General features: G+C 72.0%; 54 protein-coding genes and 1 tRNA gene (1 of these 55 cut by a window edge). 23 read left to right on the top strand and 32 right to left on the bottom strand.

Annotated elements, in window-relative coordinates:
- Nucleotides 1-155 precede the first annotated feature (155 nt).
- From ABID81_RS11725 to ABID81_RS11755, 7 genes are all read right to left on the bottom strand, one after another.
- Nucleotides 156-569, bottom strand: a complete 414-nt coding sequence (locus ABID81_RS11725; RefSeq protein WP_354594970.1) for a hypothetical protein — start codon at nucleotides 567-569, stop codon at nucleotides 156-158.
- Nucleotides 569-1,663, bottom strand: coding sequence for an Asp23/Gls24 family envelope stress response protein (locus ABID81_RS11730; protein WP_354594971.1), 1,095 nt, complete (start codon nucleotides 1,661-1,663; stop codon nucleotides 569-571). Before ABID81_RS11730 ends, ABID81_RS11725 begins: the two co-directional genes overlap by 1 nt.
- A gap of 91 nt (nucleotides 1,664-1,754) precedes the next feature.
- Nucleotides 1,755-2,357 carry an Asp23/Gls24 family envelope stress response protein gene (locus ABID81_RS11735; RefSeq protein WP_354594972.1) on the bottom strand — a complete coding sequence of 201 codons (603 nt, stop codon included), beginning with the start codon at nucleotides 2,355-2,357 and terminating at the stop codon, nucleotides 1,755-1,757.
- Entirely contained in the window at nucleotides 2,354-2,932 is a 579-nt protein-coding gene (locus ABID81_RS11740; RefSeq protein WP_194596207.1) for an Asp23/Gls24 family envelope stress response protein, read from the bottom strand. The genes ABID81_RS11735 and ABID81_RS11740 overlap by 4 nt, the downstream gene beginning before the upstream one ends.
- A complete protein-coding gene (locus ABID81_RS11745; protein WP_354594973.1) occupies nucleotides 2,929-3,282 on the bottom strand; it encodes a hypothetical protein in 354 nt (117 codons plus the stop codon). Before ABID81_RS11745 ends, ABID81_RS11740 begins: the two co-directional genes overlap by 4 nt.
- Nucleotides 3,279-3,467, bottom strand: a complete 189-nt coding sequence (locus tag ABID81_RS11750) for a DUF2273 domain-containing protein (RefSeq protein WP_054144850.1) — start codon at nucleotides 3,465-3,467, stop codon at nucleotides 3,279-3,281. Before ABID81_RS11750 ends, ABID81_RS11745 begins: the two co-directional genes overlap by 4 nt.
- A complete protein-coding gene (locus ABID81_RS11755; protein ID WP_354594974.1) occupies nucleotides 3,464-3,910 on the bottom strand; it encodes an Asp23/Gls24 family envelope stress response protein in 447 nt (148 codons plus the stop codon). The genes ABID81_RS11750 and ABID81_RS11755 overlap by 4 nt, the downstream gene beginning before the upstream one ends.
- Nucleotides 3,911-4,219: 309 nt before the next feature.
- Here ABID81_RS11755 and ABID81_RS11760 point away from each other — a divergent pair, with 309 nt between their 5' ends.
- From ABID81_RS11760 to ABID81_RS11770, 3 genes are read left to right on the top strand one after another with little or no spacing between them, the layout of a single operon-like run.
- Nucleotides 4,220-4,759, top strand: a complete 540-nt coding sequence (locus tag ABID81_RS11760; protein ID WP_354594975.1) for an RNA polymerase sigma factor — start codon at nucleotides 4,220-4,222, stop codon at nucleotides 4,757-4,759.
- Nucleotides 4,756-5,364, top strand: a complete 609-nt coding sequence (locus ABID81_RS11765; protein ID WP_354594976.1) for an Asp23/Gls24 family envelope stress response protein — start codon at nucleotides 4,756-4,758, stop codon at nucleotides 5,362-5,364. The genes ABID81_RS11760 and ABID81_RS11765 overlap by 4 nt, the downstream gene beginning before the upstream one ends.
- A complete protein-coding gene (locus tag ABID81_RS11770; protein WP_354594977.1) occupies nucleotides 5,361-5,696 on the top strand; it encodes a hypothetical protein in 336 nt (111 codons plus the stop codon). Before ABID81_RS11765 ends, ABID81_RS11770 begins: the two co-directional genes overlap by 4 nt.
- A gap of 67 nt (nucleotides 5,697-5,763) precedes the next feature.
- Here the strand turns inward: ABID81_RS11770 and ABID81_RS11775 are convergent, their stop codons facing one another.
- The 8 genes from ABID81_RS11775 to ABID81_RS11810 form a co-directional block, all read right to left on the bottom strand.
- Nucleotides 5,764-6,774: a glycosyl hydrolase gene (locus ABID81_RS11775; RefSeq protein WP_354594978.1), complete on the bottom strand. Its 1,011-nt coding sequence runs from the start codon at nucleotides 6,772-6,774 to the stop codon at nucleotides 5,764-5,766.
- The gene (locus ABID81_RS11780) at nucleotides 6,771-9,689 is read right to left on the bottom strand and encodes a carbohydrate binding domain-containing protein (RefSeq protein ID WP_354594979.1); all 2,919 of its coding nucleotides are present in this window, start codon (nucleotides 9,687-9,689) and stop codon (nucleotides 6,771-6,773) included. The genes ABID81_RS11775 and ABID81_RS11780 overlap by 4 nt, the downstream gene beginning before the upstream one ends.
- A 60-nt stretch (nucleotides 9,690-9,749) precedes the next feature.
- A complete protein-coding gene (locus tag ABID81_RS11785) occupies nucleotides 9,750-10,718 on the bottom strand; it encodes an ROK family protein (protein ID WP_354594980.1) in 969 nt (322 codons plus the stop codon).
- A gap of 2 nt (nucleotides 10,719-10,720) precedes the next feature.
- The gene (locus ABID81_RS11790; RefSeq protein WP_354594981.1) at nucleotides 10,721-13,219 is read right to left on the bottom strand and encodes a beta-mannosidase; all 2,499 of its coding nucleotides are present in this window, start codon (nucleotides 13,217-13,219) and stop codon (nucleotides 10,721-10,723) included.
- Nucleotides 13,216-14,073, bottom strand: coding sequence for a carbohydrate ABC transporter permease (locus ABID81_RS11795; RefSeq protein WP_354594982.1), 858 nt, complete (start codon nucleotides 14,071-14,073; stop codon nucleotides 13,216-13,218). Before ABID81_RS11795 ends, ABID81_RS11790 begins: the two co-directional genes overlap by 4 nt.
- Entirely contained in the window at nucleotides 14,070-15,038 is a 969-nt protein-coding gene (locus ABID81_RS11800; RefSeq protein WP_354594983.1) for a carbohydrate ABC transporter permease, read from the bottom strand. The genes ABID81_RS11795 and ABID81_RS11800 overlap by 4 nt, the downstream gene beginning before the upstream one ends.
- Entirely contained in the window at nucleotides 15,035-16,330 is a 1,296-nt protein-coding gene (locus ABID81_RS11805) for an ABC transporter substrate-binding protein (protein ID WP_354594984.1), read from the bottom strand. The genes ABID81_RS11800 and ABID81_RS11805 overlap by 4 nt, the downstream gene beginning before the upstream one ends.
- Before the next feature lie 199 nt (nucleotides 16,331-16,529).
- Nucleotides 16,530-17,444, bottom strand: coding sequence for a LacI family DNA-binding transcriptional regulator (locus ABID81_RS11810; RefSeq protein WP_354594985.1), 915 nt, complete (start codon nucleotides 17,442-17,444; stop codon nucleotides 16,530-16,532).
- A gap of 114 nt (nucleotides 17,445-17,558) precedes the next feature.
- On the opposite strand from ABID81_RS11810, the gene ABID81_RS11815 reads away from it, so the two are divergent.
- A complete protein-coding gene (locus ABID81_RS11815) occupies nucleotides 17,559-18,788 on the top strand; it encodes an ROK family transcriptional regulator (protein ID WP_354594986.1) in 1,230 nt (409 codons plus the stop codon).
- Between the two features lie 144 nt (nucleotides 18,789-18,932).
- Here the strand turns inward: ABID81_RS11815 and ABID81_RS11820 are convergent, their stop codons facing one another.
- The 8 genes from ABID81_RS11820 to ABID81_RS11855 all read right to left on the bottom strand — a co-directional run bounded on the left by ABID81_RS11820 (nucleotide 18,933) and on the right by ABID81_RS11855 (nucleotide 25,910).
- Complete coding sequence (locus tag ABID81_RS11820) at nucleotides 18,933-19,724, bottom strand: SDR family NAD(P)-dependent oxidoreductase (protein WP_354594987.1); 792 nt, start codon at nucleotides 19,722-19,724, stop codon at nucleotides 18,933-18,935.
- Between the two features lie 67 nt (nucleotides 19,725-19,791).
- Nucleotides 19,792-20,625: a sugar phosphate isomerase/epimerase family protein gene (locus ABID81_RS11825; RefSeq protein ID WP_354594988.1), complete on the bottom strand. Its 834-nt coding sequence runs from the start codon at nucleotides 20,623-20,625 to the stop codon at nucleotides 19,792-19,794.
- An 86-nt stretch (nucleotides 20,626-20,711) separates the two neighbouring features.
- On the bottom strand, nucleotides 20,712-21,467 hold the full coding sequence (locus ABID81_RS11830) for an SDR family NAD(P)-dependent oxidoreductase (protein ID WP_354594989.1): 756 nt from the start codon (nucleotides 21,465-21,467) through the stop codon (nucleotides 20,712-20,714).
- Nucleotides 21,464-22,444 carry a Gfo/Idh/MocA family protein gene (locus ABID81_RS11835; protein ID WP_354594990.1) on the bottom strand — a complete coding sequence of 327 codons (981 nt, stop codon included), beginning with the start codon at nucleotides 22,442-22,444 and terminating at the stop codon, nucleotides 21,464-21,466. Before ABID81_RS11835 ends, ABID81_RS11830 begins: the two co-directional genes overlap by 4 nt.
- Entirely contained in the window at nucleotides 22,441-23,361 is a 921-nt protein-coding gene (locus ABID81_RS11840; protein ID WP_354594991.1) for a sugar phosphate isomerase/epimerase family protein, read from the bottom strand. The genes ABID81_RS11835 and ABID81_RS11840 overlap by 4 nt, the downstream gene beginning before the upstream one ends.
- Nucleotides 23,358-23,921 carry a VOC family protein gene (locus tag ABID81_RS11845; RefSeq protein WP_354594992.1) on the bottom strand — a complete coding sequence of 188 codons (564 nt, stop codon included), beginning with the start codon at nucleotides 23,919-23,921 and terminating at the stop codon, nucleotides 23,358-23,360. Before ABID81_RS11845 ends, ABID81_RS11840 begins: the two co-directional genes overlap by 4 nt.
- Nucleotides 23,918-24,913, bottom strand: coding sequence for a LacI family DNA-binding transcriptional regulator (locus ABID81_RS11850; protein ID WP_354594993.1), 996 nt, complete (start codon nucleotides 24,911-24,913; stop codon nucleotides 23,918-23,920). The genes ABID81_RS11845 and ABID81_RS11850 overlap by 4 nt, the downstream gene beginning before the upstream one ends.
- Nucleotides 24,906-25,910, bottom strand: coding sequence for a Gfo/Idh/MocA family protein (locus ABID81_RS11855; RefSeq protein WP_502915221.1), 1,005 nt, complete (start codon nucleotides 25,908-25,910; stop codon nucleotides 24,906-24,908). The genes ABID81_RS11850 and ABID81_RS11855 overlap by 8 nt, the downstream gene beginning before the upstream one ends.
- A 175-nt stretch (nucleotides 25,911-26,085) precedes the next feature.
- On the opposite strand from ABID81_RS11855, the gene ABID81_RS11860 reads away from it, so the two are divergent.
- The 4 genes from ABID81_RS11860 (at nucleotide 26,086) to ABID81_RS11875 (ending at nucleotide 29,855) form a co-directional block, all read left to right on the top strand.
- Nucleotides 26,086-26,733, top strand: coding sequence for a bifunctional 4-hydroxy-2-oxoglutarate aldolase/2-dehydro-3-deoxy-phosphogluconate aldolase (locus tag ABID81_RS11860; protein WP_354594994.1), 648 nt, complete (start codon nucleotides 26,086-26,088; stop codon nucleotides 26,731-26,733).
- Nucleotides 26,730-27,311 carry a P-loop nucleotide/nucleoside kinase family protein gene (locus ABID81_RS11865; protein ID WP_354594995.1) on the top strand — a complete coding sequence of 194 codons (582 nt, stop codon included), beginning with the start codon at nucleotides 26,730-26,732 and terminating at the stop codon, nucleotides 27,309-27,311. Before ABID81_RS11860 ends, ABID81_RS11865 begins: the two co-directional genes overlap by 4 nt.
- Nucleotides 27,312-27,510: 199 nt before the next feature.
- The gene (locus tag ABID81_RS11870; protein ID WP_354594996.1) at nucleotides 27,511-28,308 is read left to right on the top strand and encodes an IclR family transcriptional regulator; all 798 of its coding nucleotides are present in this window, start codon (nucleotides 27,511-27,513) and stop codon (nucleotides 28,306-28,308) included.
- A gap of 185 nt (nucleotides 28,309-28,493) precedes the next feature.
- On the top strand, nucleotides 28,494-29,855 hold the full coding sequence (locus ABID81_RS11875) for an MFS transporter (RefSeq protein ID WP_354594997.1): 1,362 nt from the start codon (nucleotides 28,494-28,496) through the stop codon (nucleotides 29,853-29,855).
- A gap of 282 nt (nucleotides 29,856-30,137) precedes the next feature.
- Here ABID81_RS11875 and ABID81_RS11880 read toward each other — a convergent pair.
- Together ABID81_RS11880 and ABID81_RS11885 are read right to left on the bottom strand one after the other, a co-directional pair.
- Nucleotides 30,138-30,210 (bottom strand) — tRNA-Arg (locus ABID81_RS11880).
- Nucleotides 30,211-30,298: 88 nt separating this feature from the next.
- Nucleotides 30,299-30,589 (bottom strand): hypothetical protein, encoded by a 291-nt coding sequence (locus ABID81_RS11885; RefSeq protein ID WP_354594998.1) that lies wholly within the window; start codon nucleotides 30,587-30,589, stop codon nucleotides 30,299-30,301.
- A gap of 159 nt (nucleotides 30,590-30,748) precedes the next feature.
- On the opposite strand from ABID81_RS11885, the gene ABID81_RS11890 reads away from it, so the two are divergent.
- From ABID81_RS11890 to ABID81_RS11900, 3 genes are all read left to right on the top strand, one after another.
- Nucleotides 30,749-31,336 (top strand): helix-turn-helix domain-containing protein, encoded by a 588-nt coding sequence (locus ABID81_RS11890; RefSeq protein WP_354594999.1) that lies wholly within the window; start codon nucleotides 30,749-30,751, stop codon nucleotides 31,334-31,336.
- Between the two features lie 8 nt (nucleotides 31,337-31,344).
- The gene (locus ABID81_RS11895) at nucleotides 31,345-32,805 is read left to right on the top strand and encodes an MFS transporter (RefSeq protein ID WP_354595000.1); all 1,461 of its coding nucleotides are present in this window, start codon (nucleotides 31,345-31,347) and stop codon (nucleotides 32,803-32,805) included.
- A 72-nt stretch (nucleotides 32,806-32,877) separates the two neighbouring features.
- Nucleotides 32,878-33,738, top strand: coding sequence for a phosphatase PAP2 family protein (locus tag ABID81_RS11900; RefSeq protein WP_354595001.1), 861 nt, complete (start codon nucleotides 32,878-32,880; stop codon nucleotides 33,736-33,738).
- A 170-nt stretch (nucleotides 33,739-33,908) separates the two neighbouring features.
- On the opposite strand, the gene ABID81_RS11905 is transcribed toward ABID81_RS11900, so the two are convergent.
- A complete protein-coding gene (locus ABID81_RS11905; RefSeq protein WP_354595002.1) occupies nucleotides 33,909-35,066 on the bottom strand; it encodes a VIT1/CCC1 transporter family protein in 1,158 nt (385 codons plus the stop codon).
- A gap of 382 nt (nucleotides 35,067-35,448) precedes the next feature.
- Between ABID81_RS11905 and ABID81_RS11910 the strand changes: the two genes are divergently transcribed.
- The 3 genes from ABID81_RS11910 to ABID81_RS11920 all read left to right on the top strand — a co-directional run bounded on the left by ABID81_RS11910 (nucleotide 35,449) and on the right by ABID81_RS11920 (nucleotide 37,440).
- Nucleotides 35,449-36,321, top strand: coding sequence for a DUF429 domain-containing protein (locus tag ABID81_RS11910; RefSeq protein WP_354595003.1), 873 nt, complete (start codon nucleotides 35,449-35,451; stop codon nucleotides 36,319-36,321).
- A 215-nt stretch (nucleotides 36,322-36,536) separates the two neighbouring features.
- Nucleotides 36,537-37,049 carry a GNAT family N-acetyltransferase gene (locus tag ABID81_RS11915; RefSeq protein WP_354595004.1) on the top strand — a complete coding sequence of 171 codons (513 nt, stop codon included), beginning with the start codon at nucleotides 36,537-36,539 and terminating at the stop codon, nucleotides 37,047-37,049.
- 16 nt (nucleotides 37,050-37,065) lie between these two features.
- Nucleotides 37,066-37,440 carry a hypothetical protein gene (locus ABID81_RS11920; protein ID WP_354595005.1) on the top strand — a complete coding sequence of 125 codons (375 nt, stop codon included), beginning with the start codon at nucleotides 37,066-37,068 and terminating at the stop codon, nucleotides 37,438-37,440.
- Between the two features lie 483 nt (nucleotides 37,441-37,923).
- Here ABID81_RS11920 and ABID81_RS11925 read toward each other — a convergent pair whose 3' ends face one another.
- Nucleotides 37,924-38,343 (bottom strand): YchJ family protein, encoded by a 420-nt coding sequence (locus ABID81_RS11925; RefSeq protein ID WP_354595006.1) that lies wholly within the window; start codon nucleotides 38,341-38,343, stop codon nucleotides 37,924-37,926.
- Between the two features lie 1,051 nt (nucleotides 38,344-39,394).
- On the opposite strand from ABID81_RS11925, the gene ABID81_RS11930 reads away from it, so the two are divergent.
- The 3 genes from ABID81_RS11930 to ABID81_RS11940 all read left to right on the top strand — a co-directional run bounded on the left by ABID81_RS11930 (nucleotide 39,395) and on the right by ABID81_RS11940 (nucleotide 42,114).
- Entirely contained in the window at nucleotides 39,395-39,790 is a 396-nt protein-coding gene (locus ABID81_RS11930) for a hypothetical protein (RefSeq protein WP_354595007.1), read from the top strand.
- 282 nt (nucleotides 39,791-40,072) lie between these two features.
- Nucleotides 40,073-40,939: a metallophosphoesterase family protein gene (locus tag ABID81_RS11935; RefSeq protein ID WP_354595008.1), complete on the top strand. Its 867-nt coding sequence runs from the start codon at nucleotides 40,073-40,075 to the stop codon at nucleotides 40,937-40,939.
- Nucleotides 40,940-41,097: 158 nt separating this feature from the next.
- Nucleotides 41,098-42,114, top strand: a complete 1,017-nt coding sequence (locus ABID81_RS11940) for an NAD-dependent epimerase/dehydratase family protein (protein ID WP_354595009.1) — start codon at nucleotides 41,098-41,100, stop codon at nucleotides 42,112-42,114.
- Nucleotides 42,115-42,166: 52 nt separating this feature from the next.
- Here ABID81_RS11940 and ABID81_RS11945 read toward each other — a convergent pair whose 3' ends face one another.
- Nucleotides 42,167-42,820 carry an HAD-IA family hydrolase gene (locus ABID81_RS11945; protein ID WP_354595010.1) on the bottom strand — a complete coding sequence of 218 codons (654 nt, stop codon included), beginning with the start codon at nucleotides 42,818-42,820 and terminating at the stop codon, nucleotides 42,167-42,169.
- A gap of 58 nt (nucleotides 42,821-42,878) precedes the next feature.
- Between ABID81_RS11945 and ABID81_RS11950 the strand changes: the two genes are divergently transcribed.
- The 3 genes from ABID81_RS11950 (at nucleotide 42,879) to ABID81_RS11960 (ending at nucleotide 45,259) form a co-directional block, all read left to right on the top strand.
- Nucleotides 42,879-43,283, top strand: coding sequence for a hypothetical protein (locus tag ABID81_RS11950; protein ID WP_354595011.1), 405 nt, complete (start codon nucleotides 42,879-42,881; stop codon nucleotides 43,281-43,283).
- 410 nt (nucleotides 43,284-43,693) lie between these two features.
- Nucleotides 43,694-44,626 (top strand): aminodeoxychorismate lyase, encoded by a 933-nt coding sequence (locus ABID81_RS11955; protein ID WP_354595012.1) that lies wholly within the window; start codon nucleotides 43,694-43,696, stop codon nucleotides 44,624-44,626.
- A 363-nt stretch (nucleotides 44,627-44,989) separates the two neighbouring features.
- Nucleotides 44,990-45,259 (top strand): hypothetical protein, encoded by a 270-nt coding sequence (locus ABID81_RS11960; RefSeq protein ID WP_354595013.1) that lies wholly within the window; start codon nucleotides 44,990-44,992, stop codon nucleotides 45,257-45,259.
- A gap of 142 nt (nucleotides 45,260-45,401) precedes the next feature.
- Here the strand turns inward: ABID81_RS11960 and glgX are convergent, their stop codons facing one another.
- Nucleotides 45,402-47,459, bottom strand: a complete 2,058-nt coding sequence (glgX, locus tag ABID81_RS11965; RefSeq protein WP_354595014.1) for a glycogen debranching protein GlgX — start codon at nucleotides 47,457-47,459, stop codon at nucleotides 45,402-45,404.
- A 737-nt stretch (nucleotides 47,460-48,196) separates the two neighbouring features.
- Here glgX and ABID81_RS11970 point away from each other — a divergent pair.
- On the top strand, nucleotides 48,197-48,814 hold the full coding sequence (locus ABID81_RS11970; protein ID WP_354595015.1) for a hypothetical protein: 618 nt from the start codon (nucleotides 48,197-48,199) through the stop codon (nucleotides 48,812-48,814).
- Between the two features lie 98 nt (nucleotides 48,815-48,912).
- On the opposite strand, the gene ABID81_RS11975 is transcribed toward ABID81_RS11970, so the two are convergent.
- On the bottom strand, nucleotides 48,913-50,826 hold the full coding sequence (locus ABID81_RS11975; protein ID WP_354595088.1) for an APC family permease: 1,914 nt from the start codon (nucleotides 50,824-50,826) through the stop codon (nucleotides 48,913-48,915).
- A 537-nt stretch (nucleotides 50,827-51,363) separates the two neighbouring features.
- Here ABID81_RS11975 and ABID81_RS11980 point away from each other — a divergent pair.
- Nucleotides 51,364-51,900 (top strand): hypothetical protein, encoded by a 537-nt coding sequence (locus tag ABID81_RS11980; RefSeq protein ID WP_354595016.1) that lies wholly within the window; start codon nucleotides 51,364-51,366, stop codon nucleotides 51,898-51,900.
- An 83-nt stretch (nucleotides 51,901-51,983) separates the two neighbouring features.
- Here ABID81_RS11980 and ABID81_RS11985 read toward each other — a convergent pair whose 3' ends face one another.
- Both ABID81_RS11985 and ABID81_RS11990 read right to left on the bottom strand, forming a co-directional pair.
- Nucleotides 51,984-52,739: a response regulator gene (locus tag ABID81_RS11985; RefSeq protein ID WP_354595089.1), complete on the bottom strand. Its 756-nt coding sequence runs from the start codon at nucleotides 52,737-52,739 to the stop codon at nucleotides 51,984-51,986.
- A gap of 5 nt (nucleotides 52,740-52,744) precedes the next feature.
- Entirely contained in the window at nucleotides 52,745-55,336 is a 2,592-nt protein-coding gene (locus ABID81_RS11990; protein ID WP_354595017.1) for an ATP-binding protein, read from the bottom strand.
- 334 nt (nucleotides 55,337-55,670) lie between these two features.
- Here ABID81_RS11990 and ABID81_RS11995 point away from each other — a divergent pair, with 334 nt between their 5' ends.
- Nucleotides 55,671-55,906 carry the beginning of a TetR family transcriptional regulator gene (locus ABID81_RS11995; protein ID WP_354595018.1) on the top strand. Its footprint extends 430 nt past the window's final position, so the window shows 236 of its 666 coding nt (coding positions 1-236); it begins with the start codon at nucleotides 55,671-55,673; the stop codon falls past the right edge of the window.

Genomic DNA, 55,906 nt, shown 5'->3' on the forward strand with positions numbered 1-55,906 from the left:
GTGGGGGGGGGGGGGGGGGGGTGGGGGGGGGGGGGCGCGGGGGGGGCCCCCGGGGGGGGGGGGCGGGCGCGCCGGCGGGGGGGGGGGGCGGGGGGCGGGGGGGGGGGGGGGGGGGCGGCGCCCCCCCCCCCCCCCCCCTCCTCGGGGTGGTCGCGTCAGCTGCCCGGCCAGAACCTCGCGACGAGGTCCTGGATGAACGGGATCACGTCCTGCACCTGGTCGACGCCGGCGATCGCGACGGCCACGAGGGGCCAGAGCGACACGACGAGCGTCGAGATCACCGCGGCCACGCCGAGCACCCAGGCGAGGGCGCCGTTGCGCACCTTGACGATGAGCAGCAGCAACAGCAGCGCCAGCACGTAGCCGATCGCGATCGCGGCCGCGATCGAGCCGACGGGCACGTCGAGGGCGCCGGCCGTGCCGCCGTCGGCCGCGCCGATCAGGGTGAGGACCGGCAGCAGCACGCCGACGACGATCAGCCCGCAGAGCACGACCGAGGTCACCAGCGCGGCCCAGACCGCGCGCGGGCGCGGGCGTCGGGTCGTCGTCGTGGTGCGTCGGCCGAACATCACTTCTCCGTCGTCGGGGCGTCGGCTCCGTCGACCACGACGTGGGCGTCGCTGTCGGCGTCGACCTCGACGGTCACGGTGCCCCCGTCGACGGTGACGACCACGTCGGCGTCACCGTCCGCGTCGTCGCCTGCGTCCGAGGAGGCGCGGGTCGCGTCGTCACCGGAGGCCCGGTTCTCGTCGACCGCGTCGGCCACGCCGTCGACCGCGTCGGCAGCCTTCTCGCGGGCACCGGCGACGACGTCGGACGTCGCGTCGAGGGCAGCGTCCGTGGCGTCCGCGGTCTTCTCGCGGGCGTCGGCCCCGGTGTCGACGGCGGAATCGCGGGCGTCCGAGGCGGCCTCCTTCGCCTGGTCGGCCACGTCGCGCGCCTTGTCGGCGACGTCGTCGGCCTTGTCGGCCGCCTTCTCGCCGACCTCGGCAGCGGTGGCCTCGGCCTGCTCGGCCACCTCGCCGGCCTTGTCGCCCAGCTGGCGGGCCTTGTCGGACAGGTCGTCCGCCGCGGCCCTGGCCTTGTCGGACAGGTCGCTCGCCGCGGCTCCGGCCCGGTCACGCGCCTCGCCGGCGGCGGCCTTGGTCTTCTCGCCGGCCTCCCTGGCACGGTCACCCGCGGCCGAGGCGGCGGCTCCGACCTTGTCGCCGGCGTCCGAGACGGCCTGCTTCGTCTTGTCGGCCGCGGCGTTCACCTTGTCGGCGGCGTCCTCGTCGGCGTCGAACGGGCCGTGCACGTCGGTGACGGTCACGTTGACCGTGACCTCCTCGCCGTCGAGCTGACCGACGGCGTGCTGCACCTGGGTGCGGACGGTGTCGGCGAGCGTCGTGACGTTCGTGGGGTACTCGGCGACGACGGCGATGTCGACGATCAGACCCTCGTCGGTGGTGCCGGCCCGCACGCCGGGCACCGAGCCGGTGCCGATGGCGGTGCGCAACGCGCCCGCGAGGCGCTGGGTCGAGGTGCCGAGGGCGTGGACGCCCGAGACGCCGAGGACGGTGACGCCGATGGTGTGTTCGAGGACCTCTTCGGGCGAGGTGGCCCGGGTGGACGCCGCGGCGTCGATGTCGATGGGGGTGACGTGGTGGGTGGACTCGCTCATGAGACCGGCCTTTCATCGTGGTGCGTGGGGTGGAGCGACGGACGGCCCCCGTCCTCGATCGAGGGCCGTCCGCGCGGTGTGTCGACGGTCGTCAGTCGAGCCGGGTCGCGGACGACATCTGGCTGCGGAGGCCGCCGTTGATCTGGATCACGACGGGGGTCTCGGTGCCGAGCAGTCCGTCCCAGTGGGCGACGGCCTGGTCGATGCTGCGACGGATGTCGGTCGGCGAGACGCCACGGCGGGCGTTCGCGGTCACCCGCAGGACCGACTCGCGCTTGACGCGGAAGGCGGTGACGTCCACCGAGACGATGCCCGGGGTGTCGGCCAGCGCCTCCTCGAGGACCTGTTCGGCGACCTTGGCGTCGATGACCAGACGACCACCGGTGGTCTGGTCACCTCGCGATCCCTCGTCGACGGTGAGCAGCGTGCCGGTCTGGCCGTGCCCCTGACGCAGGGCGAACCAGGCCAGCAGGACGATCAGCACGAGGCAGGCGACCGCGACGACCCAGAGTATCCAGGGCTGCTGGTCGAGGGCGTCCGTGGTGGGGCCCTTGGCGTCGGAGGCACCCTGTGAGACCGTCTGCTGGACGTCGGGCAGGAGGGCACCGACGGCGACCGCTCCACCGGCGAGCAGCAGCACGAGGCCGATGACGAAGACGACGATGCGGTTCAGAGCGCGGTTGGTGCTGTTCATGCTCCGACCGTTCCTTTCTCGGACAGCTTGACCTTGTGACGCAGGGCCGGGCTGAAGTCGTAGGCGTCGAGCTCGTCGCGGACGGCCTCGTCGATGCTGCGCACGTCGGTCTGACGACCGGAGGTGCGGGTCACCTCGATGAGGGCGCTGCGCTTTCCGACGCTGACGCTGACCTGCGAGGGGTCGACGTCACCGGCGTAGCTCGCGGTGCGGGCCAGCGAACGGGCGATGACCCGGTCGTCGACCACGGCCACGGTGCGGTCGGCCTTCGCGCCGCGACGACCCCGGCGACCGGGGGCGAGCGAGACGACGATCAGGACGAGCCCGATCAACGCGACGACGACCGCGACGGCGGTCAACGCGCCGACGGGGGCGCTGGCGGCGTCCAGCGTCGCAGCGACCAGGTCGGTCGGTGCGAGCAGCAGGGGTGCCTGGCCCACGGCCTCGAGGACCGACTCGGTGCCGATCCAGGCGAACACGACGATCAGCAGCACGGCGAGCGTGATGGCGATGCCGGCTCGCGACGAGTGCGTCTCGCGGCGCACGATGCGCTTGTACAGCGATGCGGTGCTCATGCGACGCGTTTCCTCTCTCGGACGTCGGCGCTCGTGATCTGCAGGTCGACCTTGTCGATGCTCGACCCGGTCAGCTGCAGGACGCGTTCACGGATGGTGGTCTGGGCCGTCGTGAGACGGTCCAGCAGGGTGCCCGAGCGACGCTCGGTCACCCCGAGGGGCGAGACGCGGATGGGCGTCCTGGCGATCACGCTGAGTGCGCCGTCGTGGTCGGCCAGCTCGACCGACACCTTCGACGCGGAGACCTCGAGGGCCTCCGCGGTGACGGCCGAGACGACCCGACGCACGGCACGTGACGTGATCTTGTTCCGGCCGTGGAGGGCCTGGTCGGCCGTCACCGCCGCGGTCACGACGACCGCCGCCCGCGGAGAGCGTCGGCGAGGCCGCGGATGTCGAGCTTGCCCTCGACGACGCGTCCCACGCCGAAACCGATCGCCATGGCGATCGCGACGAACACGAAGGCCCAGAATCCGAAGGCCAGGGCGGTCAGCGCCAGGACGGCGCCGACCAGCATGCCGGTGGTCGTGGCGGTCACTTGACGCGGCTGTCGTCGGCGTCGTCCTTGTTGTCGTCCTCGGAGGGGATGTAGACGTCCGAGATCGTGACGTTGACCTCGGTGACCTCCATGCCGACGACCTGCGAGATGGCCTCGGTGACCGACGCGCGGACGTCGTCCGCGACCTTCTGGAGCTCGACGGGGTACTCGGCGACGATGACGATGTCGGCGGCGACCTGCTTCTCGCCGACCTCGACCGAGACGCCCTGGCCGCGGTCCTGCTGGTTGATCACGTTGCGGATCGCGCCGATGGCACGAGCGGCACCGTTGCCCAGGTCGTGCACGCCACGCACCTCGCGCGCGGCGATGCCGGCCACCTTCGAGACGACGCCCTCGGCGATGGTGTTCTTGCCGGCCGCGTCGTGCTGCGTGTTCTTGGCGGCAGCGGTGCTGGTGCTGGTGGCGGGGGTCACGTTGCTCATGGTTTCTCCTTGCGCTGGGGCCGGGGGTGAGCCCGACCGGTGTCTGCGTGCCCGTGAAGCGGGACACATCATTCAGACGCATCGGCCGCACCGCATGTCATGGTGGGTCAGCCAGCTTTCAGGGAACGATCCGGCGGCACTCACTAATCGGCCATCACGTCCCCCGACCCCGCCGCGGGGTGGTAGTCACTTACCCAGGGACGAACGCGTCCCGGCACACCGTCGATCCGATCCGAGGAGGTCGTCATCTCCACCGACGACCCCCGCCCCGCCGACCCCCCGGCCGACGACCCCCGCCCCGCCGATCCCTTGCTCGCCGCGGCCGACGCGACCCTGGCGGTCCGGGCCCGCGACGGCGACGTCCACGCGTACGAGGTCATCGCCCGGCGGCACGGACCGCTGATGCGGGTCTACGCAGCGCGCCTCCTGGGCTCGGAGCTAGAGTCGGACGACGTCGTCCAGGACGCGTTCCTGACGGCGTGGAGGCGCCTGGCCGACCTCGACGACCCGTCAAGGGTGCGCAACTGGTTGATGCGCATCGTGAGCAACAAGGCCGTCGACCGGTTGCGGGTCCGGCGGGACCACGACGACGTCGACCGGCTCGAGGTGTCGGCTCCCCGGCACGAGACACCCGAGCGCGTGGTCGAGGCCCGACTGCAGCTCGACGCCATGTGGGCCGCCCTCGACAAGCTGCCGCTCGACCAACGACGGTGTTGGCTGTTGCGAGAGACGGCCGACTACTCGTACGCCGACATCGCGGAGGCCCTCGACCTGCCCGTCTCGACGGTCCGCGGCAAGATCGCGCGGGCCCGGACGTTCTTGATCACCGAGATGGAGGCGTGGCGATGAGCACCGACGACCACCTCTCCCTCGACCCACCCGAACCCGACGACACCGTCGACGGCGTCTCCGTCGACCGTCTGAGCGACTACCTCGACGCCGGCCGCACCCCGCGCGACGCGACCATCGAGGGCTCGGCCGCCTGCCGCCTCTACCTGCAGTCGCTGGCCCGGGTGCGCGAGCTGTCCCGCGCCTCCCTCGAGCACGAGGCCGCCCGCCGGCCCGACCGCGACGGTGCCTGGATCGACGGCCTGCTCGACTCGATCAGGCGCGAGGTCGTCCGGGGACGCGAGATCCCGATCAGCCACCCCGACGCCGGGGTGCGGCTGAGCGTCACCGAGGCTGCCGCGCGGGGGCTCGTGCGCCGTGCGGGCGATGCCCAGCCGGGGGTCGTGCTCGGGTCGACGAGCTTCGAGGGCGACCTCTCGACCGCCGGTGCCGACGTGGCCGTCCGGGTGACGGCCGCGGCGCGCTACGGCCTCGACCTCGGCGCGGTGGCGGACGAGTTGCGTGCCCGGATCACCGAGGCCCTCACCCGGCACACCGGGCTGACCGTCACGCGCGTCGACGTCCTCGTCGACGACGTGTTCGTGGCCGGAGAGGACGACCGATGAGTGACGACGCGCTGTCCCGAGAGCTCACCGACGTGCTGCGCCGGGTCGCCGGGGTCGTGGACGTGTTCGACGCGCACCCCGTCGTCGAGGGCGCCGTGCGCGTCGTCGCCGCCGGACTCGACCTCGCGGGCTCGACCGGCCTCGTCGAGATCGAACGGTCGGGGGCCTCGGTCTCGGTCACGGCCCACGTGGCGACCGCGCTGGACACCCCGACGCCCGAGACGCTGGCGGGGGCGGCCGACGCGCTGCGCGAGCACCTCGCCTCGGCCGGCCTGTCGGGCGACGACGTCGTGGTGGCGGTCTCGGCCCGGCTGGTCGACGCGCCCCGCTGACCTCGTGCCGGCGCAGCCCGCGCCGACACCCCGCCTCCTCGCCCAGCCCGTCCCGTCCTGCTCCGTCCTAGGGGATCGCGACGTCTCCCTGGTGCAGGACCCGCGGGTTCGCGTAGGTGTCCTTGATCGCCTGGTGCGTGTTCGCGGACTCGAGCTGCTCGGACCAGTGCATGAACCACGTCCAGTTCGGCTGCGCGGCGAGCTGCGCCGACGTGGGCATCTTGCCGACCTCCGCGAGCGCGACGGGCTTGCCGTCCGCGATGGACTGCATCGTCTGGTACTCGCCTGCACTCGGGAACGCCTTGTACCAGGCGTCCAGGGTGACGACGTCGACGTACGAGCTGCCCGGGTAGTAGCCGGCGAGGCCACCGGCCGGGTTGTCCTGCACGTTCCAGGCCCAGATGAGGTTCGTCATGCCCTTCGTACCAGCGAGGTAGTCGCGGGTGATCTGGTAGAGCTTCGCGGAGCCTGCCGACCCCGAGCGTCCACCCCACCAGGCCCACTGCTCGTTCATCTCGTGCAGCGGGCGGAAGACGGCGGGCACGCCCGCGTCCTTCAGCTGCTGCAGGTAGGGGACGACCTCGTCGAGCCGTGACTTCCACGCCGAGTTCAACGCCGTCCCGTTCGTGGTGAGCTGCGTCCACTGCGCGTCCGTCAGGTTCGCGTTGACGTCGTCCCACGAGCACGACGAGCCGACCGTCGGCGGGCAGACGTGCCAGGTGAGCGAGACGAGCGCGCCGTTCTTCCACTCCGTCTTCGCCTGGTCGACGACCCGCTGCCGGTTCGCCACGTCGGAGGCGGCGAAGAGGAAGTCCCCGCCCCAGAGCGCCGGGTAGACCCCGGTGATGTCCTTGACGCGCTGCGTGTACTGGCTCGGCTGCCCGGCGGGTTCCTTGTTGTGCTGCCCGCTGATGGTCTTCTGGCCCTTGATGCTCGCCAGGTAGTTCAGCACCGTGCTCTTGCCGGTCGGGCTGAACGCCTCGGCCGGGGTCGCCGCGGGGGCACCCACGGCGAGGACCCCCGCCAGGAGGAACGCGACGCCGACCCCGAGGGCGGTGCGCTTCGGACGTGCGGTCATGATGCTTCTCCTCGCTCGACCACCGAGGTGGTCGTCGATGCGAGCCGACGTCGTCGTGCGGCCCGGAGTGCGACGGCACCGGCGATGACCGATGCCAGGGCGGCCAGGGCGAGCGCCGTGGTCGAGGTCGAGCCGGTGGAGGCGAGACCTGTGGAGGCGGTGGTCGCGGAGGCCGGGACGGTGCCGGTCCCGCCGACGGGCACCGCGCCTCCCGCACCCGACCCCGGACCTGCGGCCGGTCCGGCACCACCGCCCGGCGTGCCGGGCGTGCCCGGCGTGCCCGGCGTGCCCGGATCGACGGGCACGACCGCGGCGGGGTCGACCGTCGTGACGACGTCGTCCACGAGCAACTCGCCCGCGCCGTCGCCGCCGAGGTAGAACGCGAGCTGCGTCACGCTCGACGGGTCGAGGACGGCGTCGCCCGCCCAGGCGGGCGGTCCGAACGCGCCGAAGGGCACGTCGACCTGCTGCCAGCCCTCCCCGTCGACCGCGAGGGTGGTCTCGAAGTACGACCCGCCCGCCACGATCTGCACGGTGACGTCGTCACCGGCCGGGGCGCGCACCGACAGCGAGAGGCCGGTGTAGCCCCACCAGTCCTGCGGCTCGGCGAGGGTGCGGACGACGCCCGCGTAGCCGGGGCCGGCGAGGTCGTAGGCGAACCGGCCCGCCTGCGAGCCCGTGGACGGGTTCTCGCCGAGGGTGGGCGTGACGGCTCCGCCACCGGTGTTGCGCACGTAGGTGCCGGCGAGGGCCGCGTCGTCGGCGTACTCCTCGAAGTCCTCCACGACGAGCGCCTCCGTCGGCAGGGGACGCGTGGCGAAGGCCGCCGTCGTGGGCACGGACGTCGTGGTGCCGACGCCGTTCACGGCCTCGACCGACCAGCGGTAGGTCGTGCCGGGCACGAGGGTGACGTCGGGTCGGTGCGACGTGCCGGTCAGACCGTCGGCCGAGGCCACGACCGTGCCCTCGGGGTCCGTGAGCGCGAAGCGGTAGTAGGCGGCGTCGGTCGCGGCCGTCCACGTGAAGTCCGGCGTCGAGGTGGTGCCCGTCGTCCCGTCGAGGGGCGCCTGGAGAGAGAACGCCCCGGGCGACGTGGTGGGGTCGACGGCCGCGGACCGCAGCGTGGCCCGCGTGAGGTGCGCGTCACCGGTCAGCACGACCCGGACGTGGTCACCGGCGAGGCCGTCGGCCACGACCGAGCCCTCGTCGGAGACGACCGTCGCGGCGGGCACCCAGGTGCTGCCGTCCGCGCTCGTCTCGACGCGGGCGGTGGCCGGCTCGTCGACCCGGAACTCGGCCCGTGTGAGCCCGGCACGCTGCCAGGCCACCGAACCGGACGTGCCGTCCGTCGCGACGACGGACCCTCCGTCGGGGTCGGCCGCGACCGTCACGCCGTCGTGCGCGGACGAGAGGCGCCAGTCCTGGACGGGGTCGACGAGCACGTCGCCGCCGTCCGGGCGGACGACGTCGGACGCGGGCCCGGTCGTCCCCGCGCCGTCGAGTGCCCGGACCCGGTAGGAGGCGCCGGCCGGGGACCCGACGTCGGTGACGGTCCCGGCCGACGCGCCCAGCGCCTCCTCGGTGACGGTCGCCCACGGCTGGTCGGCGACCCGTCGCTCGACGACGTAGCCCGTGGCGCCGGCGGTCCCCCGCCAGGTGATCGTCGAGATGCCCTGGGCTCGCTGCACGCTCGTCACGAGCGGAGCCTCGAGAGGCAGGGCGGGCAGCACGACGCCGATGTCGCGGGCGTACTGGCGGATCGCCTCGGCCCGGGACTCCTCGGACGGCGTCCCGCCGGGCAGGTGGAAGGTGAAGCCGTCGTCGTGGGGCACGAGGCCGGCGCGGTCGTCGTGGCCGAACAGCGACCAGGCGAACATCCCGGAGACGGCCGGGTCCTGGGCGATCGGGCCCAGGAGCGCGGGCGTCGCCGCCGTCGAGGCGTACTCGCCGGCGATGTAGACCTTCCCGGCGGCGGTGACGGTCGCGGCGTCCGCCGAGACGCGGGCGGCCGTCGGCGGGTAGTAGTGGACGTCGACGATGTCGAGCGCCGTCGAGGCGAGGGTGTCGGGGTCGACGTCGAACCGTCGGCCGGCGGCCACGAGCTGCGACGGGGCCTGCCGCTTGATGTGGGCGACCTGCTCGTCGATCCACGGCAGGGTCATGCCCTCGAGTTCGTTGCCGAGTTCCCAGGCCATGATGGTCGGGTCCTCGGCGTAGGGCACGCCCGTCAACGCGTTGGTGCGCCCGACGACGTGGTCGACGTAGTCCTGGTACGCGGCGATCGCCCGCGGGTCCGTGTAGAAGTCGGCGGACTCGAGGCCCAGGGGCGTCGTGAAGTCGCGGTGGCCTCCGTGGTAGTACTCCCACTCGTCGGTGAGCGGCAGGACCAGCCGGATGCCGAGCGATCCGGCGTACGCGACGGCGAAGTCGATCGTGGCGAAGGCGTCGTCGTCGTACTCGCCCAGGCTCGGCATCAGCGCGAGCGTGTTCGCGTCGTCCTGGCCGGTCGAGGTGCCCATGTGCGAGCGGACGACGGTGATGCCGGCACGGTGGGCCGAGTCGAGGGTGTCCTTGATGCGGAAGAAGGTGGGGTGGTCGACCCCGCCGACGTTCTCGTCGAGGCCGAGCCAGTAGACGTTGGCCCCGCTGGCCCGGAAGGTCTCTCCCCCGAGCCGGAGGCGTGACGCGTCCCGGGTGACGAACTCGGTGTTCCGGGTCGTCCACTCGGCGCGCGGCGCGGCGGACGCGGCCTCCGCCTGGTGTGGCGTCAGGGGTGCGAGCGAGCCGAGCAGGACGCCCGTGGCGACCACGGCGCACACTCGGATCGACCGCCTCCGTGTCGGTCTCGAGGTCGTGCGGGACGGATGGTCGTGGCGGGGGTGGTCGGGGTGGCTGGTGGCGGTCGGTGTCGTCATCGGTGCTCAGGCTCCTTCGGCTGTGCGGTGACCAGGGCGGCCCGGTCGGGCCGCCCGGTGTCAGGTGGTGCTGACCAGCCGCCGTGTGTCGACCCGGTTCGGGTCGACCATGTCGGGGCGGTGGACGAGTGCGGCGGCTCCCAGCAGGGGAGCGGCGGATCCGAGGGCGGCCGGGACGACGAGCACCTCGGCGGCGTAGGCGAGCACGGTGGCCCGACGGGCCGCCTGGCGCACCAGGTCGACGTAGTCGGGCACGACCCCCGCGAAGCCGCCGCCGACGGCGACGGCGTCCAGGTCGAGCAGCGTGGTCGTGCCGGCGATCGCCTGGCCGACGGCGGCGGCGGACCGGTGGACGGCGGCCAGGGCGGTCGGCTCACCGGCGGCGCACGACCGGGCGAGGTCCTCGCCCGAGGTCCCGGCCCAGCCGTGGCTCCGGGCCCAGCGGACCGCGCTCGTCCCGGACGCGACGGCCTCGAGCGTCGTCGAGTCGGCGTCGCCTGCTTCCCCTCCGAAGCCCGCGACGTGGATCTGCCCGATGTGCCCGGCGTTCCCCGTCCTGCCCGACACCAGGGCGCCGCCGACGATCAGCCCACCGCCGACCCCGGTCGAGACCACCATCGACATCGAGTTCGCGAGCCCGGCGGTCGCTCCGCGCCAGTGCTCGGCGAGGGCGATGCAGGTGCCGTCCAGGCGCAGCCGGACCGGCAGGGCCGGGAGGCGGCCCTCGACTTCCCGGAGCAGGTCGAACCCGGCGAGCACGGGCAGGTTCTTCGGGCTCACCGTGCCCGCGACGAGGTCGACGGGCCCGGCCGAGCCGATGCCGGCCCCCACCAGCTCGCCGCCGGCGGGGAGGGCGGCCAGGGCGCCGTCGACGACGGTGCCGACGGCGTCCCGCAGATCGGCCCGCGAGGCCGCCGGGCCCGTGGCGGCGCGCACCCGACTGCCCCCGGCGATCCGGCCGCCCTCGTCGACGAGGGCGGCCTCCACCTTGGTGCCGCCCAGGTCGACGGCCAGGGCGAGCCCCGACATCGTCAGGCCCAGTCGACGACGAGCTGGTTCGACGTGCGCAGCACGCTCGTCGAGGTCAGCTGGTCGGGGGTGAGGTCGGCGTCGCTCGTCACGCGGAACGTGACGGACTCCCCGGGCAGCAGGGTGACCATCATGTCGTCGACGACGGCGTGCACGTCGACCTTGTCGACGAGCAGCGTCACGTCGCGAGCCAGGGAGGCGCTGGTCACCACGACGTCGTAGCCTCCGTCGACCGCGGTGACGGTCGTCGTCAGCTCGGCGGCGGTCAGGGCCGAGTCGCGCTGTTCGACCGGGAACCACAGCCCCCGCTCGGGACCGACCGTGGCGACGACCAGCTCGCGGGCCGGATCGCCGAAGGCGGCGATCTCGGCGGGGATCGCGACCGTGGTGGTGGTGCGGGCGTCGAGGGTCAGGTCGACCGTCGCGGAGGCGAGCACCTCGCCCTCGTAGGAGAGCCTCTGCAGGTCGACCTGCGCCTCCCACGGCTCGGGCGAGTCGTTCGAGACGGCGGCGACGAGGTCGTCGCCGCGCGGCTGGATCGTGACGAGGCGGTCGGCGTAGACGTGCTTGAGGGCGTACAGCAGCGGCTTGGCGCGTCCGTGGCCGTCGACGGCGGCCCACGAGGTGACGGGCCAGCAGTCGTTGAGCTGCCAGACGATCGACCCCATCGTGGTGGGGCTCCACGACCGCCAGTGCTCGATCGCGAACGCGACGGCGTGGGCCTGGTTCAGCGACATCGCCCAGTGCCAGTCCTCGGTGTCGTCGGGCAGCGGGAGGTGCGCGACGAGGCCGTCGGTCAGCTTGTCGTTGCCGTCGGTCGCCTTCTGGTGCCAGATCATGCCGGGCGACTCGGGCGTCAGGGGCGAGTCCGAGATCGACTGCCGGATGGTGGACCAGGTCGCGGGGCCCTGCCAGCCGAACTCGGCGACGAAGCGGGGCACGGTGTCGCGGTAGTGCGGGTAGTCGACGCGGTTCCACAGCTCCCAGAGGTGCACCGAGCCGTGCTCGATCTCGTTCGCCGGTCGGTCGGGGTCGCCCGACCAGGGGCTGCCGGGCGTGTAGGACCGCTCGGGGTCGAGTTCGGCGACGAGGCGCGGCAGCAGGTCGAGGTAGTAGCCGAGCCCCCAGGTGCGACCCTGGAGGCGCTTCTCCCAGCCCCACTCCTCGAAGCCCCAGATGTTCTCGTTGTTGCCGTTCCAGAGCACGAGGCTCGGGTGGGACATGAGGCGCGTCACGTTGTCGCGGACCTCGGCCTCGACCTCGCCGCGGAGCGGCTCCTCCTCGGCGTAGGAGGCGCAGGCGAAGAGGAAGTCCTGCCAGGTCATGATGCCGCGTTCGTCGCACAGCTCGTAGAAGTCGTCGGACTCGTAGTAGCCGCCGCCCCAGACGCGCAGCAGGTTCATGTTCGCGAACTCGGCCTGGTCGAGGCGGGCGGCGACGCGGTCGCGGGTGACGCGGGTGACGAAGGCGTCGTCGGGGATCCAGTTCGCGCCCCTGGTCCACACCGGCTGGCCGTTGACGACGACGCGGAAGCTCGTGCCCTCGGAGTCGGGCTCGAGCTCGACGACGATCGTGCGGAAGCCGATCCGGGTCGACCAGGCGGCGGCGGGCCGGTCGTCGACGACGAGGTCGACGGCGAGGTCGTGGAGGACGGCGTCGCCGTGGCCGCGGGGCCACCAGAGGGCGACGTCGACGACGTCGAGCTCGACGACGGCCTCGGTCGCCCCTGGGATGACGTCGACCGTGGCCGTGGCGGTCTCGACGCCCTCGGGGCTCGTCACGGAGCCGGAGACCGTCAGCGCGGCGTCGGACCCGGCCGCCCGCTCGATCGTGACGTGCGCGCGGACGTGGCCCGCGCCTCCGTCGGTCGTCACGACGGGGCGCACGCTCTCGACGCGGGCGCCCGACCAGGAGTGCAGGGTGACGGGCTTGTGGATGCCCGAGGAGGCGGCGTCGAGGCCCCAGTCCCAGCCGAAGTTGCAGGCCGCCTTGCGGATGGCGTTGAAGGGGTGGGAGTAGGTGTGTGGCCGGTAGCCGATGTCGAGGCTGGCCTGGTCGGCGTGGGCGACGGGAGAGGCGAAGTGGACGACGAGGTCGTTGTCGCCGTCGACGAGCACCCCGTCGGCGGGGAGGCGGTACGTGCGGTGCTGGTTGACGGTGCGTGCCAGCTCGGTGCCGTTGAGGGAGACCGTGGCGACGGTGTCGAGGCCCTCGAACACGAGGTCGTGGCGGTCGTGGCCGTCGGGGCTCCACGAGAACGTGGTGCGGTACTCCCAGTCGCTCTCGCCGATCCAGGTGACCTTCTGCTCGTTGCGGTCGAGGTAGGGGTCGGGGATGAGGCCGGCGGCGAGGAGGTCGGTGTGGACGAGGCCGGGCACCGTCGCGGGGACGGACGCCGCGGCGATCTCATCGGGCACCGGGCCGCGGGTCGAGCGGACGGACCAGCCGTCGTGCAGCGGTCGGCGGGTCTCGGTCGAGGTGGTGGGGAGGGTGGTGGTCACTTGGTGGCTCCTGCCGTGAGGCCGTTGTAGATGTATCGCTGGAGGAAGAGGAACGCGACGAGGGTGGGGACGATCACGAGCAGCGTGCCCGCGGCGATGACCTCCCACTGCGCGCCGAAGGGGCCCATGAAGCGGAACAGGGAGGTCGAGATGACGCCGAGGTCCTGCGAGGGCATGTAGAGGAAGGGGATGTAGAACTCGTTGTAGACCGCGATGCCCTTGATGATGACCACCGTCGCGATGGCCGGCTTGAGCAGCGGCAGGACGATCCGCCAGTAGACGGTGAAGCGGCTCGCGCCGTCGAGCATCGCCGCCTCGTCGAGCGAGACGGGGATCGACTGCATGAACTGCAGGAAGATGTAGATCGCGACGATGTCGGTCCCCATGAAGATGAGGATCGCCGCGCCCCGCGTGTTGAAGAGGTCGAGGGCGCTGATCACCTGGAAGGTCGCGACCTGCGTCGTGACCGACGGCACGAGGGTCGCGAGCAGGAAGCCCCCGAGCACGAGCTTCCGGCCGCGGAAGCGGAACCGGTCGATGGCGTAGGCGGCCATCGTGCCGATCAGGATCGTCCCGACGACCGACACGACGAGGATGATCCCCGTGTTGACGAAGCCCATCAGCATGCCGCCCTGGGTGAAGGCGGTGACGAAGTTGTCGAGGTTCAGCCAGTTGCCGGGCGGGGCGAGCGGGGTCGTGGTCCGGTACTCCTCGTCCGTCTTGAACGCGAGCATGACGATGGTGACGAGCGGGACGAGGGCCGCGAGGCACGCGAGCACGAGGCTGACGTACTTGACGGTCGTCCCGGTGCGGGCGAGGGCGCGCGAGCGGTTCGGCGACGCGGTGGTGGTCACGAGGCGTCCTCCTTCTTCTCGTCGGGGAACAGCAGCCGCTGCACCGCCGTGATGACGAGCACGATGACGAGCAGGACCACGGCCATGGCGGAGGCGAGGCCCACCTTCGAGAAGCGGAACGCGGTGTCGACGGTCTGGATGACGAACGTCTCGGACCCGTTGGCGCCCCCGGTCATGATGTACGGCATCTCGAACGCCGAGAGGGCACCCGCGATCGCGAGGATGAACGACAGGCCGAGGATGCGTCGGATGCTGGGCACGATGATGTAGAGGAACTTGTGCCACGACGTCGCGCCGTCGAGGTCGGCGGCCTCGTACTGCTCGGACGGGACCGACTGGATGGCGCCCAGGAAGAGCACGAAGTTCAGGCCCATGTAGCGCCAGACGCTCGTGGCGGCCAGCGAGGTGTTGACGACGCCGGGGTCGCCGAGCCACTGCGGGGTGTCCTCGACCCCGACCAGGGCGGCGAGGGCGTCGAGGGTGCCGCCGGGGCGGAAGAAGTAGAGGAAGACGAGCCCGATCGCGACCCCGTTGATGAGGTAGGGGAAGAAGATGATCCCCTTGAACAGGTTCGAGAAGCGGGTCTTGAAGCTGAGGAGGGTCGCGAAGTACAGGGCCAGGACGAGTTGGGCGACGGCACCGGCCAGGTAGAAGAGGCTGACGAAGAAGACCTGGAAGATCTCGGGCCGGGTGAAGATCTCGACGAAGTTGTCGGGGCCGACGAACTCCTTGACCGGCGACAGGCCGTCCCAGTCGGTGACGCTGTACCAGAGCAGGTTCGCGACGGGGACGTAGGTCAGGACGATCAGGAACGCCAGCGGCACGACGAGGAAGAGCCACGGGGTGACGCGCAGGCCGCGACGGCCCACCCGCCCGGCCGGGCCGGGGCCGGGGCGGGTGCCCCGGCGCCGGCCGCCGTCGGTGACGGTCGCCGCGACCTCGGGGGGCGAGGCGAGCTGGGTCATTCGGAGACCTTCTCCTGCGCTGCGGCCCAGCGGTCGTTGAGGTCGGAGAAGAACGAGTCCTCGTCGCCGTCGGCGGCGCCGCGGGCGGTGTCGATCAGCTTCTGACGGTAGGTGTTGCCGAAGATGTCGATCTCCGCCTCGTTGGCGATGTCGGTGAGCAGCGCCTCCTTGCCGACCGGGTCCGGGGCCAGTTCGACGTACTGGACGTCGAGGGCGCTGAAGTCCGAGAGGGTGTCGGGCTCGGGGTCGCTCTTGACGGGGCTGATGGCTCCCTGGCTCTCGGCGTAGCCGGACTCGTTCGTGAACCAGTCGACCCAGGCCTTCGCGGTCGCCTTGTTGTCGCTGTTCTTGCTGACGCCGAGGACCTTGTCGCTGGCCGTCACCGAGGTGAACCGGCCGTCGACCTGCCAGGGCATCGGCCAGAAGCCGATGTCGTCACGAGAGGCACCGGCGGCCTCGGCGGCGTCCTGCATCTGGCTGACGGCCCACGAGCCGAGGACCATCGAGCCGATCTTGCCCTGGGCGAGGAGGTTCTTGGACTCCTCCCAGTTGGTCGTGGTCGGGTCGGCCTCGCTGAGGCCGGCCTCGACGGTCTGGAAGAGCAGGTCGTCGATCTTGTACTGGTCGGTGCCCTCGGTCCAGGGGGCGTCGTCCTCGGCCATCTCCATGCGGACGTCCGGGCCCTGGGTGGCGCCGAGGTTGCCCTCGATGGTCGCCAGCGGCCAGCCGTCGGCGTAGTTCGTGTAGTACGGGTCGGCGTCGGTCCGGTCGCGGATGGCCTGCAGGTCGGTGAGGTACTCCTCCTGCGTGGTCGGGGCCTCGGTGACGCCGGCGTCGGCCCAGACCTTCTCGTTGACGACCATGCCCATGGCCGAGCCGAAGGTCGAGATGCCGTAGACCTCGCCGTCGTAGGCGCCTGCGTCGACGAAACGGTACTTCTCGCCCATCTCGTCGACCGTGCCGAGTGGCTCGAAGAAGCTCGCGTACTGGTCCTTCGTGACGTTCGAGCTGGGGATGAGCAGCGCGTCGCCGTAGTCCTTCGAGTTCAGGCGGATCTTGACGTCGCCCTCGTAGTCGGTCAGCGCCTCGAACTTCACGCTTGTGCCCGGGTACTTCTCCTCGAACGCCTTCGCGTAGTCGGCGAACGTCGTGTCGACGAGGTCGGTGCGGTTGGTGAGCACCGTGATCTCACCTGAGGGGGCGCCGTCGTCGTTGGACGCCGACGAGCAGCCGCTGAGGCCGATCGCGGTGAGCGAGACCATCGCCATGCCCATGAGTGCTGTCTTCTTCATGCGTGCGAACTCCTTCGTTCGTGGGTGCCGGCGAGGTGCCTCGGCCGTTCTGTCCGGCAGGTCTCGGCGGGTGCGAGCTGGTCGGGTGCCCCAGCTTCGCCCGCGGCGTCACGCCCTGTCAAGACTTTGATTATTAATTTATGCACGATGTAATTGTGGAGGAGGGCGCGAGGGACGGGGTGACGCCGCTCTCGAGACGTCAGGAGGCGGGCGGGCCGGTCGTCGCCCGAGGCACGAAGACGATGGGCGGCGCCTCGAGCGTGGGGGGTCTCTGACCGTCGAGCACGGCCAACACCGTCTCGCCCACCATCTCGCCGATCCGCTGGACGTCGTGGCTGAGGGCGGAGAGCGGCGGCTCGGAGAGCTGGCACTGGGCCGAGTCGTCCCACGCGACGATCGAGAGGTCGCCGGGCACGCCGAGTCCACGGCGTCGCGCCTCGGCGAGCCCACCGAGGGCCATGAGGTCGTTGTCGAAGACCACCGCGGTCGGGACGCCCGAGGCGCCCTCGACGGTCCGGTCGTCCGGGGCGCCGCGTCCGTCGACGAGTGCCGAGAGGGCTCGCTCGCCCGACTCGAACGAGTAGTCGCCCGTCACCGTCGCCGCGGTCAGCCCGCGATCGTCGCAGACCGACGCGAAGGTGTCCCGGCGCGCGACGGAGTGGGCGAGGCGAAGCGGTCCGCTGACGTGGGCGAGACGGACGTGACCCAGCAGGGCCAACGCGTCCACCGCCTCCTCGACGGCGACGTCGTCGTTCGTCCAGACGGCGGGGAGCCCACTCGAGATCGCGGGCGACGAGACCGAGATCGCGGGGAGCTCGAGCTCGGCGACCAGGGACACCCGCGGGTCGTCGACGCTCAGGTCGACGAGCACGACGGCGTCCACGACGCCCTCGGTCGACCACCGCCGGCACAGGTCGAGCTCGGCCTCCCGGTCGGCGAGGACCCGGAGCAGGACGGCGTGGCCCCGCGGCCGCACGACGCGGTCGAGGCCGGCGGTGAGCTCGTGGAAGTACGGCTCGGCCCCGTAGATCTCGCTGGGACGCACCAGGGTCAGGCCGATCGGCCGCGGGAGGCGCGACGGACGGTCGCTCTCGGTCAGGGTCGCGTCTCGCATCGCCTCGTCCTCCTCGGCCCCGATCACGGTGCCGTGCGCTCTCTCGTGACCGCTATCGTGTCACCGACGCGGGCCGGCACCACACCAGGGCTCGCCCGAGGTACGGAGGACGACGTGGCCAGACCCGAGTCCTCCGCGTCCGGGCCGGGCAGCAGGGCACTCGTCGTCGACGTCATCCGTTCGTCCGGCCCCATCAGCAGGGTCGAGCTGACCTCGACGACCGGCCTCACCCAGCCGAGCATCTCGAACATCGTCCGCAGGTTGCTCGCCGAGGGCATCGTCCGCGAGAGCGGTCGGGTCGCCTCCGGCGGCGGCAAGCCCCGGACCCTCGTCGAGATCAACCCGGGCGCCCTCTACGCCGTCGGCGTCCAGCTCGGCTACGAGTCGATGACCTTCGTCGCCACAGGGGCCGGCGGAGGCATCGTCGCGCGTCAACTCGTCGACGGGGCGTCGCTCGACGCACCGGACGAGGTCACCGACCGGCTGGTGGCGCAGTTCGACGCCTTCGTGGACGCCGCCGGCATCTCGCGGGCGTCGATCGCCGGAGTCGCGGTCGTCGCGCCCGGCCCGCTCTCGGCGGACCACGGCGCCATCCTCCGCTCGCCGACGCTGAGGCGATGGGAGGGCTTCTCGCTCCGGGACAGGCTCTCCGAACGCCTCGACGTCCCCGTCCTGATCGACAACGACGCCGCGGCTGCCGCCGTGGGCGAGTTCTGGACGCGTCGCGTCCCCCGCACCGAGACCTTCGCCGGCATCTACATGGGCACGGGCCTCGGTGCGGGCATCATCATCGACGGGGCCCTGTACCGCGGCGCGAGCTCGAACGCCGGCGAGCTGGGGCACCTGTCCGTCGACCTCGACGGCGAGCCGTGCTTCTGCGGGAACCGCGGCTGTGCGGAACGGTACGCGGCACCGGCCGCCGTCCTGCACCGGGCCCGTGAACGGTCGGGATTCCTGACCGGCCTCGGACTCGCCTTCGAGGAGCACACCGTGGCCCAGGACTTCGACCGCCTGGCCCGTGCCGCGGTGGGCGGCCACGCGGTCGCCGCAGAGCTGATCGCGACGTCCGCCCGCTACCTCGCCGCCGCTGTGGTCTCGTTCGTCAACGTGCTCGACGTCGACCGACTCGTGCTCTGCGGCCCGAGCATCGCGGTGGCCGGTTCGGTGTACGCCCGCGCCGTCCGTGATCGGCTGGCCGAGAGCGCCTTCGCCCGGCAGTCGCATGACGTCCGGGTCGAGCTGGCGACGAACCCGAGGGACTCGGCGGCGATCGGCGCGGCGGCCCTGGTCCTGCAGAGCTCGGTCGCCCCCGGCCACGGACCACGGCTCGTCCGGCCGACCTGACCCCGTGGCCGGCGAATCGACGAGCCACCGGGGGCACCCCACCCGACGGTCCGACGGCACGCGGGTCGATCCTCCTCGCAGACGGACAGAGCCTGGCTCACGAGCGAGCTGCCTCCGGCCCCAGGGGCATCTCTGCCGGACTCCTCAGGACTTCGAACTGGGGCGGCCCGGGATGTGGCTGAGGATCGACTTGGTGTAGCCGCCATCGACGCACACATCTTGTCCGGTCACGTAGCCCGAGAGGGGGCTGACGAGGAACTCGATGACGTTGGCGATGTCCACCGGGTCGCCGATCCGGCCGAGCGGGATGATCTTCTCGCGTGCGCTCTTGATCTGCGGATCGAGGTACATCTTCTCGGTCATGCTCGTCCGGGTCATGCCGGGCGACACCACGTTGACGCGGATGCCATCAGGTGCCCACTCGAGGGCGAGCGTCTGTGCGAGGAGGGTCAGCGCAGCCTTCGTCGGGCTGTAGGCGCCTGAGCCCGCGTGCGGGAGCTGGCCGGACATGGATGACGTGAAGCAGGCGGCCCCGTTGCTCTGCTTGAGATGGCTCCAGCTCGCCTTGGCCAGGAGCCAGGGACCTCGGAGGTTGACGGAGAACAGGCTGTCCCATGCCTCGAGGGAGACGTCCTTCAGCTGGCCGGGGTCCGCGACGCCCGCGTTGGCGACAAGGGCGTCGAGTCCGCCGAACTCCGCGACGGCGGCGCTGACGAGCTGCTCGGGAACGGCAGGGTCGGCCAGATCGCCGACGAGAGCGAGGGCTGTCCCGCCCATCGACTCGATGGAGCGAACGACTTCTTCCTGGCGCGGGTTTCGGTCGAATCCGCAGACGGCGATCATCGCTTGCTCACCTCGGGCGAGTGCCGCCTCCGCGAGCCGGACGCTCGCCGAGGCTCCGATGCCGCTGCTTCCGCCGGTGACCAGTGCTCTCATCGTGTTCTCCTTGTTTTCGTGAGGGGCTGTCGTCCCTCTTGCGTTGGTGGGGTGGACGGTGGCGTGTCTACCGCGTGGGCCGGTCGGGCACGATCCAGCCCTCGACACGGAGGGCGTCCATCGCCGTGCTGAACTCGTGCAGGGTGTTCTCGGGTCGGATGATCTCGAGGACGACGGCGTCGACGCCGATCGTCGTGTCGACGGCCTCTCCGAGGCCTCGCCAGTCGATGACGCCGGTGCCGATGGGGTCGTGGCCCCACGTGTCCGTTCCCGTGTCCGAGATGTGCATGAGTGCGATCGACTCGTGGTGCGCGAGCAGGCTCGCGACCGGGTCTTCCTCGATGTAGGCGGCGTTGGCGACGTCGTAGACGATCTTCAGGGAGTCGTTCGAGATCGTGTCGACGAGCCCCGCGAGGTCGTCGATCGTGGGAGCGAAGCAGTAGGGGGTGTTCTCGAAGAGGAGGCGGGTGCCGGTCTGCTCTGCCATCGGGAGCAGGGTCTCGATGCTGTCGTGCATCCACCCGTGGACGTCCTCCAGCGGCGGCGAGATCATGGGCCTCCTCGTGCCGGGCGAGATGACGACGTCTCGGACGTTCCACGCCTCGGCGAGGTCCATGACCGACCTGATGTGCTCGATGCTCTTGCGGCGCATGCTCGCCCCGGGGCTGGCCAGGTTGATGTCGTATCCCCCGGCGTTGAGCGACCGGATGCGCGCGCCGAGATCTGAGAGCCGCCGGCTCTGAGCCGCGATCTCGGACTGCGTCATGTCGTCAGGCCAGCAGTGTGGCGAACTGATCGGCACCTCGAAGGTGTCGTATCCGTCGTCGACGAGCGTGCCGATGGCATCGATCGCCGGGGCCGTCCAGAGGTAGGAGAACGTGTTGATGATCAAGGCGATCATCCTTTCGGTTGGTGGCTGGGTGCGCAGGTCGCTGGTCCTGCACCGGGACGCCGACTGGAGAAGGGTCTGGGTCGCAGAGCCGGGTGTCAGGACCCCATGCCGAGATGCGCTCCACCGGCCACGTCGAGGGAGACACCGCTGATGTAGCGGTTCGCAGGGTCCGTGAGGAACGCGATCGCGCTCGAGACCTCGTGCGGCTCGGCGAAGCGCCGCATGGGCAGTTGTGCCGCTCGGGCGTCGCGAGCGGCCTGTGCCGAGCCCGACTGGTCGGCGAGCTGGCTCCAGAGCGGCGTGTTGACGGGGCCCGGGTTGACGGCGTTGACGGAGATGCCGTCGGGTCCGAGGATCTTCGCCATCGACCACATGATGTGGAGCACCGCGATCTTGCTGGCGTTGTAGGGCAGGTAGTCGACCCGCGCCTCCTTCGCTGCCACCGAGGAGAGCAGGAGGATCGAGCCCTTCGTGCCTGCCGCGCGCATGGTGTTGGCGACCTCGCGGGTGATGGTGAAGGTGCCGGAGGCGTTGATGCGCATGATGCGCTCGAATTCCTCGGTGGACGTCACGAGGGGGTCGGGGGTTCCGCCGAGGACGCCGGCGGCGTGCACGAGGACGTCGATGCGCCCGTGCTGCTGGACGACCTGTCGGACGACGTCCGCGGTCCCCTGCTCGTCTGTGACGTCGAGGGCGTGGAACCCATCGATCTCTTGGCCGTCGAGAGGTGCCTGATCGGCGCCGATCACGAGATCGCCCCGCGCTCGGAGCGACTCGACCACGGCGGCACCGATGCCGCCGCTGGAACCCGTCACCAGGGCGACCTGCTGCTGGTCGTCGGCGGTCGTCACTGCTTCGCCTTGCTGGCCCATGTGCGGCCTTCCTGTTCTTCGGTCGGGAGGCCCGCGGCCTCGAGGATCTGGTCCAGCAGCTGCTGGGTCTTGGCCGCCTCCCACCCGGAGGTGAGGGGCTGCTGCCGGTCGCGCACCCGGTCGAGGAAATGGCGGACTGCCTCGGCGAAGCCGAAGGTCTCGGTCGCGGTCGCCCAGCCGAACGCCTCGGGGCTCATCGATCGGACGGTGCGGACACCGTCCTTCGTGACGGCGACGGAGTCGGGGGCGACGACCTCGGTGGACTGCATCTGGCCGTACGCGTCGAGCTTCTCTCCCCAGGCCCCGGCGGCGCGGGCGGCAACGAGGAGCCCGGTGTTGCCGGTCGAGAAGCGGACGAGGGCTGCGGTGCCGTCCTCCTCCCACGGGTCGGACCCGGCAGCGGCGCTCGAGACGGAGACCACCTCTCCCCCGCAGAACCAGCGGAGGAGGTCGACCATGTGGATGGCGTTCTCGAACGTCGCCCTGTACTCGGAGCCGGCTCGGTTCTTCTGCGCGATGCAGAACGATGCCCCGGACTCGCCGAAGGCTTCCCGGGCGGCGACGTACACCGGTGCGAAGCGTCGGTTCAGCCCGACCATCAGGACGAGCTCGTTCTCGTCGGCGAGCTCGGCGAGGCTCACGGCGTCGGAGGTGGATGTCGCGAGTGGCTTCTCGCAGAACACGTCGACACCAGCACGGAGGGCGCTCTCGACGGCGGCCACGTGCTCGGACCGGGGTGTCAGGACGAAGACGGCGTCGAGGTCCTCGGCGGCGAGCATCTCGTCGACCGTGCGGTAGACCTCGTGGAAGCCCCAGCGCCGCTGGACGGCGCTCGGGTCGTCTCGGCGGGAGACCAGGGCGCGCAACTCCACGTCGTCCCGCTGGACGAGGGTCGGCAGCTGGGCGATGCTCGCGATGTTGCCGGCACCGACGACGCCGATCTTGAGGGCGCTCACGAGGTCACCTCGGCACGTGCGCGGCTGTTCTCGCGGTCGAGTTCCAGGAGCAGCGACCTCAGGTGCTCGGCGCCGCGACGGAAGCCGATCTCGGGGGCGTCGAGGTCCTGAGGATGCCAGCGGTATTCGTACTCGAGGGAGAGCACGTCGTCGTAGCCGACCTCGCGGAGGCGGCGGAGGATGCGAGACCAGGCCAGCGAGCCGTCACCGACGACGCGAGACCGGACAGCACGCTCCTCGGCGCGCACGCGGGCCGTCTCCGAGGCGACGAACGGTGCGTCCGGGTCCTTGAAGACGAGGTCCTTGACGTGGACGTGTCCGATGAGATCGCCCTGGACAGCGAAGGCGTCGTCGACGCTCTCGTCGTGGGTGAAGGTCAGGTTGGCCTGGTCGTAGAGGACTCGGACCGCGCGGGAGTCGACTTCGCGGACGAGGCGGGCCGTGTCGGCGGCGGTCTGGGTCATCGTGCCGAAGTGGTTCTCGGCGCAGAGGACGACTCCGGCGTCCTCCGCGCGTGCGGACAGGTCGTGGAACGACCGGACGAGCTGCGCCCAGTGCTCCTGCTGTGCGTCCTGCCCTGGCTGCCACGAACCCGCATAGACGCGGATGCGGGTCGCACCGACCTGCTGGGCCGTGTCGATGGCCGATCGGAGCTCGTCGACGGCGGCCATGCGGACGGACTCGTCGAGGGCGTTGATCGCGGTCGTGTACGGGGTGAGGCCGATGATCGCGATGCCCTCCGAGTCGGCGACGCGAGCGGCCTCGGCTGCGGCCGCTTCGTCCCTGATCGGCAGGCCGCTCTTGTAGTCGTCCTGGTAGATGATCTCGGCGGCGTCCAGGCCCGCACGTCGGAAGAGCTGGATCGCTTCCGGGACGGTCTGGTCGGGTGTTCCGAGCGTGTGGCCGGCGATCTTCATGCGGGGTCCTCCAAGGTGTGGGCGGTAGTCCAGTCGGCAGGGCCGACCAGGTGAGGGGGGTCGGCGACGCGGGACCGGTCGACGAACTCGAGGATCAGCCCCCAGTCGGTGCGGGCGTACACCCAACGGTTGCCTGCGACGGAGGGGCTGTCGCCCGCGACTTCCTTTCGGTGGCCGAGGATCTCGACGGTGGGGTGGTCGTCGACGGCGGCGACCACGTCGTCCACGTCGTCGACGACGAAGCAGAGGTGATGGCCGCCGGCGTCGCTGGCGCGGGGGAAGACGGCGGACCGGTCGTCACTCCACCACTGGAACAGCTCGACGTTGAGGTTCGGGGGCAGTCGCAGCATCGCGAGCTCGAGCCGTGCATCGTCCGGGACGCCGAAGTGCAGGGGCATGAACTCCGCGTCGGGTCCGCGCGTCGAGCGGTAGAGCTCCTCTGCTCCCAAGACCTGGGTGAAGAACGCGACAGCGGCCGTGAGGTCGGGGACGGTGAATGCGGTGTGGTCGACCCATCGCAGGCCCGGGAGCGGACTTGTGGAGGCGGTGGGGGCGGTCATGCGAAGGGTCCCGTCGTCGAGGAGCGGAGGAGGAGGGAGGTCGGGAGCACTTCGTGTCGGACCGGCTCACCGCGAAGGAGTCCTTCTCCCAACTCGACGGCGAGACGTCCGAGCTCGTCGACGGGTTGGCGGATGCTGGTGAGGCGGGGGTGGATGTGGGCGCCGAGCTCGAGGCCGTCGAAGCCGATGACGGAGACGTCGTCGGGCACTCGGTGCCCGCGGGCGCCCAGCTCGGAGATGATCGAGAATGCGATGACGTCGTTGCTGGCGATGATCGCCGTCGGACGGTCGTCGGAGGCGAGCCAGTGGTCGACGACGCTGCGGCCGTGGTCCGGGTCCGCTGCGGCTCCGAGGATAGACGGCCGCACATCGCGCTCAGCGGCGAGGTCGGTGTACGCCTGGTGTCGATCGTGCGCGGTGTAGGTGCCGACGATGCCGGGCGCATAGGCGATGGAACGGTGCCCGAGCCCGGCGAGGTGGTCGAAGGCGAGTTCGATGCCCTGCCTGCCGTCGACGGTGACCGTGGGGACCGAGGGGTCGTCTTCGACGCGGTCGAGGACGACGACCTTGCTCGTGGAGCCGAACCGTTCGAGCGCCTCGAGGTCGATGCGAGTCGACGGGGCCACGATCCCGAAAGGCGAGTACATCGCCTGCATGGCCGTGACGTAGCTGGCTGTCGAGTTGGCCTCGTTCTCCGTCGTGCACAGCACCATCCGGTACCCGCGCTTCTCGGCAGCGACGGCCGTCGCCCGGGCGAGCTCTGCGTAGAACGGGTTGGTGACGTCGGGGACGATCAGCGGCACCAGCGTGCTGGAACGTCGGCGAAGCGCCTGGGCGACGGGGTTCATGGTGTAGCCGAGCTCCCCCGCCACCCGCAGGACGTGCTCCCTGGTCTGTGCCCGCACTGCGTCGGGGTTGGAGAACGCTCGTGACACGGTCGAGCGGTGGACACCGGCCACCCGCGCGACGTCGTCGATGCTCACTTCAGTCATCGTGGGCCTCCGTCTCGGATGGGTCAGGCCAGATGACCTTCATGGCCGCTGCGAGGTCGTCAAGGGTGGGCATGCCCGCGAAGCCGGTCGCCAGCGTGTCGGCGACACGGTCGACGAGGACTTCGTACAGCGGGTCGCTGTCGACGTCGAGCGTGGTCCTGACCGTCTGGCCGGTGAGATCGGTGAACTGGGCAGTCCCGTCGGTGTCGATGGATGCGAAGCCGCGGTCGCCGGCGGCCGAGAAGCTGCAGAAGCGCTTGAGAGGCGAGTCGGGGAAGACGTAGCCGACCTCGATGATCGCCTGGCCGCCGCGGGTGCCGGTGAGGACGACCGTTGCGTGGTCCTCGACGCGTTCGCTGTGGAGGGCATGGCTACGAGTGAGAGCTGTGACCTCGCCGGGGCCGAGGTGCCGCAGGGCGAGGTCGACGAAGTGCGGGCCCAGGTTCACCAGTGCGCCGCCTCCTGCGCGCATCGGATCGAGCATCCAGGGGCTGCCGTTGGACGAGTACCGCGACGGCGGACCCGCATGGAACGAGAATCGTTCGTAGGCGATCGTCCCCGCCTGCCTGAGCCACGACTCGACCGGGCCGTCGCGTTGGACGAGCGCGACCGTCGCCGCCACCCCCGCGAACCTGGCGGCCTCGACGACCGCACGAAGCTCGGCGAGATTCACGCCGAGGGGCTTCTCGACGACGAAGGGGATGCCTCGTTCGATGAGCTTGAGGCACACGCGCGCGACTTCGTCGTGGGGGCTCATGACGTAGGCGGCGTCGAACTCGACGTCCCTCAACACCGAGTCGACGTCTGGCGAGACTTCCACGCCCCAGGCACGGGGAGACGCGACAGCCTGTGGGGCGTCGTCCTGCACGGCGACGACTTCGTGCCGACGCAGAAGGGCCTCACGGTAGAGGGGCGCATGCCAGTGGGAAGCCCCGAAGACGGCGACGCGAGCCTTGTCGACGGCCGCGGCGTGGTGCGCGGCCAGAGGTTGGCGGATCGCCGGAACGGGCGGAACGCCCGGGTCATGACTTGTCACGTGACTTCCTCGTCTCGAAAGTGCGATCGATTGCTGAGATCGATTGCAGAAATGGTCACACGAGATCGCCGACGTTGTCAACGAGGGCCGGTGGCGGGGTCGCCATCAGCAGAAAAGTGGTGTATCCCTTGGGCTCATGTTCCAGAAACTCGAGACCCTCACGACCATTCACGATTCCGGCAATGTCCTCATCGTTCGCCTCGACACCGCCGAGAAGGCGTTCGACGCGGCGTCCGCAGCGGTCGAGGGCGGCATTCGCGCCCTCGAGATCACCCTCTCGATCCCCGGTGCTCTCCAGGTGATCCAGCGCCTCGCCGAACGCTTCGCCGACCACGACGTCGTCTTCGGCGCCGGCACGGTGCTGGACGAGCACGCGGCCTGGGCGAGCATCCAAGCCGGGGCGAAGTTCCTCGTCAGCCCGAACCTCAACCCGGCCATGATTCGGGTCGCGAACCGCTACCAGGTCGTCTCGATCAGCGGCGCGTACACCCCGACCGAGGTCCTCGACACGGCCGAGGCAGGCTCCGACATGGTGAAGATCTTCCCGACGGAAGCCGGGGGCATCCCCTACGTGAGAGCCATGCTCGCGCCGCTGTCCCAGATCCCGATGGTGCCTGCCGGAGGAGTGACGACGGCGAACGTCGCCGAGTGGTTCGCCGCCGGGGTCGCCGTCGTCGGCGTGGGCAGCGCCATCACCAAGGCCGGCGGCCCGGAGGGTGACACGACGAAGATCACTGCTGCGGCGAAGGACTTCGTCGACGCCGTCGCGCGGGCTCGCGCTTGACGCCGAGCCGACCCACGGCGTTCATCACCCTCGGCGGCGCGGGCTCGGGCAAGACGACGATGTCGCGACACCTCAGCACACTCACGGGCGCCGTCTACCTCGACAAGGACACGCTCTCGGGCCCTCTCGTCCGGTTCGCCCTGGAGGCGCTCGGCCACCACCCGACGGATCGCGAGTCGAACGAGGTCTACGTCGAGAAGATCATGCCACTGGAGTACGAGGCCCTCTTCGCCGTCGCCGGGAGCAACCTCGACCTCGGCCACTCCGTGGTCCTCGACGCACCCTTCGTCGCCTACCTCGCCGATCCGGACTTCCTGGCGACAGCCACGAGCGCCGCGAACTGGCCACAGGTCGACCTCCGGGTCATCCACGTGCGCTCGTCGTCGGAGGTCGTCCGAGAACGAGTCCGCCTCCGGGGCCTGGACCGCGACCGCGCGAAACTCGCGAACTGGCCCGCCTATTGGGAACGCTTCGGCGAACTGAGGTGCGCCTGGCGTACGGGCCGCCACGATGCCGTCCAGAACGACGACCCCACCCAGTCACTCGTCGATCTGGAGCGTGTGATCGCCGCGCCCTGAGTGCCGACCGTGGCACCCGGTCCCACTCCACGCAGACGGGCCTCGCAAAATCGCGGGGCCCGTCCCGAGCCAGCCGCCGGCATCTTCGGCCCGAGAAAAAGCGGGCGGCCCCTTGACACCTCCGCGAGTCCGTGGCACTTTCGGTAACGGCGTTACAAGTAACGCCGTTACTGCTCCCCGACGACGAGGAATGACAACCATGGCTCTGGCAGATGACGTCGCCCACGGCATGCGCGTTCTCGAGATGCTCGCCCCCGAGCCCGAGGGCCTCCGCGTCACGCAGGTGGCAGAGACCTTGGGCCTCAACAAAGCCATCGCGCACCGACTCCTCGGGGCCCTGGTCACGGCGGGCTACGCCGCACAGGACCCGAAGTCGTCGACGTACTTCGCCACGCACCGACTCGGCGCGCTCGGCCTTCGTCAGCTGTCGTCCTCAGGCGTCAGCAGCTGGGCACAGCGCACCTTGGACGCCCTCGCGGCGGAATCCGAGGAACTCGTCAGGCTGGCCGTCACCTCGGCGGATTCCTTGCAGTGGATCGCGAAGGCGCAAGGCTCGAACTCGTCCCTCCGCCTCGACCCCGTCATGGGTCAAGATGCCGTTCCCTACGCGACAGCGTCAGGCAAGGCATGGCTGTCCACCCTCGCCGAAGACCGCGTCCGTGAGATCCTCGACAAACAGGGACTCGTGCCCCAGACGTCCCGCACCCTCCTCGACCCGGCACGGGTCCTGGACGAGCTCTACGAAGTGCGCCACCGCGGTTACGCCACGACGCTCGAGGAGATGGACCTCGGCATCCACGCCGTGGCGGCCCCCGTGTTCGGGGCAGGCGCTCACGAGGTCGCGACCGGGACCATCAGCATCGCAGGACCTTCCGTTCGCATGACGCGAGCTCGCATGGCAGACCTGTCCCGCCCCCTCCTCGACGCGGCAGCCGACATCGCTCTGAGCTGGCCGAGCTACGCCTATCTCGCCAGCGAAGAGGGCCTCTCAGCATGAACGCCGACCAGGCGATCGACACCCGCTCACGGGCATCCCCCGACGACTCCGCGTAAGCGGACCTTCCTCTTCTCCTTCCCTTCCTCCACCCCTTTTCGCAACCTCCTCCCCGGCGAATCCGACAGCGGCCCAAGGCCGCTACTCGGTGCGCCTCCTTCTCGACCTCCCAGACCCAGGAGAGCTCAATGACGACCTCACGATCGACTCCTCCCACATCCGCATCGAACACCGGCCCGGTGGTGTCCAAGAGGCGGAAGGCCAATCTCGTCGCGGGAACCGTCGGCCACTTCGTCGAGTGGTACGACTGGTACATCTACGGCCTCCTCGCCGCGGTGTTCTCCAGCCAGATCTTCCCGAGCGAATCAGCTTTCGCGTCCCTCATCGCCGCGTTCCTGACCTACGCCATCGGCTTCCTGGTCCGGCCCCTCAGCGGCATCATCATCTCGCCCCTGGCAGACAAGTACGGCCGCCGCCGCATCCTCACCTACGCCGTCTCCGGCATGGCCGTCGGAGCCCTGATCATCGGCCTCACCCCGTCGTTCGACAGCATCGGCTACGCCGCCCCCATCCTCTTCGTCGTCGCCCGCGTCATCCAGGGGATCTCGGCCGGTAGCGAGGGGCAGAGCGCCATCGCGTACATGGTCGAACACGCCCCGGCCAACCGCAGAGGACTCTTCGGCTCGTTCACCAACATGGCCAGCGGCCTCGCCACCCTCGTCGCCACCGGTGCCGCCGCCATCGTCACGTCAGTCTTCACCCCCGACGACCTCGCCGCGTACGGCTGGCGCATCCCCTTCATCATCGGCGGGATCTTCGGCATCATCGGCCTCGTCATGCGGGCACGTTCCGACGAGACACCCGAGTACGAAGCCGTCAACGGTGACGAGAAGGCCTCTGCCCGCAGCCGCCTCAAAGACCTGCTCCGCAACCACCACAAGCAGATCCTCCAGGCCGCCGCCCTGTCGGCCCCTGCTGTCGCTTACTACACGTGGGCCACGTTCCTGCCGACCTTCGCCAACCTCACGACCGGACGCGACCTCTCCCAGACCCTGGCCGGCAGCGTCATCGGGCTCGTCCTGCTCGTGATCGTCGTCCCCCTCACCGGTTACGTCTCCGACCGGCTCGGACGCCGGAAGATCTTCCCGATCATCGGCGCAACCGGCATGGTCGTGCTGTTCTACCCCCTGCTGTTGCTCATGCAGCAGCCGGGATTCTGGGTGTACACCGCGGTGGCTGCGTCCGGGTGGGTCGTCCTGGGCATCTGGCAGGCCGTCTACCCGACCATCCAGGCCGAGCTCTTCCCCGCCGCCGTCCGCGTCTCCGGCATCGGCTTCGCCCACCAGCTCGTCATCGCCGTCTTCGGCGGAACCGCACCCCTCATCGCAGCAGCCTTCGTGGGCGCCGGGCAACCCATGCTCGTCGCGGTCTACATGATCGTCGTCGTCGCGATCAGCCTTGCCGTGTACCTCACCCTCCCCGAGACCGGAAGGAAGGAAGGCCAGGCCCTCGTGAACGAGGCCGACACCAACTCCATCCACCTGAAGTAGTTCCGGGAAGGCAGTGCGAGCGCGATGGCCGGGCCCCACGGGGTCCGGCCATCGCATGCGTGTGCCAGAACCAGGGCATGGAGGCAGACGAGAGGTGCGATCACCACGACGGGTGTCGAGCGGCGTGTGTGGACGTGTCCATCTCGTGGTCCACCTGGGGACGCCTCCCCGCGGGGTTGCAGATGAGTCCCGAGGACGGCACACGAGCACGAGTCCGCCGAGAAGAAACCTCGTCCGAGAAGAAACGGCCCGGTCTGAGACCGGGCCGTGACGTTCGTCCTGTGCGCCTGGAGGGACTCGAACCCCCAACCTTCTGATCCGTAGTCAGATGCTCTATCCGTTGAGCTACAGGCGCGTTTCGTTGGCCGATTGGCCAGAGGAAACATTACACGAGGGAGGCGCGGGGCGCGAATCGAGGCCGACCCGCGCCTCCTGGGCTCGCGTCAGTAGGTGTGCTTGCCTTCGCCGTCGCCCTTGTAGTCGCCGATCAGCTCGTCGACCTCGGAGGCGTCGGCCTGGCCGGGCCGGCGCGTGGGGACGGCGTCCTCGGCCGGACCGTCGTCGAGGCCGCGCGAGCCGGTGCCACCGTCGGGGTGGTTCTCGCTGGTGATCTCGACGGGGCGGTCGTCCCGCTCGCCGACGGTGTGGTCGCCGTGACCCTCGCCACTGCTGTTGCCGCTGCGTTCGAGCTCGGTCTCGTCGGGGCCGTGCGGGTCGTCCGGGGTCTTCGTCATCGGGTTCCTCCTGCGGGCCGGGCCGTCCGGCTGCCGTGCTCCGAGCATGCGCCGCCGTCCCCTCCCCCGCCCGCGACACCCACCACACTCACGGTTCGCCCCGCCGCCAGATGCACAAGACTCGTTGCGCAACGCTTCTTGTTCATCTAGGGTCAAGGCATGACCCCGCGCGAGACCTCCCGCAGCACCCTCACCGACGCCGCCTCGATGCGGGTGCTCGCGCACCCGACGCGGTTGCGCCTCCTCGGCCTGCTGCGCGAGCGGGGTCCGCAGACCGCCGCCCAACTGGGCGACGCGGTCGACGAGGCCCCCGGCACCATCAGCTACCACCTGTCGAAGCTCGCCTCGATCGACCTGATCGGCCCGGCCGAGCGACCGACCGCCGACCGCCGCGAGCGCTGGTGGCAGGCCACGACGCAGCTCACGAGCTGGGAGCCGGCCGACCTGCTCGACGACCCCGACCGCCTCGTCGCGTCGTCCGCCCTGCAGAAGTCGATCGCCCAGGCCTACGCCGCCCGCTTCGTCGAGTACATCGACGCCACGCCGGCCCTGCCCCGCGAGTGGGTCGCGGCCGGGGCCAGCGGCGACCGCAGCCTGCGGTTGACCGTCGACGAGCTCGCCGGGCTGCGCGGCGAGCTCGAGTCCGTCGTCGACCGCTGGCTCGACGCGAGCGCCGCGCACGACCCCTCGGTCGACGACGGCGCCGAACCGGTCGTGCTCGTCTACCAGGCCTACCGGCGCCCCTGAGGCCCGTCGTGAGCGAGAACGGACGAGCCGAGGAGGCGCGGGTCGCCGACAGCGCCCCTCACGACGGTCGTCGCCGCGGCCGCCACCCCGGAGGGACGGACGGCCTGCCCGACGCGCACGACGGGGACGACCACGCCCCCGACGCCGAGGCCGCTCGCGGCGTCCGGACCTCCCACTCGGCCCGGGTCGCCCTGTCGTCCCTCGTCGCCGCCCACGCGATCTCGCAGACCGGCAACGTCGTGACCGCCTTCGCCGTCCCCTTCTACGTCCTGGGCCTCGGCGGGTCGGGGGCCGAGGTCGGCCTCGCGGCGGCGTTCGCGACGGCTCCGGTGATCGTCGGTGGTCCGCTCGGCGGCGTGGTCGTCGACCGGGTGGGGCACCGCCGGGCCGCGATCGTCGCCGACCTGGTGAGCGGCGCCTCCGTCCTCTCGATGCCCGTGCTCGCCCTCACCGTCGGGCTGCCGTTCTGGGCGCTGCTGGCACTCGTCTTCGTCGGCGGGCTGCTCGACACCCCGGGGCAGACCGCCCGCCGGGTCATGCTGCCCGGGCTCACCGAGCGCGCCGGGGTGCGCATCGAGCGGAGCGTCGGGCTGCTCGACGGGTCGGAGCGCTTCGCGAAGTTGATCGGAGCCTCGCTCGCGGGGCTGCTCGTCGCCGCCGTCGGTCCGATGGCGTCCCTGTTCGTCAACGCCGCCACCTTCGCGATCTCGGCCGCGCTGACCCGGGCGCTCGTCCCGGCGCCCGATCCGGCACGGGCCGGATCACCGGACGCCGTCGCCGCCGATCGCACGACCGACGACCCGGTGACCGAGCCGGCCCGCGCCTCCTACCGGGCCGACCTTGCCGAGGGCGCCCGCTTCGTCGTGCGCGACCCGCTGATGCGGCTGCTCGTCGCCCTCGTGCTGGTCACCAACCTGCTCGACGCGGCTCGCGGGTCGACCCTGCTGCCCCTCTACGCGAACGACCGACTGGGAGGCGCGGCCGCGTTGGGACTGCTGGTCGCCACCATGGGCGGGTGCGCCCTCGCCGGCAACGTCGCCTTCGGCTTCGTCGCCCACCGGGTGCCGCGGCGCGTCACCTTCGTGGCGTGCTTCGCCCTGGCCGGTGGCCCCTCGAGCCTGGCGTTCGCCCTCGCGGCGCCGCTCCCGTGGCTGGTCGCCGCGACCGCCCTCTCGGGCCTGGCCGCGGGCGCGCTCAACCCGATCCTCGGAGCCGTCGAGCTCGAGCGCGTGCCGGCGCACCTCAGGGGGCGCGTGTTCGGCCTGCTCAACGCGGGTGCCTGGGCCGGCATCCCGGCCGGTGCCCTGCTGGGCGGCGTGGCAGCCGACACGATCGGGCTGACGGTCGCCTTCGGCATCGTCGCCGCGGTGTACACCCTGGTGACGCTGACCCCGCTGGCCGGCGGGCCGTGGCGTCAGATGGAGCGCCGCCCGACGGGAGTCGGCCCACACCCTGCACCCCCGCTGTGAGTCACGGCGGCCCCGGCGCATCGGCAGGTCGGACCGAGCCGGTTTCCAGGCGGCGTGTAGTTAGCTCGTCCGGTGACCGCTCAGCCCACCCTCTCGACGACCCCGGCCGTCCGTCGACGGGTCACGGGCCGTTGGGTCGTCGCCTCGTCGGCGTCGCTCGTCGTGCTGGCGGGCGTGTACACGATCGCGGTCCTCACCGAGGCCGGGCAGTCCATCGAGGACAGCATCCTGCGCTCGGTCGACGGCACCACGCTGCTGCAGTCGGGCGCGGCCCTCGACGCGATCTCTCCCCCGGCCGTGCTGCTCGTGGTCGGCGTGACGATGGTCGTCGCGTTCCTCCGTCGCCGACCGGGGTCGGCCCTGCAGGCCGGCGTGCTCATCGTCGGCGCGACCGTCACCACGCAGGTGCTCAAACAGCTCGCCCCGCGCCCCGAGCTGACCGGCGAGATCTACGGCAACAGCTTCCCCAGCGGTCACGTCACGGTGGCCGTCGCCGCCGTGCTGGCCATCATGACCACGTTCGGTCGGCACGTCCGGCCCTTGTTCTTCATGATCGGTGCGGCGTTCGCGGCCGTCGTCGCCGAGCAGACCGTGGCCTTCGGCTGGCACCGGTGCAGCGACGTCGTCGGGGCCTGTGCGGTCGCCCTGCTCTGGCTCGGCGTCGTCCGCATCGCCGCCGCCCGCCTCTCGCGCGACCCCCGCGGCCGCGACGATGTCGGCCCTCGCTCGCACGGGGCCACCTCTGTCGTGCTCGGCCTCGCCCTCGTCGTGTGCCTCACGCTCTCGGGCGCCATCTGGAGCATCGGCATCGGCGCCGACATGAGCCTCACGACCTCGACCGGGCACGGCGTCCTGATGGGCGCGCGCCTGGCCGCCGCCGGGGTCGTGCTCGTCACCTGCTGGATCGCCTGGAAGCTCGACCGCAAGGCCTGACGGCCCGTCGCCGTCGGCTCGGCGCGCGCTGCCTGACGGCCTGACGGCTCGACGCCGTCGGCACGGTGCGCGGCACCCGTCGGCTCGGCCCGCGAGGCCGTCGGCTCGGCCCGCGGCACCCGTCGGCTCGGCCCGCGGCACCCGTCGGCTCAGCCCGCGAGTCCGTCGGCTCAGCCGGCGGCGCCCGTGCCGAACAGCAACCCGAGCAGGTACGTCACGGCGGCCGCGCCGAACCCGATGCCGAGCTGACGCAGCGCACGCTTGAGCGGACTCGCGCCCGACAGCAACCCCACGACGGCGCCCGTGCCGAGCAGCGCGACGCCGACGAGGGCGGCGGCCACGACGACGGCCGTGATCCCCGACAACCCGAACAGGTAGGGCAGCACCGCGATCACGGCCCCGGACGCGAAGAAGCAGAAGCTCGAGGCGGCAGCCCCGAACGCCGTGCCGAGGGTCTCGTGGGTGGCGGGTTCGTCGGCCGAGCGCGCCTCCTGGTCGGGGGCGTCGGCCCAGCCGGCCGTGGCGGCGCCCGGCGCGGCGCCCGCAGGAGGCGCGCTCGGCGACGACGCCCCTCGCCCCGCGCCCGCCAGCACCTGCCGCGCGTGGGCCTCGGCCTCGTCCGGCGACATGCCCCGCGCCCGGTACACGAGCGCCAGCTCGTTGGCGTCGACGTCGAGGTCGGGCAGCACCTGCCGTGCCGTCGGGTCAGGCGTCGAGGCGTCGAGCAGTTCGCGCTGCGACCGCACCGAGACGTACTCGCCCGCGCCCATCGACAACGCCCCGGCGAGCAACCCCGAGAGCCCGGTCAGCAGCACGACGTGGTTCGCGACGCCCGAGGCGCTGATGCCCAGCACGAGCGCGAGGTTGCTGACGAGACCGTCGTTCGCCCCGAACACCGCCGCACGGAACGACCCCGACAACCGGTTGCGTCCGCGTTCGGCGAGCCCACGCACGACCTCGCCGTGGATGCGCTCGTCCGCGGCCATCGCGTCCGTGGCGTCGGCGTCGGTCGCGTAGGGCGAGCGCGCCTCGGCGCTCTGCACCAGCGCGAGCACGAAGATCGAGCCGAACCGCCGGGCGAGCAGGCCGAGCACGCGGGTGCGGAGGTCGGTGCGGACCGGACGCCCGACGTCGTCGCCCAGCAGGTCGACCCAGTGCTGGGCGTGACGCCCCTCGGCGTCGGCCAGGGCGAGCAGGATGGCGCGCTCCTCGCCGTCGCGACGACGGGCGAGGTCGCGGTAGGTGGACTCCTCGGCCCGCTCGTCGGCGAGGTAGCGGCGCCAGCGGCGCAGGTCGGCCGGGGTGCGGGTGCTGGTGCTGGTGGGCATGCGCTCAGTATCGCCGTCACCCCACCCCCGCGACCGGCGCCCGACCCCTGCCTGGGCGCATCGTTCGCCGCCGGAACCCTGGGTCGGTCTCGACCGCCCCCGAGCCACCCCCGCGACCGGCGCTCAACCCCTGCCTAGGCAAATCGCTCGCCGCCGGAACCAGGGGTCGGCCTCGACCGCCCCCAAGCCACCCCCGCGACCGGCGCTCAACCCTTGCCTAGGCAAATCGCTCGCCGCCGGAACCAGGGGTCGGCCTCGACCGCCCCCGAGCCACCCCTGCGACCGGCGCTCAACCCCTGCCTAGGCAAATCGCTCGCCGCCGGAACCGAGGGTCGGGCCGGGACAGGGTCGGGCCGGCCGCTCACGCGGGTACGGTCGACCGGTGACCCCGCCCCCGCCCACGGCTGCGCCGCCCCCACCGCGCTATCTCGGCGTCGACCTCGCCTGGCGCGACTCGACGCCCGGGCGTCCGGCGAACGAGACCGGCCTGGCCGTGATCGACGCCGAGGGCACGGTGCTCGACGCCGGCTGGGCCCGCGGGGTCGACGAGGTCGAGGCCTGGGTGCTGCGCTGGTCGACGCCCGGGTCCGTCATGGCCGTGGACGCGCCCGTGCTCGTGCCGAACGCGACGGGCATGCGGGCGAGCGAGCGGCTCGTGGCGCGGGCCTACGGTCGGTGGCACGTCTCGGCCAACGCGAGCAGCGCCTCCTTGCCCTGGCTCGGCGGACGCACCCTCGGCGAGCGCCTCGAACGCGCCGGCGGCGTCTACGACGACGGCGTCGTCCCCCTGCCCGCCGACGCCGTGGGGCACTTCGAGTGCTACCCGTACACGACGCTCGTCGGCATGGTCGAGCTCGGCTACGACGACAAGCGTCCGCGGTACAAGCGTCCCGACCTGACGCTGCCCAAGGAGGCGCGGCGCGAGGCCCGGGCGGCGGCCTGCGACGAGCTGCTGCGCCGGCTGGGCGCGCTGAGCGGGGCCGAGGTTCCGGTGCGCCTGGCGTCGCACCCGGTGTCGGCCGCGCTGCTCGACGAGCCGTCGCCGCTCGTCGACCGCGCCTACAAGCACCGCGAGGACCTGCTCGACGCGCTCGTCTGCGCCTGGACGGCCGCGCTGCGGGCCCGCACGCCCGAGCGCCTGCAGGTGCTCGGCGTCGACACCGAGCCGGACGAGCGCGGGAGGCGCGCGACGCTGCTCTCACCGGCCCGCCCCGAGCAACGGCTCGGGCCTGCCCCCGTGGCGCGGCTCGACTGAGGGGCATCCCGCGCCTCCCGGCGTGACGGCCCCGGGGCCCGACCGACGGGGCGACCCGACCCGCGCCCCCCGGGCGTGACGGCCCCGGGGCGCGACCCGACGGGACGACCCGACCCGCGCCCCCGGCGTGAGCGCCCCGGGGCGCGACCAGACGGGACGACCCGACCCGCGCCTCCCGCCGTCGACTCGTGCCGGCCGTGTGGCAGGCTGACGGCATGCCCGCACGACCCGTGACCGTCCGCCGCACGACCGCCGACGACTGGCAGCGCGTCCGCGACCTCCGCCTCGCGATGCTGGCGGACACGCCGATCGCGTACGGAGAGACGCTCGCCGTCGCGCGTCGCCACGACGAGGCCGAGTGGCGGATGCGCGGCGCCCGGGGCGAGGCCGAGCACGGCACCTCGCTCGTCGCGATCGACGACGAGACGGGCGATTGGGTCGGCGCCATGGGCGGCTTCCTGCAGGCGGCCGGGCAGCCCCTGCTGGTCGGCGTGTACGTGGCTCCGTCACATCGTGGCCGGGCGGCCGGCGTCACCGACCTGTTGCTCGACGGCGTCGAGGCCTGGGCGGCGACCGAGGGCGACGCCCTGCGCCTGCACGTCCACGAGCAGAACGAACGGGCCATCGCCTTCTACCGCCGTCGCGGCTACGAGCCGACCGGGCACACGAACGCGTACGCCCTCGACCCGACGGCCCGCGAGCTCGAGATGCTCGCCCCGCTGCGCTGACGGCGCCGACCGACCCGTGGCGAGCTCGTACGACGTCTTCTTCGAGGGTCCGCACGACGAATCGCGGCAGCTCGTCGAGCGGACGCTGGTCGACCAGGGATTCACGTTGTCGCTCGATCCGGACGGCAGCACGCGGGCGGTCCGGGGCACGCTCGTCTCGACCCTCGCCCTGCGGGCCTTCGCCGGACGGTCGCAGCTGTTGACGCTCGGCGTGCGCTGGTACGTGGACGACCGCGGGCGCCTCGTCGCCCGGGTCGTGCACGCGTCGAGCACGTCGGTGCTCGGCGGGCCGGTCGGCGTCGTGCGGGCCCAACGGGCCGTCGGCGGGCTCGTCCGGTCACTCGAGGCCGTCGCCGCGGGACGCCGGGCCGCGGCTCGCCCCGAGGGCTGACGGGACGCCCTGGCCCCCGGGCACGCCACCGGCCCTGTCCCCCGAATCACACGCGGTTGCACCCGTGCCTGTGAGGAGCGTCCACGTCTGAACCGCACCATGTCGTGCGGCCTAGCGTTCGTCGGGATGGAGGGCGCGAGCTCTGCATCGGTGTCGTCCGGACCGTGGGTCCCTGCCCGTGAAGCTCTCCCTGCGGCCCGGCGGCGTCACGGAGAGGGCGCCGGGCCCGACGGACCCGACGTCCTCTTCGTGACGCCCGACGCCCCCGTCCTCTGACCGGCCCTGTCCCTGGGCCCGGGCCGCCACCTGCGAGCGCGTGCAGGCGCGGGTCGACGTGCGCGGCGGCGTCTCAGCCCGCGGTGTCGCCGCGTCTCGGCGTCGGGGCGTCTCGGCGTCGCGGCGTCTCGGCGTCGCGGCGTCTCGGCGTCGCGGCGTCTCGGCGTCGCGGCGTCTCGGCTCGCGGCCTCGCTGCCTCGAGGCGTCTCAGCCCGCGGCGCCGTCGACGTAGAGCCACCGCCGGTCGACCCGGACGAACCGGCTGACCTCGTGCTGCACCCCGGCCCCCTCGGCGTCGCGGAAGTGTGCCTCGAACTCGACCGTCCCGTCGTCGTCGAACGGCCCGCCGGCACGCGTCCGCACGATCTCGAGCCGGAACCAGCGCATCGCCGGATCGACCTCGAGCGTGGCGGGCCGGGTCGTCGGGTGCCAGGTCTCGAGCAGGTAGGAGGCGCGGGCGAGCGCGAAGGCCGAGTACCGCGAGCGCATCAGCCGCTCCGCCGTCGGGGCTGCCACCGTGCCGTGGTGCGCCGGCCCACAGCACGACCCGTAGGTCTCGCCGCTGAGGCAGGGGCAACGCGCCGAGTCGTCGAGGTCGCGGCCGTCGGCGGGAGCTGCGGGAAGCATCAGGCCATTCTGCGGCACCGCGCCCACCGCGCCGCGCCGCCCCGCTCCGCCCGCCGCACGCGCCCCTCCCCCTACCCCTGCTCCCTCCCCCACCCCCCTGCCGGCAATTCCTCATCCCTGTCGCGGCCCGACCCACCCCCCGCCGATCCCGGCACCCGGCCGCAGCACCAGCCAGGAATTGCCCGCACCCCCACCGACATGGCACCCGGTGCGAACACCGACACCGGCGCCGGCCCAGCCCGGCTCCGCTCCGCTCTGCTCCGCTCTGCTCGGCTCGGCTCGGCTCGGCTCGGCTCCGCTCTGCTCCGCTCTGCTCCGTTCCGCTCCGCTCGGCTCCGGCCTCGGTCTCAACCCCGCCTCCGCCCCGGCACCGACTCGACGTCGGCCCCGGCCCGCCTCCCAATCCGACGCCCTGACGGCAATGCCTTCCGGCTGTCGCGGCCGCACCCGTCCCCCGCCGATCCCAGCACCCGGCCGCAGCAGCAGCCAGGAATTGCCCGCACCGACGCCGACAGGCCACCCGGTGCGAACACCGACAGCGACGCCGGTGCCGGCCCCGCCCCTCCTCGCCTCGGCTTCGACCCGCCTCCGCCCCGACCCCCTGGCGGCAATTCCTGGTTGCTGTCGCGGCCGCACCCGTCCCCTGCCGATCCCGGCACCCGGCCGCAGCACCAGCCAGGAATTGCCCGCACGTCGCCGACGGGGAGAGGGGCAGCCACGCCGACGGGGAGAGGGGCAGCCACGTCGACGGGGAGAGGGGCAGCGACGCCGACGGTGAGAGGGGCAGCGACGTCGACGGGGCCGGCGAGAGGGGTGGCGACGCCGACAGGGCCAGCGAGACGGACAGGGACGTCGAGACCCACGTCGACGTCGACGTCGAGGTCGGACCGAGGCCGTCAGGGCTCGGGCATGCTCCCGGTCGGGCCGGGCGGGCTACACCGCGGTCGGGCCCGTGGCGCGCCGACCCGGCTCCCCAATCCGGGTCGCACCCCAACAGGCCGCCCCCGCACTGGGCGTCGCCCGGACCTCCCCGACCTGGCACGGTGAGGGGGTGACGAACTCTCCGACCACCGCCTCGCACCCCGTCCACGAGCAAGAGCTCGTGTTCGCCCACGTGCGGGCCGTGCTGGACCCGGGGAAGACCGGCCGCGTGCTGCCCCGACTGTCCCGCCGCAAGACCGCTCGCGCCCTCGCGTCGGCGGGGTTCTGCAACCTCACCGGCGAACCGGTCCGCGCCGCGGCCCTGAAACAGGACGGGACGCAGTTCTTCGACCGCTCCGAGACCGTCCTCGTCGAGACCCTCAACACGGGTCGACGGTTCTACGGCCTGTTCGTCGAGCCGACCTCGCCGAGCCACGAGGACTGGGCGACCGTCACCGGCATGTTCGCCGAGCTCGGCCGCCGCGTGCACGGCCGCCTGGCCCCCGCCGACCAGTTCCGCGGCTGAGGCCCCGCGCCCCGCCGCCGACCGACCTATCGCGCGGCTCACGCACGCGAGGCCGCACCACGTCCGCGTCGTCGAACCACCCCGGAGCGTGGTTCGACGACGCGACGGTGGTGCGACCCCGCCGACCCCGCCGACCCCGCCGACCCCGCCGCCCCCGCCGACCCCGCCGACCCGGCCGACCCCGCCGACCCCGCCGACCCCGCCGACCCGGCCGAGCACCCTCGCACCCCGTCGCCCCCGCACGACAACCCGCCCCCGCCCCGCACCCGGTAGCGTCGCGGCATGCACGCCCTGCCACCCGGAGCCCTCCGCATCGTCCACCTCAGCGACTCGCACCTGCTCGCGGACGGGGCCCTGCACCAGGGCGTCGTCGACACGGTCGAGGCGCTCGACCTCGTGCTGGCGGAGGCCGCGCGGGTCGAGGGGGTGCGACTGCTGGTGGGGTCGGGTGACCTGTCGGACGACGGCAGCCGCGCCTCCTACCGGCACCTGCGCGAGCGCACCGACGCGTGGGCCCGTGCGGCCGGCGCCGAGGTCGTGCTCGTGCCCGGCAACCACGACGTGCGCGCGGGCTTCGCCGAGGTGCTCGGCGGTGACCCGGCGGGGCCGCTCGACCTCGTCCGCGAGGTGGACGGCTGGCGGGTGATCGGGCTCGACACCTCGGTGCCCGGGGCCGGGTACGGGCTGGTGCGGCCCGAGCAGCTCGCCCGGTTGCGCGACGAGCTGGCCACGCCGGCCGCACGCGGCACCGTGCTCGTGCTGCACCACCCGCCGATCGCCGCGCCGACGACCCTGCACGAGTCGCTCGCCCTGCAGGACCCGGAGGCGCTGGCCGCGGTCCTCGAGGGATCGGACGTCCGCGTCGTCCTCGCCGGGCACTACCACCACCACGTCGTCGGCCACCTCGCGGGCGTTCCCGTGGTGGTCGCGCCCGGGGTGGCGAACGACACGGACGTGCTGGCCTCCGTCGGCACCGAGCGGGCCGTGCGCGGCTCGGGCTTGGTGGTGGTCGAGCTGTCGGCCGAGGGAGCGGTGCGCTCGACCGTGGTGCGCGCGCACGAGCCGCGCGACGGCGACGAGGTCTTCGTGCTCGACGAGGCCGCCGTCTCGCGCATCGCCGCCGAGGCCGGAGTCCCGCCCGCCGGCTGACGCTCGCCTCCCCACCGCCCGTCCGGCCCCGCCGCCCCGTCCCGCCCCGCCGCCCCGTCCGGCCCCGCCCCCAGGGGCCGCGCGTAGGCTCGGCCCAGGTCTGCCGCCCACCCGGGGTCGGCGCGAGGCCGTTCGTCGAGTCGTGAAAGTGAGACCCCATGCGCGTGGTCGTCGTCGGAGCCACGGGCAACCTGGGCACCGCCCTGCTGACCCGTCTCCAGGCCGAACCCGAGGTGACCTCGCTCGTCGGGGTCGCCCGACGGGGTCCGCGCATGGCGACGCCGCCCTACGGCGAGGTCACGTGGTTCTCGATCGACGTTGGGGCCGACGACTCCCCTCTCGCGCTCGAGCGGGCCTTCGCCGGGGCCGACGCCGTCGTGCACCTCGGCTGGGCCCTGCAGCCGAGCCACCGCAAGGCCGTCATGTACCGCACGAACGTGATCGGCACGTCGCACGTGCTCGACGCCGCCGCCCGGGCGGGCGTGCCGCACGTGCTCGTCGCCTCGTCGGTGGGCGCCTACTCGCGCGGGCCCAAGGGGCGCCGGGTCGACGAGGGCTACAAGACGAAGGGCGTCCGCCGGTCGAGCTACTCGAAGCACAAGGCGATCAACGAGCGCGTCATGGACGCGTTCGCCGAGCAGCACCCCGAGGTCACCCTGACCCGCATGCGTCCGGGGCTGGTGTTCCAGGCCGCCGCCGCGAGCGAGATCGTCGGGCTGTTCGTCGGCCGCTGGGTGCCCACCCGCTGGATGCAGCGCGTGCGACCGCCGTTCGTGCCGCTGGCCCCGCGTTTCGTCTCGCAGGTCGTGCACGCGAGCGACGTCGCCGACGCGTTCTGGCGGGCGATCGACCGTCGCGCCGGCGGCGCCTTCAACCTCGCGGCCGAGCCCGTCGTCGACCCCGACCTCATCGCGAAGGCCTTCGGCTCGCGCCTGCTGCCCGTGCCGTACCGACTGCTGCGCGCGATCGTGCAGCTGACCTGGCTGGCCCGCCTGCAGCCCACCGAGCCGGGCTGGCTCGACATCGCCGCGAAGATCCCGGTCATGTCGACCGAGAGGGCGCGCACCGTGCTCGGCTGGACGCCCCGCCACACCTCGGACGAGACCCTGCGCGAGTTCGCCCACGCCCTGGCGCAGCGGACGAACCACGAGGGGTCGCACCCGCTGCACGGCTGAGGCCGCCGCCAGCCCCGCCGACCCCGCCAGCCCCGCCGGCCCCGCGCACCCGCTACGGCAGGCCCAGCTCGATCACGCCGTCGTCGAGCACCCGCACCGTCACCTCGCCGTACCCCGTGACGCGGGGCAACCCGTCGGCGGCGGGCCCGTCGTGGTCGCCTACGACGACGACCGAGGCTCCGGAGGCGCGGGCGGCCTCGAGCCCCGCCGCGGCGTCCTCGAAGACGACGACGTCGCCGGGGTCGACGCCCAGCAGCTCGGCAGCCAGCAGGTAGCCGTCCGGCGCGGGCTTGCCGACCGGGACGTGCTCGGACGCCAGGACGACCGCCGGCCAGGGCACCCCCGCCTCGGCCATGCGCGACCGGGCCAGGTCGAGGTTCGCACTCGTCACGAGCGCCACCCGGTCGCTCGGCAGGCCCGCCACGAAGGCACCGGCCCCGGGCATCTCGACGGTGCCACCGCGACCGTCGGCCTCGACGGCCTGCAGTCCGTCGGTCAGCGCCCGCGCCTCACCCTCCGGCAACCGGGGCAGGAACCGCCGCACGGTGTCGTGGGTCTGCCGTCCGTGGGCGAACGCGAGCAGCTCGACCACGTCGAGGTCGTGCTCGGCCGCGAAGTCGGTCCAGATGCGCTCCACCACGGCGGTGGAGTCGACGAGCGTGCCGTCCATGTCGAACGCGATCGCGCGGCAGGTCAGTGTCGTCATGCCGCCAGTCTGCCCCGGCGCACATGCGGCACGCACCCCGGCGGCGTACCGTGCGCGCATGCACGATGACGAGCACGACACCACGACCGGTTCCACTCCGAGCGACACCTCCGCGACCACCGACGGGGTCGGGTACGCGGGCACGGCCGACACCGCGCCGGACCGTCGCGACAGCGACGACCCGACGGCGGACTTCCCGCGCAGCGAGGAGACCACCGCCGAGATGCAGCGGTCGGCCACCGCGGACTCCCCCGCCGTCGATTCCGACACCGACCTCGACGCCGTCCAGGCCCTGCCCGGTGAGGGCGGCCCGGACGACGGTGGCGACATCGAGGTCGACCCCGACGACCTGAACCTCTCGGGCGACTCGATCCCCGGGCACCCCAAGCCCGGCGAACCCGACCCGGCCGACGACGCGACCCCGACGAACCCCAAGCCCGGGCCGCCGAAGCCCCGCGGCTGACCCCACGAGCGGCTGACCCCGTGAGCGGCTGACCCCGCCCGCAGACCGACCACGAAGGGCCGCACCGTCTCGACGGTGCGGCCCTTCCGCGCGTGTGGTGTGGTGCCGGGTGAGCCGCCCCGTGAAGAAGCTCTCAGCCCACCGGGCACCACGCGCCCACCATGGGCGGGCTCGCTCACGGTACCTCCGCCGCCTGGGGGCGCAAGGGGTGGGGGCACGGGGAAATGCCTGGTCAGGGCCCCAAATTAGCTAGAGCGCCTAGCCACGTGGGCACCAGCTCGGGACGTCGTCCGCCTCCGCGGGTCGCTCCCCACCACGAGGTCGCGTGAGCGTCTAACCTCTCGCCGCCGAGCGACTTTCCACAGCCTGTCCACAAAGCGAAAACCGCGACCCGAGGTACGGTCGAGGACGTGACCGACCTCGCTGCCGACGCCTCGCCCACCTCCGAAACCGCGCCTCCTGCCCCCGTGCTGGTGGTCATCGAGCGGGCCCGGAACGGGGCCGTCGGCGAGGGCCGCGGGTGGCGCGTCGCCGACGCGGCCGAGCCCGTCGTCACCGCCATCGACCTGGGCGTGACGCGTGGCGACGGCGTCTTCGAGGCGTTCGGCGTCGTCGACGGCGCGGTGCAGGCGCTCGAGCCGCACCTGCGCCGCCTGGCCCGCTCGGCGGCCCTGCTCGACCTGCCGCCCCTCGACCTCGACCTCATCCGCGAGGCCGTGCTGGCCTCGGCGGGCGCCCACGCGCCCGTGCCGTTCGCCCTCACGAAGCTGATCGTCACCCGCGGCCTCGAGGGCGTGCCCGACAGCGAGCCGACCGCCTGGGCACGGACCGAGGCGTTCGAGGACCACGCCGCCGAGCGTCGCGACGGCATCCGCGTGGTGGCCCTCGACCGTGGCTACCGTCACGACGTCGCGACGACCTCGCCGTGGCTGCTGCAGGGGGCGAAGACCCTGTCGTACGCCGTCAACAAGAGCGTCCTGCGCGAGGCCGCCCGCCGCGGGGCCGACGACGTGCTCTTCGTCAGCAGCGACGGCTACGCCCTCGAGGGCCCGTCGGCCTCGCTCGTCGCCCGCTTCGGCGACCGCTTCGTCACGCCGCGCACCGACCAGGGCATCCTCGAGGGCACGACGCAGGAGGCCGTCTTCGACGCCCTCGGCGCCCTGGGCCACGAGACCGCCTACGAGCTCGTGCCGCTCGACCGCGTCCGCGAGGCCGACGCCCTGTGGCTCGTCTCGAGCGGCCGGCAGATCGCCCCCGTGTCGGCGCTCGACGACCGGGCCTTCGCGATCGACCACGAGCTGACGACGTCGCTGGTCGAGGCGCTCTGGGCCCGGCGCGCCTGACGCCGGCCGAGACGCCCGCCGGCCCACAGCCCGCAGACCCTCGGGCCCACAGCCCACCGGCCCACCGGCCCACCGGCGACCGGTCGGCACCCGTCGACGCGCCTCCCGGCGTTCGAACAGATGTCCACCTTGCGAACGCTGTCCCGGACGATGGTGGTGATCACCCGGCGACCTGCGAGAGTTCGGAACGCGTCGATTCACGGCGACGCGACCCGCACCACCCCGTTCCTCACGCGGTCGCAGGGCCGCAGAGATGAGAACAATGAACATCGTCCACGCCTCCGGGCACCACCCCCTCGCGCACGACCTGGCTCCGACCGAGCCGATCGACATCAGCGCACTCCTCCTGGCCGAGGCCTCGGCATGAACGCCGCCGACCTCGCCCGCCTCAGCCACGACCAGCTCGTGGCTCACGTCCGTCGCTCCGTCGACGTGACCGGTCACTACGTGGCCGACCGTCGGGTGCCCGCCGCCCGCATCGAGGTCTACCCCAAGCGTCGACGTGACGGCCGGTCCCACCGGTCGAACGCCGACCGTGAGCCCGTCGTCTGCGGCACCGTCGTCGACATCACGCCGGGCCCGCGCTACGCGGACTTCTTCGCCCCCGCGGCGCAGCAGCTCGCCACCGCCTGACCACCGGTCGGCCCCGCGCCGACGCACCTGACGACCGTCGTCCCCCCGGGGCGGCGGTCGTTCTCGTCGGGGGCGGACGCAGGAGGCGCGGTGCCGGTCCTCGGGACCCGCACCGCGCCTCCTGCGCGCACGTCGTCGACGCCTAGGAGGCGCGGCTCCGCAGCAGCGTGAAGCTCGCGTCGCGCACGAGCAGCGTCGTCACGGCGCCCTCGACCTGCTGGCCGGGGTCGCTCGAGGCGGCGAGCTCCCACTCGCCGTGGGGCGCGTCGGGCACGTTGAACTCGACGACGCTCGTCGAGCCGTTGACGAGGTAGGCGAAGGCGTCGGCGTCCTTGTGCGTCAGCACGAAGGTGATCGCCTTGTTCTCGCCCTGCTGCCAGTCACCGCTCGAGAACGAGTGGTCGTCGGCGCGACGCACCTGGACGTGGTCGTCGCTCTCGACCTCGGGTGCGTAGCGGAACCAGTCGGGGCGCAGGGCCGGGTTCTCGCGGCGCAGTGCGATCAGCTCGGTCGTGAAGGCGAGCAGGTCGCGGTCGGCGCGCTCCCAGTCGAACCACGAGATCTCGCTGTCCTGGCAGTAGGCGTTGTTGTTGCCGCCCTGGCTGCGGGCGATCTCGTCACCGCCGAGGATCATCGGCACGCCGGCGCTGAGCAGCAGCGTGCCGAGGAAGTTGCGGCGCTGGCGGTCGCGGTACTCGTTGACCGCCGGGTCGTCGGTCGGGCCCTCGGCGCCGCCGTTGAACGACTTGTTGTCGCTCTCGCCGTCCTGGCTGTCCTCGCCGTTCTCCTCGTTGTGCTTCTCGGCGTAGCTCGTCAGGTCGGCGAGGGTGAAGCCGTCGTGGGCCGTGACGAAGTTGACGCTCGAGAGGGGCGAACGACGGTCCGCCTCGTACACGTCGGGGCTGCCGAGCACGCGGTCGGAGAAGGTCGAGAGCACGCCGGGCTCGCCGTTCCAGAACTCGCGGACGTCGTCGCGGAACTTCCCGTTCCACTCGGACCAGTCGGCGGGGAACCCACCGACCTGGTAGCCCGCGGTGTCCCAGGGCTCGGCGATCATCTTGACGCTCTGCAGCACCGGGTCCTGGTGGATCAGGGTGAGGAACGCGCTGTGCTCGCTGGCCTCGCCGCCCTGACGGGTCAGGGTGGTGGCGAGGTCGAAGCGGAACCCGTCGACGTGCATCTCGGTCACCCAGTAGCGAAGGCTGTCCATGATGAGGGCGAGGGCCGCCGGGTGGCTGACGTTCAGGCTGTTGCCGGTGCCGGTGGTGTCGAAGTAGTTGCCCTCGTCACCTTCGACCAGGCGGTAGTAGGCCGCGTTGTCGATGCCCTTGAACGAGATGGTCGGGCCCATGTGGTTGCCCTCGGCCGTGTGGTTGTAGACGACGTCCATCCACACCTCGAGGCCGGCCGCGTGGAGGTCCTTCACCATCTGCTTGAACTCGGCGACCTGGCCGCCGCGGGTGCCGGCGGCCTTCGAGGCGTACTCGTCGTGCGGGGCGAAGAAGCCGATCGAGTTGTAGCCCCAGTAGTTGCGCAGGCCCTTCTCCTCGAGGTGGCTGTCCTGCACGAACTGGTGCGTCGGCAGCAGCTCGACCGCGGTGACGCCCAGGTCGGTGAGGTGTTTGATCGCGGCGGGGTGGCCCATGCCGGCGTAAGTGCCGCGGATGTCCTCGGGCACGTCGGGGTGCGTCTGCGTGAAGCCCTTGACGTGCACCTCGTACACGACGGTGTCCTCCATCGCCGTCAGCGGGCGCTGGTCGTCGCCCCAGTCGAAGTCGCGGTCGGCGACGACGTTGCGCGGCATGGCGGCGGCGGAGTCCGTGTCGTCACGCTTCTCGGGCTCGTCCATGTCGTGGCCGAAGACGGCCTGGCCCCAGTCGAAGGTGCCGTCGAGGGCGGTCGCGTACGGGTCGAGCAGCAGCTTGTGCTCGTTGTGACGGAGGCCGGCCGCCGGGTCCCAGGGGCCCGCGACCCGCAGGCCGTAGCTCGAGCCGACCCGCGCCTCCTCGACCACGGCGTGGAACACGTGGCCGGTGCGGTTCGTCAGCTCGAAGCGGTGCTCGGCGCCGCCGTCGGCCTCGTCGTCGAACAGGCAGAACCAGACGTGGTCGGCGGTCTCGGAGTACACGGCGACGTGGGCGCCGCCGTCGGGCAGGGGCGTCACGCCGAGGGGGTAGGGCAGGGAGCGGGAGTCGGTCATGCTCCCAGCAGTACAGGAGGCGCGGTGTCGACGGCCAAGCTGAGCGCCGTACCCCGCCCGCCGGCCGCGCCCCGCTCTGCCCCACCCTGCCCCGCGCCTGCCCCCCGCCTACCCCGCGCCTGCCCCACCATGAACCCTGTTCGCGAAGATGAACCATGTTTTCACGGGGTTCATCGTCGTGAACAGGGTTCTTCGTGTGAGAGCCGCGACACGCTCGCCTCCTCCACAGGCCGAGGATGCCTGCCTCTGATCCCCAATCGAGGAGGCGCGACTGCGGTTCCCGACGTCCCGCCCGCCAGGCTCGCGTCATGTCCCACCTCGAACCTCTCCGGTGTCCTCTGCTCTTCACCTCGACCCACGGGGCGACGACCCGCGAGGCACGGCAGCTGCAACTCCGAGCCCGCAGAGGGGCGTTGGTCCGCGTGCATCAGGGCGTCTACGCGGATGCCCGGGACTGGCACGAACTCGACGCGCGAGAACGCCACGTCGTGCTGACCAGAGCGGTCGTCGCCGGTCTCGATCCGCAGTGCACGGTCTCGCATGCCTCCGCCGCGGCGTGCTGGGGGCTGCCTCGGGTCCACGACGACCCCGGGGACGTCGTCACCGTCGTCGATCCGCGCCGCACGACCGCCAGGCGATCGACCCACCTCCTCCGACGACCCGGGTCCGTCCCCTCCGACGACAGGGCGGAACTCCACGGCCTGTTGCTGACCTCGCTGGAACGGACCGCAGTCGACGTGTCTCGAACGGCCTCGTTCGCGGACGCCGTGATGTGCCTGGATGCCGTCCTCCGTCGCCTGGTGTTGCCCGACGGACACCGCACCGGCGCCGTGGTCCAGGCCGAGTTCGAGCGGGCCCGTGCCGGCATCTCGTCCCGGCTGGGTCCGGCATCGAGTCCGGGCGGACGAACCGCTCGACGGGCTCTCGCGTTCTCGTCCGCCTGGGCGGAGAACGGAGGTGAGAGCCTCCTGAGGGTCGTGCTCTTCGAACTGGGCTTGTCATCCGTCGAGTTGCAGAAGGCCGTCGAGGTCGACGGCCTGTTCGTGGGGCGCTGCGACGTCTTCCTGCGGGCCTTCGGCGTCGCCATCGAGTTCGACGGCCACGTCAAACTGACCGATCCGGAGATGCTGGCGGGACGGACGCCTGCCGAGGTCGTCAGACAGCGGGGGCGGCGCGACCGACGCCTCCTGCGCCACCCCGAGATCCGTCACGTGGTGCACTGTGAATACGCCGACCTGGTGTTCCCCGAGAGACTGGTCGAGTTGCTTCGTGCGGCCGGTGTCGCGATCGATCCGCGCCGTGTGTCGGCTGCCGCCCGGATCGCGGGACGGCGCTTCTCAGGAACGTCCGCATGAACCCCGTTCACGAAGATGAACTCCGATTCATCGGGGTTCATCTTCGCGAACGGGGTTCCAAGCTGGTCGCCGACGGGCAGGGCAGGCGGGGCGCGGGGCTAGCTGACGTGCACGTCGGGGCGGCGGCCGCGCGCGGGCTCGGCCCGGCGCAGCACCTCGCGGGTCACCGGCGCGACCTCGCCCACCCCGGTCAAGAAGAACCGCCCCATGTTCGACAGCGGGTTGCCCTCGGTCCACTCGAAGTAGATGTCGGGCACGATGCCGGTCTCGTCGCGGATCGCCAGCAGCACGCTCGCCAACGCGTTCGGCACGGCGCCGCTCGTGGTGCGCAGCACTCGGTAGCCGTGCACGGCGTGACCGGTGACGACGAGGTCCTCCTCGAAGTTGGACGAGTCGCCCTTGTGCACCTCGACGAAGATCACGGGCGAGCGCTGCGGGATGCCGCTGTACTTCCGCTCGGCCAGGAGCTTCTTCCTGTAGATCTCGGCGACCTCGCGCCCCGGCTCGTGGGCGATGACGCGGATCGTGCCGTACTCGTCGGCGTCCTCGCGCACGTACGACAGGGCGGCGTCGTCGAGGGTGACCGACGTCGCCCGCAACTGGAACGACCGCTGGACGCGCGACACGAGCGACACCGCGAGGATGCCGATGATGAAGATCGCGGCGATGCGCACGCCGTCGGGGCGCTCGACCACGTTGGTGATGGTCGTGTAGACGAACACCAGCGCCACGACGCCGAAGCCGATCGTCCGCTTGCGCTGACGGGCGCGTCGCGCCGACAGCGTCACGGCCACGGAGGCGCTGGTGATCAGGACGAGCACCCCGGTCGCGTAGGCCCCGCCCTGGGCGTCCACGTCCGCCTCGAACACGATGGTGATGACGAACGCGACGACCGTGAAGACGATCACGAGCGGGCGGACCGCGCGGGCCCACTGCGGCGCCATGCCGTAGCGGGGCAGGTACCGCGGCACGAGGTTGAGCAGACCGGCCATGGCCGATGCTCCGGCGAACCAGAGGATGCAGATCGTGCTGACGTCGTAGAGCGTGCCGAAGCCGTCGCCGAGGTACTGGTGCGCGAGGAACGCCAGGGCGCGCCCGTTGGCCGACCCGCCGGCCTGGAACTCCTGCTGCGGGATCAGAAGGGTCGTGACGAAGCTCGACAGGATCAGGAACGAGCTCATGATGATCGCCGCGGTGGCCAGCAGCCGTCGCGCCCCACGGATGCGCCCGATCGGCTTGGCCGGGGTGTCGGTCGGGTCGCCGGTGATCTGGGGCATCACCGCCACGCCGGTCTCGAAGCCCGACAGGCCGAGCGCCAGCTTCGGGAACACGATCAGCGCGATGCCCACCATGACGAACGGGTTGCCGTGCTGCACGGTCAGGGCGTCCCACCAGTTGCCGATGACGACGGGGTTCTCCCCGATGTGGAACAGCGAGACCGCGATCACGACGAGGTTGAGCGTCAGGAAAACCGCGACGAGCACGACGGCGATGCCGATCGCCTCGCGGAACCCGCGCAGGAACACCGCGGCGAGCAGCGCGACGAGCACGAGCGTCAACGGCACCTCGGCGCCGTGGAACCAGGCCGGCGCGAACGGGTTCTCGACGGCGTGCGCGGTCGCGTCGGCCGCCGACAGGGTGATCGTGATCATGAAGTCGGTGGCGGCGAAGCCCAGCAGCACGAGCACGAAGAGCTTGCCACCCCACCAGGGCAGCAGGCGTTCGAGCATGGCGATCGAGCCCTCGCCACGTGGGCTCTCACGGGCGACCCTGCGGTACACCGGCAGCGCACCGAAGAGCGTGAGGAGCACGAGCACGATGGTCGCGAGCGGCGAGAGCAGGCCGGCCGCGACGGCGGCGATGGCCGGCTGGTAGCCCAGGGTCGAGAAGTAGTCCACGCCGGTCAGGCACATCACCCGCCACCACGAGTGGGTCTTCTCGGGCACCTCGGCGTGCGGCCCCTGGTGCGTGCCCGCGGTCTCGGTGAGGCCGTGCAGCAGCCAGCTGCGCATGCGCTGCCTGGTCGCGTTCGGGGTCGCGGGTTCGACCCTGGCGGGTGACTCGGGGTGCGCGGACACGGGTTCCTCTCGGACGTGCGGAGGGCGCACCGGCCGGGAGGCAGGCACGCGCTCCCCCACGTTAAGCCTCGCGCGCCTCCTGGTGGTGCCCCCGGGCGTAGGGATCCCGTCAGGATTCTTCGTCACCGCCGGACGGGGACGCGCAGGACGCGCTCAGGATTTCTCAGCCGCGAATGATTGACCCTCTTGACGCGTGCAGTCTGCATCTCTAGGTTATTTGTGTATCAGCTACCAATTAGAAAGCTGAATATCAATGAAGATTTCTCGAAGAATGACTGCAGCCCTGGCCACACTCGGGCTTGCCCTCTCCAGTGTCGTCATCGCGTCGTCGCCCGCTCTTGCCGACCAGGAAAAAGACGCACGCCGCCCCTGCAACTTCATTTACCAAGGCCAATGCGTCCAGTGGGCAACGACTGAGGCATCGTGCCGAGACATCTTCAACACGGGTGCGTCGGACACGAAGAAGAAGGCTTGCTCGATCTGGCGTGCGACGGGCACGGTCTTGGTCATCCACTGATGCGACCCGCCGGACGGGGACGACGCGCGACGACGCTGGCGGTGGTCGTGTCGGTGCCGCTCGTCCTCGTCACGGCCTGTGTCGATCCGACACCGCGCATCGACCCCGTCCAGTGCAGGGGCATCGAACACAGCTGGAACGAGTACGTCGCTGCCCGGGCCGACGGCGAGCTCGACCGGCAGGAGGCTCACGCCGTACGGCGGGAACTGACGGACACCTGGGACGACCTGCTGAGTGACGGTTCAGGCTCGGTCGAGTTCGACGAGGTCGTCCGTACGGCAGAACGCAACCTGCTCGACGCCTGGAACGGCCCGACTGAGGCCGACCACGCCACGGGACGGACGTCATTCGTCAACGGGTTGGCAGCCATCGAGCTGTACTGCACCCGAGGCGGGCAGCCCGTCGCCCTCGACGTCGACGAGGTTCCGCTCGACGCTCCAGCGCCCGATCCCACGGCGGACGGCGGGGGCGGCGGGCCGACGCACGACTGACGCGGTCGCCTTCTCGGCCCGGCACCGCCGACAGGACGGGACACCGCGTCGCCCTGCGGTTCGCCCGTCCGCGCGGGGCACGCTCAGGGAACGGAGTCGGGGGCCGGCTCCGGCACGAAGCGGTAGCCCATGCCGAGCACGGTCACGAGGTGGCGGGGTGCGGCCGGCACCGGCTCGAGCTTCTTGCGGAGTTGGGCGAAGTAGAGCCGGAGGTAGCCGGTGTCCTTCGCGTGGAACGGGCCCCAGACCTCGGTCAGGATGGCCTCTCGGGTGATCAGCTTGTCGGGGCTGTGCAGCAGCAGCTCGAGGATCTTCCACTCGGTCGGCGTCAGCCGGACCGACTCGCCGCCAGCACCGGCACCCGCACCGCCACCGGCACCGGAACCGGCACCGCCACGCAGCCGCCGCACCACGGTCTTCGCCGCCAGGTCGACCTGCACGTCGCCGAACGACACCACGGGCTGTTCGTCGTCCGCGCCCGACGGCAGGCGGCGGGTCTGCGCGCGGATGCGGGCGAGCAGCTCGTCCATCGAGAACGGCTTGGTGACGTAGTCGTCGGCTCCCGCGTCGAGGGCCTCGACCTTGTCGGCGGCGTCGGTGCGACCCGAGACGACCAGGATCGGCACGGTCGACCAGCCGCGCAGCCCCTGGATGACCTCGACGCCGTCGAGGTGCGGCATGCCGAGGTCGAGCATCACGAGGTCGGGGTGCCGGCTCGCCGCCAGGTCGAGCGCCTCGCGTCCGTCGGCGGCCGTGACGACGTCGTAGCCGCGCGCGCCGAGGGTCACCTTCAGCGCCCGCAGGATCTGCGGGTCGTCGTCGGCGATGAGGATCTTCACGGCGCTCACGTGGCCGACCGTACCCGATCGTCGTCGTCGGCCGGTCCGACCGACCCGGGCACCGCCGGGCCGTTCGCCGCGGGCCCCTGCACCGCTGGCCCCTGCACCGCGGGCAGCCCCACCACCATGGTCAGTCCCCCGCCGGGGGTGTCGTCCAGCGCGAGCGTGCCGCCCATCGCGTCGACGAACCCCTTGCTCAGCGCCAGGCCGAGCCCGAGCCCCGTGCGGTTGTCGGTGTCGCCGAGGCGCTGGAACGCCACCATGATCTCGTCGCGCCGTTCGACCGGCACCCCCGGCCCACGGTCCACGACGCGCAACTCGACGCGGTCGCCGAACGCGCTCGTCGAGATGCGGACCCCGGTGTCGGGCGGCGAGTGTCGCAGCGCGTTGTCGAGCAGGTTGACGACGACGCGTTGCAGCAGCACCGGGTCGGCACGGACCGCCGGCACCGTCGCCCGCAGCGCCAGCTCGACGTCGGCGGGCCCGAGGCCGAGCTCGTCGAGGGCGCCGAGCACGACCTCGTCGAGGTCGACGTCGGCCGGACTCACGGCGAGCGCCCCCGCCTGCACCCGGCTGACGTCGAGCAGGTCGGTGACGAGGGTCGAGAGCGAGTCGAGGCTCTCGTGCGCGGTCGAGAGCAGCTCGTCACGGTCGGCGTCGCTCCAGGTGACGTCGGTCTGCCGCAGCCCGCTGACGGCGGCGGTCGCCGCGGCCAGCGGGCGACGCAGGTCGTGGCCGACGGCGGCCAGCAGGGCGCTGCGCATGCGGTCCACCTCGGCGAGCGGGGCGACCTGCCCTGCGGTCCGACTGAGCTCGGAGTGCTCGAGGGCCGCCTCGACCTGCGCCGCGACGACGTCCAGGAGGCGCCGGTCGGCCGCCTGCAGCTCGGGTCCCGTCAGCTCGAGGGTCGCGTCGGCGCCCGCGGCGATCGCCGTGGTCGTGTCGCCGGGGGCCCCGGGTGCCGGGCGTCCCGCGTCGGCGAGCCGCGCCTCCCCGACCTGGACGCCGCCCTGGACGACCCGGACGCGGGTCATGCCGAGCGCCTCACGGGTGCGCCCGATGAGGGCCTGCAGGGCGTCCTGCCCGCGCAGCACGCTGCCGGCCACCGTGGCGAGCAGCTCGGTCTCGGCGAGGGCGCGGGCCGCGGCCCGGCTGCGGCGCGCTGCCTGGTCGACGACGTAGCTGACGATCGCGGCGTTCAGCACGTAGAGCACGAGGGCGGCCAGGTGCAGGGGCTCGGCGATGGTCAACTGGTAGATCGGCGCGATGAAGAAGAGGTCGAGCGTCACGCCCGACAGCAGCGCCGCCAGCAGGGCCGGCCACAGGCCGCCCGTGACGGCCACGACCACCACGAGCAGCTGGAAGACCAGGACGGTCCCCGCGATGCCGTCCTCGGAGCGGTGGCCCGCCAGCAGGGCCGTGAGCAGCGGCCCGGCCACGAGCGCGAGCACGAAGCCGGCCAGGACGCGGCCCCGGGACAGCGCCCCGCCGAGACGCGGCAGCACCCGTTCGCGACCGGCCGAGGCGTGGGTGACGATGTGCACGTCGATGCGCCCCGACTCGCGGATCACCGTCGAGCCGATGCCGGGACCGGTCAGGGCCGCGGCCAGGCGACCGCGGCGGCTCACGCCGATGACGAGCTGCGAGGCGTTCACCCCGCGGGCGAAGTCGACCAGGGCGCGGGGCACGTCCGAGCCGACGACCTGGTGGTACGTGCCGCCGAGCTTCTCGACGAGGGCCCGTTGCGCGGCCAGGGCCCCGGGTGCCCCCTGGCGCAGGCCGTCCTGCGCGCTGACGTGCACGGCGACGAGCTCGCCGCCGGACGACCGGGCGGCGATGCGGGCGCCGCGGCGGATCAACGTCTCGCCCTCCGGCCCGCCGGTGAGGGCGACGACGACGCGTTCGCGGGCCTCCCACGTGCTGTCGATGCCGTGTTCGTCGCGGTAGGCCTTGAGCGCGCTGTCGACCTCGTCGGCCAGCCAGAGCAGCGCCAGTTCACGCAGGGCCGTCAGGTTGCCGAGTCGGAAGTAGTTCGAGAGGGCGGCGTCGACCCGGTCGGCCGGGTAGACCACGCCCTCGGCGAGTCGGTCGCGCAGGGCCTGCGGCGCGAGGTCGACGAGCTCGACCTGGTCGGCCGCGCGCAGCACCGCGTCGGGCACGGTCTCGCGCTGCGTCGCCCCGGTGATGCGTTCGACCACGTCCGTGAGCGAGTCGACGTGCTGCACGTTGACGGTCGAGACGACGTCGATGCCGGCGTCGAGCAGTGCTCCGACGTCCTGCCAGCGCTTCTCGTGGGTGGACCCGGGGGCGTTCGTGTGGGCGAGCTCGTCGACGAGCGCGAGCTGAGGTGCCCGTGCGAGCACCGCCTCCAGGTCGAGCTCGTCGAGCGTGACGCCGCGGTGGTCGACCGATCGACGGGCCACCACCTCGAGGTCGCCGACCAGGGCCGCGGTCGCCCGGCGACCGTGCGTCTCGACGACGGCCACGACGACGTCGACCCCCTCGGCCCGGAGCCGCGCGCCTTCTTCGAGCATCGTGTACGTCTTGCCCACGCCGGGTGCCGCCCCCAGCAGCACCCTCAACCGCCCTCGCCTCATGTGCTCAGCCTGTCACCCCCGGAGTCGTCGGACGAGCGCACGGGAGAACCGCACGGGACGAGAACGCCGGAGGGCGGCACGCGGGCGGAGCGCACGGGAACGCCCCGTGACCGCGGGGGCCACGAGGCGTGTGTCTCGAGAGGACCAGGACCCCGCTCGTGGTTCAGCAGGAGGGTCGCACCCGACGCGGCCCTTCGCGATCTCACGGAGGTCTTGTGCCCGGTGCCTCTCGAGGCCGTCCGACCCGAATCGGACTCTTGAAGGATACGCGATCCGGGCGCGCCGTTGCCCAATGGGCATGGATATTCTCAGGAAGTCGCGGCACGATGGTCCGATGCAGCAGACCTCGGCACGCGACGGCCAGCCCCGATTCGTGGCCGAGGCCGTCGGCGGCCGCGACGAGAAACGTCGGGCGACCAGCCGCGGCCTCGCGGACGCGGCCTTCCGACTGGCGTCCGAGAGGGGCTTCGACGGCTTCGTCGTCGAGGACGTCACCGCCCTGGCCGGTTACTCGAGGCGGACGTTCGCGAACCACTACTCCTGCAAGGAAGACGCCGTGGCGTCGGTGCT

The sequence above is a fragment of the Frigoribacterium sp. PvP054 genome (assembly GCF_040547465.1).
Classification (GTDB): domain Bacteria; phylum Actinomycetota; class Actinomycetes; order Actinomycetales; family Microbacteriaceae; genus Frigoribacterium.

Coding starts and splice junctions, on each gene's coding strand:
- ABID81_RS11780 (WP_354594979.1), bottom strand. CDS start 9,689: ATGACGACACCGACCGCCACCAGCCACCCCGACCACCCCCGCCACGAC.
- ABID81_RS11925 (WP_354595006.1), bottom strand. CDS start 38,343: ATGCTTCCCGCAGCTCCCGCCGACGGCCGCGACCTCGACGACTCGGCG.
- ABID81_RS11950 (WP_354595011.1), top strand. CDS start 42,879: ATGCACGATGACGAGCACGACACCACGACCGGTTCCACTCCGAGCGAC.
- ABID81_RS11840 (WP_354594991.1), bottom strand. CDS start 23,361: ATGAAGATCGCCGGCCACACGCTCGGAACACCCGACCAGACCGTCCCG.
- glgX (WP_354595014.1), bottom strand. CDS start 47,459: ATGACCGACTCCCGCTCCCTGCCCTACCCCCTCGGCGTGACGCCCCTG.
- ABID81_RS11960 (WP_354595013.1), top strand. CDS start 44,990: ATGAACGCCGCCGACCTCGCCCGCCTCAGCCACGACCAGCTCGTGGCT.
- ABID81_RS11890 (WP_354594999.1), top strand. CDS start 30,749: ATGACCCCGCGCGAGACCTCCCGCAGCACCCTCACCGACGCCGCCTCG.
- ABID81_RS11915 (WP_354595004.1), top strand. CDS start 36,537: ATGCCCGCACGACCCGTGACCGTCCGCCGCACGACCGCCGACGACTGG.
- ABID81_RS11820 (WP_354594987.1), bottom strand. CDS start 19,724: ATGAGAGCACTGGTCACCGGCGGAAGCAGCGGCATCGGAGCCTCGGCG.
- ABID81_RS11905 (WP_354595002.1), bottom strand. CDS start 35,066: ATGCCCACCAGCACCAGCACCCGCACCCCGGCCGACCTGCGCCGCTGG.
- ABID81_RS11735 (WP_354594972.1), bottom strand. CDS start 2,357: ATGAACAGCACCAACCGCGCTCTGAACCGCATCGTCGTCTTCGTCATC.
- ABID81_RS11885 (WP_354594998.1), bottom strand. CDS start 30,589: ATGACGAAGACCCCGGACGACCCGCACGGCCCCGACGAGACCGAGCTC.
- ABID81_RS11765 (WP_354594976.1), top strand. CDS start 4,756: ATGAGCACCGACGACCACCTCTCCCTCGACCCACCCGAACCCGACGAC.
- ABID81_RS11945 (WP_354595010.1), bottom strand. CDS start 42,820: ATGACGACACTGACCTGCCGCGCGATCGCGTTCGACATGGACGGCACG.
- ABID81_RS11990 (WP_354595017.1), bottom strand. CDS start 55,336: ATGAGGCGAGGGCGGTTGAGGGTGCTGCTGGGGGCGGCACCCGGCGTG.
- ABID81_RS11770 (WP_354594977.1), top strand. CDS start 5,361: ATGAGTGACGACGCGCTGTCCCGAGAGCTCACCGACGTGCTGCGCCGG.
- ABID81_RS11810 (WP_354594985.1), bottom strand. CDS start 17,444: ATGCGAGACGCGACCCTGACCGAGAGCGACCGTCCGTCGCGCCTCCCG.
- ABID81_RS11755 (WP_354594974.1), bottom strand. CDS start 3,910: ATGAGCAACGTGACCCCCGCCACCAGCACCAGCACCGCTGCCGCCAAG.
- ABID81_RS11850 (WP_354594993.1), bottom strand. CDS start 24,913: ATGACTGAAGTGAGCATCGACGACGTCGCGCGGGTGGCCGGTGTCCAC.
- ABID81_RS11825 (WP_354594988.1), bottom strand. CDS start 20,625: ATGATCGCCTTGATCATCAACACGTTCTCCTACCTCTGGACGGCCCCG.
- ABID81_RS11740 (WP_194596207.1), bottom strand. CDS start 2,932: ATGAGCACCGCATCGCTGTACAAGCGCATCGTGCGCCGCGAGACGCAC.
- ABID81_RS11725 (WP_354594970.1), bottom strand. CDS start 569: ATGTTCGGCCGACGCACCACGACGACGACCCGACGCCCGCGCCCGCGC.
- ABID81_RS11940 (WP_354595009.1), top strand. CDS start 41,098: ATGCGCGTGGTCGTCGTCGGAGCCACGGGCAACCTGGGCACCGCCCTG.
- ABID81_RS11845 (WP_354594992.1), bottom strand. CDS start 23,921: ATGACCGCCCCCACCGCCTCCACAAGTCCGCTCCCGGGCCTGCGATGG.
- ABID81_RS11860 (WP_354594994.1), top strand. CDS start 26,086: ATGTTCCAGAAACTCGAGACCCTCACGACCATTCACGATTCCGGCAAT.
- ABID81_RS11805 (WP_354594984.1), bottom strand. CDS start 16,330: ATGAAGAAGACAGCACTCATGGGCATGGCGATGGTCTCGCTCACCGCG.
- ABID81_RS11975 (WP_354595088.1), bottom strand. CDS start 50,826: ATGCGCAGCTGGCTGCTGCACGGCCTCACCGAGACCGCGGGCACGCAC.
- ABID81_RS11875 (WP_354594997.1), top strand. CDS start 28,494: ATGACGACCTCACGATCGACTCCTCCCACATCCGCATCGAACACCGGC.
- ABID81_RS11935 (WP_354595008.1), top strand. CDS start 40,073: ATGCACGCCCTGCCACCCGGAGCCCTCCGCATCGTCCACCTCAGCGAC.
- ABID81_RS11800 (WP_354594983.1), bottom strand. CDS start 15,038: ATGACCCAGCTCGCCTCGCCCCCCGAGGTCGCGGCGACCGTCACCGAC.
- ABID81_RS11775 (WP_354594978.1), bottom strand. CDS start 6,774: ATGACCGCACGTCCGAAGCGCACCGCCCTCGGGGTCGGCGTCGCGTTC.
- ABID81_RS11785 (WP_354594980.1), bottom strand. CDS start 10,718: ATGTCGGGGCTCGCCCTGGCCGTCGACCTGGGCGGCACCAAGGTGGAG.
- ABID81_RS11870 (WP_354594996.1), top strand. CDS start 27,511: ATGGCTCTGGCAGATGACGTCGCCCACGGCATGCGCGTTCTCGAGATG.
- ABID81_RS11730 (WP_354594971.1), bottom strand. CDS start 1,663: ATGAGCGAGTCCACCCACCACGTCACCCCCATCGACATCGACGCCGCG.